The sequence below is a fragment of the Benzoatithermus flavus genome, assembly GCF_037908215.1.
Lineage (GTDB): Bacteria > Pseudomonadota > Alphaproteobacteria > Geminicoccales > Geminicoccaceae > Benzoatithermus > Benzoatithermus flavus.
The window spans coordinates 1-56,897 of sequence record NZ_JBBLZC010000027.1; the positions used below are offsets into that span (position 1 = coordinate 1).

The window sequence follows — 56,897 nt, forward strand, 5'->3', positions numbered from 1 at the left end:
GTCCGCGCCGGCGCCGCGGATCGCCGCCGCCTGCGCGGCGTGCTCCCCTTCCTGCTCGCGTCCGAGGCGGACGGCGCCCGCGGCTCCGCCGGGTACGGCTCCGTCGTTCCCATGGCTGTATCCGTCCCAAAGCGGAGCCTTCGGGAAGCCCGGCGCGGTTCACCCTGCCGATGCGCCGCTGACGCTGGCGCATTGCCGGGGGCACGCTCGGCGGCAGCGGCGCGTGCCGTTCGACCGGGACACCTCGCCGATCGCCGGAGAGGGCCTGCGCCGGATTGCGGAGCTCTATCGGATCGAGGCCGAAATCGCGGGTCAGGCGCCCGAGCGGCAGCGCACCGTACGGCAGGAGCGCTCGAAGCCCCTTGGTCCTGGCGTTCGGAGCCTGGCTCACCGCGGCCCGTGCCAAGTTGTCGCCGAAGTCCCGCGCCGGTGAGGAGCTGGCCTACTTCGCCCACCACTGGGAGGGGCTGCAGGTCTTCCTCGACGACGGCCGGGTCGAGATCGACACCAACGCGGTCGGGAATCGCATCCCCCTGGTCTTTACCCGCAAGAATGCGCTGTTCGCCGGTCACGACGAGGGCGCCGGCAACTGGGGCCGGATCGCTTCCTTGATCGAGACGGCGAAGAGGAACGGCGTCGATCCCGTGGCCTATCTGACGGTCATCCTCGGGGCGATCGCCCGCAGCCACCCGAAGAGCCGCCTCGACGAGCTCCTGCCGTGGGCGGTCAAGCCGAAAGGCACAGACGATCCGGAGGCCGCTTACATTGGAACGGTCTGGTCCACCCATCACACCTGCTCATGCCGGAACCGCCGCCCGATCACCAGCAGATGCGCGATGCCGCGGCCTGCGTCCCCTCGCTCAGGCTCCGAGCGAGGGCGACGCCGCATGCCGTGCTTCCTCCGGTCAGAAGGGTCAGAAGCGGTAGCGCAGGTGCGCCATGAGGTCGTGGCCGGCATCGCCGCCGAGCTGCTGGCCGAACTCGTAGGATGCATCGAGCGAGAATCGCTCGCCTAGAGCAAGATCGCCGCCGAGCTGCAACCCGATCATGCGCGTGGTCTCGCGCGGTACCGTCTCGTGCTGGACGAACCCGGTACCCTCCTCGCGCATGGTGACACGGTAATCGTCCTGCGCCAAGCCGTAGGTATAGGAGAGGCCACCCCGGAGCGCGAGCCAGCCATCCTCGTTTACCGGCAGGGGATCGAGCCGGCCCACGAGGCCCACGCTCGCGAGCGTGTCCGTGATCGATGTTCCCTCGTAATGCACGTCCGAGACGTAGGGGTTGGACTGGGTGAAGCCATCGAGCTTCTGGACGGTGTGGCTCAGATGAAGCCAGGGCTGCAACCAACCCTCGCCGACACGGAAGGGCCGGCTCACCGTGCTGGCGATCGAGGTGGTACGGCCACCGAACGCGGCGTCGGAGCTGGCGTCGATCAGCTCGTCGTGATCGAGCTTTCGATGCTGGTCATCACCGAAGCTGAGCGTCGTCGCGAGGTCGAACCCGGCAATGCGGTTGCGCAGATAGACCGAGACCGCATCCGACGCGACGCTCGCCTGCGAGGTCGCGAGCTCCGCCTTGTTCTCCTCGCTGACCCGGTAGCTGCTGATCACCATCCCCAGCATCGTGCCCGGATCGAATGCGTAGTTGACCCCGATCCCGCGATCGCTGTCCTCCATCAGATGCGCCGCCGTGAACTGTCGGCGCGACGGATCGGCCGCGGCCTCCTCTTGAGCCAGCTCCGCCTCGCGCACGCCGGCGTCGCCGATCACGAACGTGCTGAGGCCCTGCCGCTCGTCCGGCGCGAGCTGACTCAGGCTGAAGACGAGTCCCTGATCGATGTCGCTCTGGAGCTGTGCCGCGGCTTCCGAGCCGGCAGCCACGCTGTTGGCCCAGCTCCAGCCGCGCGTAAGATAGTAGCGGAACACCTGAGCGATGATGTCCTGACCACGGTTGCCGAAATGCTGGTCGTCGAAATAAAGGGCGGTCGTATCGGCGTTGCCCGGGTCGGCCGTCGTGATGTTGGTGAAGCCGTACCTATCGGGGTCGGCCGCGATCCGGTCGAACACCGTGCGCAGATCGACGGCGATGACACCCTCGCGGCTGTTGGCGATGTCGACGACACCCTGGTTCCACTGGTCGACCCGCCCCTGCTTCGACTCGGCACCACCGGCCGTAGCCGCGAGCTCGCGCGGCACCTGACTCCAGTCGTGCACCAGGGTCACGAACAGCTTGCGATCGCCCGAGGTGACGCCGTTCTGGAGCAGGCGGTCGATCTGCTCGCCATAATCGTGGAGCGAGATCGAAAGATCGTTCCTGGGCTCCAGGATGTCGTTGTAGCCGAAATAGGTGACCGTGAGGTCGTTGCTCTGCTGGGCACCGGCCCGAGAGCTGCCGAGCCAGCTGTCGACCTGCGTCCGGAACGTGTTGTCCGCCGCACCTTTATGGTTGAACAGCCAGTTGACGCTCTCGTTGCGTGCGGAGGCGCCGCCCCGCGCGTAGTCGAAGGGGCTCGAGACGATTCGGTAAGGCCAGACCTTCACCCCTGGCCGCGCTGTCTGATTGGCAGCCGAGTAGCTGTCGCCGAATACGAGGAGATTGCCCAGCCGGCTCGGCCGCGTGTCACCTGCAACCGCATAGGGGTTGGGCACGGACGTGACCGGTGGAGGATCCGAAGGCGGCGGATCCGAGGAGGGTGGGTCCGAAGGTGGAGGATCCGAAGACGGCGGATCCGAGGAGGGTGGGTCCGAAGGTGGAGGATCCGAAGACGGCGGATTGGCCGAGCTCGGGCTCCCGCCCGGCGAGCCGCCACTGCCGCCACCGCCGAGACAGCCGCCGAGCGCCAGCAGCGCTAGAAGAGTGAAACCCGGCAACCATGGCTGCTTCCTCAGCATCGACCCGAACTCCCCGCAGCTTTGAGATGGCAAGATTAGGTCCCGTTCGATATAATAACTGGAATGTTTCCGTTCCAGCACTCATCTTGCAAGTCATCATGGGTAAATTCAAACCAAAAATATTGATATATAGTTAACAACCTTGCCGAAGCTACTGCCACATTCCAGAAGAACGATGGCGGCTCGGGAGCCCGACTCTATGACGGCCAAGCCGGATCCAACCGTCGGCCATGTTTCACTCCGAGGCAGCGCGATGCAAGAAGACTTACACCGATATGCCGCTCGCTCGGGTCGGACCAGCCATGGCAGGAAGGACTACCGCCCCGGCAGCACCACCACCGTCTTTTGCGACAACATGGCTCGTGACAGCATGAGCTCCGGCGTGGGGCTCTCGACGATCCGGCGCTCGCTCTCGACCAGCGCCAGGAAGCGGGCCAGCACGGCGCTGCCGAAGTAGTGCATCGGGACGACGACGGGGGCGCCGATGGCGCGGACGACCTCGACCATCTCCTCCTGCGACATGGTGTAGGTGCCATCCACCGGCACCAGCACCACGTCGATGACGCCGAGCTCCGCCAGCTCGCGCGCGGTCAGCAGCTGGTGCAGGTGGCCGAGATGTGCGACGCAGAGGTCCCCTGCCTCGAACACGAAGATCGAGTTGCTGTTGCCTTGCGCACCCGATCGACCGTGAACCGCGGTCGGGACGTTGCGCACGCGCAGGTCGCGGTAGGTGAGGTCGTGATGCGCCTCACCACCCTCCGGGTTCCAGCCGCGCAGGACGTATTTCACCCCCGGCTCGACGAGGTCGGTGTAGTGGGTGCCGTGCGCGTTGTTCATGGTGACGATGTCGGGCGTGAATGGTGCCCTGACGTAGCCGTTGTAGTCCGTGACGACGCTGGCCCCGCCCGCCGTCTCGATGAGGAAGCTCGCATGGCCGAGAAAAGTGAGCCGCATCACCGCACCCGCCGGCAGCACGGCCGTGCTCCAGGCCGCGGGCACGAGCCGGGGCGCGAGGTCGGCCACGGGAAAGCAGCCTGCCGCGGCGGCTCCGCGCGGCGATCCCGAAAGGAGCAGCAGGACAGCGCAAGCCGTCACAAGGATCCTCTGCATCGTTTCTCCTCCCCAGATCGCCCCGATCCGCTGGGCCCGCTGCCGAAAGAAGGCCGGGCTCAGCCCCGTGTCGCCTGCCGGCGCCCGAAGGGAACGAGGCCGACACGGACCAGGAGCAGCGCCGCCACGAGCAGGAGGCCCGGGATCACGAGCAGGTTCAGCGCCTGCCAACCGAGGAGGTAATGTAGCGCACCGGCCGAGCTCGCCGAGAGACCCACGGTCGTGAAGACGAGGAAGTCGTGGAGACCCTGCACCTTGGCCTTCTCGGCCTCGGCATGGCAGCCCGTGAGCAGCGTCGTGGCGCCAATGAACATGAAGTTCCAGCCGACGCCGAGCGCGAAGAGGCCGGCCGCGAAATGGGCCACCCCGACCCCGGTGAGAGCGATGGCGACGCAGGCGCCCATGAGCGCCGTGCCGGCGCCGATCATCCGCGACGCCCCGAAGCGGGCGACGAGATGGCCGGTGACGAAGCTCGGCGCGAACATGCCGAGCACGTGCCACTGGATGGCGAAGGCGCTGTCGGCGAAGCCGAGCCCGCAGGCGATCATCGCGAGCGGGGTCGCGGTCATCAGGAGGTTCATCGTGACGTAGGCGACGAGGGCCGTGACGAACGCGGTCAGTGCCGCCGGCTGGCGGATGATCACGAGCACCGGCCTGCCACTGCCCGCTCTCGTCGCTTCGGGTGATCGGAGCGGGTCGAGCAGGCTCGCGACGAGGCACAGAGCCCCGGCCAGGACGGCGACCGCAGCGAAGCAGCCCGCGAACAGGACCGGCGCCATCAGATCCCGGGTCGCTTCCGCCAGCTCGGGCCCGAGGAGGGCCGCGACCGTGCCGCCGGCCATGACCCAGCCGATGGCCCGGCCACGCCGGCGGGCCGCGGCCAAGGGGTCCGATACCGTCACCACGTTGGCGGCATCGGCGGCAGCAAACCGTAGAAACTGGCAGAAAGCGCCGAACACGCCATAGAAAAGGCCGGCCAGACAGAACTCGGCGAACGAGCCTCGCACGATCGCATGCCAGCCGAGCGCACCGGCGGCGACGCCGCAGAGGCTGCCGAGCTGGAAGCCCGGACGGCGGCCGTGGCGCTGCATCAGGAACGAAGCCGGTAGCGTGCCCGCCATGGTGCCGAAGAACTGGAGCCCCAAGGCCAGGCTCGACAGGGCCGGGGTCGGTGCGTATTGCAGGCCGACCAGCGCCGTCGTGCTGATCACGACGGTGTTGCACATGAAGAACAGCGCCTGGCAGGCCGCGAGGACCGCCACGTTGCGGACATACGTGCTCTGCGTCATGCCGGCGTTGATAGACGGGTGCTATGCCGCTGGCGAGAGGGCGGGCGCCGCGAGCGGGAGCGGAGCGATGGCAGACGGCGACGGAGTGCGGCTGGAGCGTGACGGCACGGGCATCGTGGCGATCGTGCTCGACCGGCCGAAGAAGCAGAACGCCGTCTCGAGCGCCATGTGGCGAGCGCTCGCCCGGTACTGCGATGCGATCGAGGCCGATCCTTCCGTTCGGGTGGTGATCGTGCGCGGCGCGCCGCCCGCCTTCTCGGCCGGGGCCGACATCGCCGAGTTCCCGGAGGTCTTCGCCGACGAGGAGGCGGCGCGGCGCTACAACGACCTCGTCCAGGACGCTCTCGCCCGTCTCGAGGGCATGAGCGTGCCGACGATCGCGCAGGTGGCGGGAAGCTGCATCGGCGGCGGCTGCGGGCTGGCGCTCGCCTGCGATCTGCGCATGGCAGCGGCCGATGCGCGCTTCGGCATCACGCCCGCCAGGCTCGGCCTCGCCTACAGCCTCGGCGACGTGAAGCGTCTGGTCGACCTCGTCGGCCCTGCGCGCGCCAAGGACATCCTGTTCTCGGCCCGGCTGCTCGACGCCGAGGAGGCGTTGCGCATCGGCCTCGTCGATCGCGTCGTATCGCCCGAGGAGCTGGACGGGACGGTCCGGGCTTATGCGCGCTCGCTCCTCGATCTCTCGGGCAGCTCGCACCGGCGCATCAAGCGCATCGTCCGCCTCGTCCTCGACGGTGCTGTGGCCGAGACCGAGGAGAGCCGGATGCTGCGCGATCGCGCCGTGAGCCATCCCGACTTCGTCGAGGGCCGACGCGCCTTCCTCGAGAAGCGGCGTCCCCGCTTCACCTGAGAAGCGAGGGAGACAGGCATGGCCAATGCCCCGATCTGGTCCTACCCGCGGGACAGCGAGCTCATCGGCCAGATCCGCGCCGGCGTGCAGGGTCTGTGCGCCGCCTTCCCCGGCAGCTACTGGCGGGAGCTCGACCGGGAGCGCGCCTACCCCACGGCATTCGTGAGGGCCCTCACGGAAGCGGGCTACCTCGCCTGCCTCGTGCCCGAGACCTATGGCGGCTTGGGGCTCGGCCTTTCGGCCGCCGTCGCCATCCTCGAGGAGATCCACGCCGCAGGTGGCAACGCCGCCGCGTGCCATGCGCAGATGTACATGATGGGCGCTCTCCTGCGGCACGGCAGCGAGGCGCAGAAGGCGGCCTGGCTCCCCGGCATCGCCTCGGGCGCCCTGCGGCTGCAGGCCTTCGGCGTCACCGAGCCCATGGCCGGCAGCGACACCATGGCGATCCGCACCACGGCCGTACGGCGGGGTGATGCCTACATCGTCAACGGCCAGAAGATCTGGACCAGCCGGGCGGAGCACTCGGACCTGATGCTGCTGCTCGCGCGCACCACCCCGCGCGAGGCGGCGAGCCGGCGCACGGAAGGCATCTCGCTCTTCCTGCTCGACATGCGCGAGGCCCGAGGGCTCACCATCCGCCCGATCCGAACCATGATGAACCATGCCGCGACCGAGCTGTTCCTCGACGACGTGGCGATCCCGGCCTCGAACCTCATCGGCGAAGAGGGCCAGGGCTTTCGCTCTGTCCTCGACGGAATGAACGCCGAGCGGATCCTGATCGCGGCCGAATGCATCGGCGATGCACGCTGGTTCATCGACCGGGCACGGGCCTATGCGGGCGAGCGTGTCGTGTTCGGACGGCCGATCGGGCAGAACCAGGGCGTGCAGTTCCCGATCGCGCGCGCCTATGCGCAGACCCGTGCCGCGGCGCTCATGGTCGAGGAGGCGGCTGGCCGGTTCGAGACGGGAGCCCCTTGCGGGCCCGAGGCGAACATGGCGAAGCTCCTGGCCTCGGAGTCGGCCTGGGCCGCGGCCGACATGTGCCTGCAGGTGCACGGCGGGTTCGGCTTCGCCGAGGAGTTCGACGTCGAGCGCAAGTTCCGCGAGACGCGGCTCTACCAGGTAGCACCCGTCTCGACCAACCTGATCCTGGCCTATCTCGGCGAGCACGTGCTGGGCCTGCCGCGTTCCTACTGATCCTGCCGTCGGCTCTCGGTCAGAAGGTGAGCAGGATCGCCACCGTATCGGTATAGGTGCCGGCCGGGACGAGTTGGCGTCCAGGTATCCTGCCCATGACCCCGATCTTACCGGAGCCGGATGCAGGCAGCGTGATGACCCGCGCATCGTTGCCCTGACCGAAGACCTGGGTCCGCGCGGAGTCGCGGTAGAGCCCATAGCTCAGGAACGAGCCCTTGCCGTCGCTCAGCCGGCGCACCCCGGCGCTGCCGTTGACGCCGCCGTCGAGCTCGAAGCGCAGCGTGCCTTGTGGGCAGTTGCTGAAGGCGATCTGCGTGAAGCCGTTGAGATCCTTGGTCTGGTTGCTGCTGTAGGTGCCGAAGTCGAGCGTGGCACCCGAGACGATGCAGCTCTGCTGCACGACCACCCTGACGCCGAGCGTGGCCGTGGTGGTTCCGGCCTGAGCGGGACTACCCGCAGCGAGCAGCGCTGTCGCCACGATCAGGGCACGTGCAAGGAACGACATCGAGAGCTCCTCGGTGCGGGGCGAGAGGCGCGGGGTCGTACAGGCGCCCGTGCTTCGTACCGATTAGCACATCCGCGGTTAACGGAACGTTGACGGGCCGCCAGCGGCACTGCCGCGCCCGCGATCGAGGAAGATTCGCAGCTCGTCAGTCGGACAGGCCGAAGAGCCGCGTGCGGGTGCGCTGGTAGTGGGCCTCGGCGTCGAACGGCTGTACGCTCAGCCCCAGATCGTCGACCGTGAGCTGGCCCACGGCGAGCTTGAGCTGGTAGCTCGCGAGGATCTCCTCGGCGCGCGCGCGCACGAGGTTGACCTGGGAGGTGAACAGCTCCTGCTCGGCGTCGAGCACGTCGAGCACGGTCCGCGAGCCCACGAGCGCTTCCTGCTGCACGCCTTCGAGCGCGATCTCGTTGGCCTTGATCTCGGCCCGGAACGCCTCGATCGCCGCGGTCGCAGCGAGGAGCCGGTCCCAGGAGGCAGCCACCTGCTCCTGGACCGTCCGGTGCGCGGTCTCGAGCTCGTTGCGCCGCTGGCGCTCGAGCTGTCGGTTCTCGCGCACCCGCGCATACTCGCCCCCTCCCTGGTAGAGCGGAATCGTCAGATTGAGGCCTATGGCCGTGCTTCGCGACCAGTTCGTCTGGTAGGTCGGCTCGTCGGCGAGCTGGGCCTGCGCCTGCAGATCGAGGCTCGGCAGGAGATCGGCATAGGCCACGTCCACGGCATCCCGTGCCGCGTAGAGGCTGAACGTGGCGGCGACGATGTCCGGATTGCTCGCGGCGAGCGCTTGCGCGTCGGCCAGGGTCTTCGGCAGTGCGACGAGCGTCTTGGGCTCGACGAGGTTCGTCGGCTCCTCGCCGACCACGCGTCGGTAGGCCGCGCGCGAGGCGGCGAGATCGGCTTTGGCGCTCTCGACGTCGGCCTGCGCCCGCGACAGTCGGGCCTCGGCCTGGGCGACGTCGGTGCGCGCGACCTCGCCGACCTGGAACCGGTCGCGCGTCGCCTGGAGCTGACGCTGCAATCTTTGCTCGTTGTTGAGGGCAAGATCGAGCACGACCTGGTCGCGGTAGACGGCCGTGTAGGCGGAAACCGTGTCCAGAAGAACGCTCTGCTCGAGCGCCAGGAGCTGGGCGCGCTGTGCCCGGACCTGGTTCTCGGCCCGGCTGACCGCGGCCTGGGTCCCGCCGCCGGCATAGAGGTTCTGCCGCACCGTGACGCCGACACTCTCCGCGGTGCGGTTCTGCTCGAACACGCCGACCCCGCCGAGGGTCCTGGCCTTGGCCCGGGTGGTGGTCCTGTCGTGGTTGATGCCGCCGTTCAGGAACAGTTGCGGCCGGTAGCCCGAGAGCGCTTGCGGCACGAGCTCGTCGGCCTGGCGGAGCTGGGCACGTCCCGCCTCGAGCCGCGGGCTGGTGAGATAGGTGTTGACCAGGGCATCCTGCAGGGTCGTGGCGGCCGCGAGCCCCGTCCCGCTGAGCGCAAGGCAAGCCGCGACAGCGAGCAGCGCCGTCGCTCTCTCTAGCCCGACGATCCAGTTCTGCATTCGGCTCCTCTTCCGCCGTCGATGGGCCTCCTTGCCCTTCGAACGTGCCACGACGGCTCCGACGACCGCGGACAGCGTCAACCTAGGCGGCGGACTGCGGCCGTGGCAAGCTGCCGGGGATGCCGGGCACGCATGCGCGAGCATTTGGGCACGAAGCTGTGTAGGCCGGGTCACGGCTGCAGCGCCGGGGTGTCACGAATCCGGAATGCGCAAGATCGTCCACATCGACATGGACGCGTTCTACGCCGCGGTCGAGCAGCGGGACGATCCGAGCCTGCGCGGCCGGCCGCTCGCGGTGGGTTCGCCGGCGGAGCGCGGCGTGGTGCTGACGGCGAGCTACGAGGCGCGCGTCTTCGGTGTGCGCTCGGCCATGCCCTCGGCCACGGCGCGGCGTTTGTGCCCCGAGCTTCTCTTCGTCCGTCCGCGCTTCGACGCCTACCGGCGCGAGAGCCGGCGGATTCGCGCCATCCTCGAGCGCTTCACGCCGCTCGTCGAGCCGGTCTCGCTGGACGAGGCCTATCTCGACGTGACCGAGCCGCTCACGGGCCCCTCGCCCGCGGTGGCGGTGGCTCGTACGATCAAGGCCGCGATCCTGGCCGAGACCGGACTCACCGCCTCCGCCGGGGTCTCGTTCAACAAGTTCCTGGCCAAGATCGCCTCCGACCTCGAGAAGCCCGACGGCCTCACCGTGATCCGACCCGAGCACGCGCTCTCCTTCCTCGCCGGGCTGCCCATCGAGCGCTTCCACGGTGTGGGTCCCTCGACCGCCCGACGCATGAGAGCGCTCGGCATCGCGACCGGCGCCGATCTCCAGGCCCGCTCGGAGCAGGAGCTGGTCTCGGCTTTCGGCCGGCTCGGACGACATTACTGGCGGATCGCGCAGGGTCTGGACGACCGGCCGGTCGAACCCGACCGGCCGCGCCGCTCGCTCAGCGTGGAGACCACCTTCGACCGCGACCTTCGGGCGGAGAGCGAGCTCGCGGCAGCGCTCGGGTCCTTGGCCGTGCAGCTCGCGGAGCGCCTCGCCCGCGCCGGCTTCACCGGACGGACCTTGACCCTGAAGCTGCGCTATGCCGACTTCAAGGTCGCCTCGAAGCGGGCGACGCGAGCGAGCCCGTTCGTGAAGAGCGGGGAGATCCTGGCCGCGGCTCTGGAGCTGCTGGCGCAGCGCCCCCGGCCGGGCGATGCCCTGCGGCTGCTCGGGGTCGGGATCTCCTGCAGCGGCGCCGAGGACGATCCGCGTCAGCTCGCCCTGCCGCTGCTCAAGGAAACGCGCAACGCTGCACGGTGACGTCGATCTGGCCCTGCTGCTTGTCGCTGGCCTTGATCGCGAACAGGTACTCGTTGCTGCCCAGCACCACGGCATGCGTGAGCGGGAGCGTTCCCTCGATCGTGCCGACATCGCCGTCGATCTCGAGGAAGCGCAGGGTGACGGGCTGCCCCGGGTCGAAGAACGGCTCGGGCTTGCCCTCGGCCGTGCGCGCGGGCGAGCCTTCGCCCGAGACGGTGATCCGGTTCTCGGCGAAGCCCACGGTGCTGACGGCTCCCGTGCTCGTGGGCGTGTGCACCGGCACCCGCTTGGTCTCGACCTCCTTGTCGCAGCGCCGCTCGGTCGTGGCCTGCTGCAGCACGAAGCGCAGCCGGGCCGCCGGCACGCCCTGGCGGAGCCGCTGGTCGATGAGATCGACGAGCTGGCGCAGCTCGCCGCGCGGCACCTCGTTGCGGTAGGTCTGCTGGAGCTGGGCGTAGCGGGTGATGGCACCTTCCGCCTGCTGCTCGGCACGTGCGATCCGCTCGCTCATCTGACGGTTGAGTTCGCGCATCGCCGAAAGATCGTGCTCGAGGCGCTCCACCTCGGCCCGGCTCTTCGACACGCCCACACGATAGCTGCCGAAGCTGCCGCCGACGATGCAGAGCGCGAGCATGCCCCAGCGGATCGCTCTCCAGAACGCCTGCTGCCGGCGGCTGCGGCGCGTGCCGGCGAAAGTGGAAAGAATCTCCATCGGCTCCGGTCGAGCTGCGTCCTTCAGGAATTGTCACCCGCCCAGCCGGGGTTGGGGAGCACCTCGGCCAGAGCCTTGAGTTCCGGCTGCTGCCGAACCTGGAGCATCTGATAGATGGCGGCGGCGGTCTCTTCAACGGAGCGCTTCGTCACGTCGATCTCGGGCCAACTGTGGCGCGCGAACAGGCGCCGTGCCTGAATCAGCTCCTGGCGGATCCGGTCGATGTCGGCGTAATCGCCGCCGTAGCGGCCTTCGTCGGTCTCGGTGATGCCCAGCATCTTCTGACGGTTCTTGCGAATCTGGGCGAGCTGCTCGGGGTTGATGGTGAGTCCGACGACCAAGGGCCGCTGCAGCTTCTCGAGGACCTCGGTCTGGGTCTGGGCCGCCACGAGCGGGACGTTGGCAGCCCTGATCCCGCGGTGCGCGAGATAGACGCAGGTCGGCGTCTTCGAGGTCCTGGACACGCCGATCAGGACCACGTCCGCGTTCTCGAGATCCTCCACCCCCTGCCCGTCGTCGTGGCGCATGGCGAAGTCGATCGCCGCGATGCGTGAGAAGTAGCCCTCGTCCAGCGCGTGCTGCCGGCCGATCTGCGGCCGTCCGGCCGAGCCCAGGAGGCCGGCCAGCGCGTTCATCACGCTGTCCAGCACCGGCACGCACGGCACGCTCAGCATCCGGCAGCGCTCCTGCAGGAGGTGCCGCAGCTCGGGCGAGGCCAGCGTGAAGATGACGAGGCCCGGCAGCGCCTCGACGATCGCCAGTACCTTCTCGAGCTGCTGGCGGGTCCGGATGAAGAACCAGACGTGCTCGACCGGCACCACGTCCTCGAACTGCGACACCGCGGCCCGAGCGACGGTGGTCACGGTCTCTCCGGTCGAATCGGAGATCAGATGCACATGGAGCCGCAAGGCAGCTTTTCCCGAGCAAGGCTGAACAACCGAGGCAGACCGCTGTGGATAAGACCGCTCGAATGGCCGCCGGGCGGTCCATGCACCGTCCATCCACCGCCACGACCTCCCCGTGTCCACCTATCTACTCCCTGCGGGGCAAGTTTTCGACAGGGGAGCGGCGAAGTCTGTGAATGCACCGTCCGTCCACAGGTCGTTCGCCTGAGGCCGGCTGATAAGTGCTTGATTCGGATCAGGCATGCTTGACTCCTCCCCGCCATGCCCACTCCTGCCGGCATGGTTCTGCCCAGCAGGCGGATTCCTGGGGACAAGGCCTCCGACTGCGGCTAATCCCGGCATTGCCGTCCCCAACCACAACCTCTTCCAAGATTCTTCGAATCTTTCTTGAGTCGGAGGAGGTGATGGTGCTCGGGGCCTCACGAAAAGGATTGGTCCGGCATGGCTGCGTCAGGAGACAGCACCCCCACCCGAAAGGCCCTCTTGGCGGCGCTCGCTGGCGAGAAGCGGGCGCGGCCGCCCGTTTGGCTCATGCGCCAGGCCGGCCGGTATCTGCCGGAATACCGGGCGGTCCGCGCCCAGGTCGGCTCGTTCCTCGAGCTCTGCTACACGCCGGAGCTCGCGGTCGAGGTGACGCTGCAGCCGATCCGGCGCTATGGCCTCGATGCCGCCATCCTGTTTTCGGATATCCTGGTGGTTCCGGACGCGCTCGGCGCCGAGGTCCGGTTCGTCGAAGGCGAGGGGCCGCAGCTGACGCCCTTGCGGGACGAGGCGGCGCTCGCCCGGCTGGGTCTCGCCCGGTTTCACGAGCATCTGGCACCGGTCTACGAGACGGTGCGGCGGCTTGCCGCAGCCCTGCCGCGCGAGGTGACGCTGATCGGCTTCTCGGGAGCGCCTTGGACGCTCGCGGCCTATATGGTGGAGGGGAGCGGCAGCAAGGAGTTCTTCGCGACCCGTCGGCTCGCCAGGCAGGAGCCCCGTCTGTTCGCCCGGCTGATCGATCTTCTGATCGAGGCGGTGGTCCTCTATCTTGAGCGGCAGATCGAGGCGGGCGCCGAGGCGCTCCAGCTCTTCGACAGTTGGGCCGGTGTCCTGCCCGAGCCGGAGCTGCGCCGCTGGTGCATCGAGCCCACCCGCCGGATCGTCGAGGCCTTGCGGGCGCGTCATCCGGAGGTGCCGGTGATCGCCTTCCCGCGCGGGATCGGTGCGAGCTATCTCTCGTTCGCGCGCGAGGTACCCGTGCAGGGCTTGAGCCTCGACACGACCGTGCCGGTCGCCTGGGCGGCGCGCGAGCTGCGGAGCGATCCCCCCTTGTGCCTGCAAGGGAATCTCGATCCCGCAGCACTCCTCGGCAATCCGGACGATCTCGTGCGCGAGGCGGAAAGGATCGTCGCAGCCTACGGCGATCGCCCCTTCGTCTTCAATTTGGGGCACGGTGTGTCGCAGGAGACACCGCCCGAAGCGGTGGCTCGGCTGGTTGACTACTTGAAATCCACGGGCGGATGCGCCATTGAATAGCTACGAGCTTGGTCCACCCCTGCCCTTCCGTCCAAAGTCCGGCTCGGCGAACGAAGGGTTCGCGGCGGAAGACGTCGCATGGTGGTTCCCTGATTCATATACCATCCCCTCCCATTTGATCGAGCGGCTCTCTCATGAATGGAGCCTTGTGGCTCAAAGCATTGCACATCATGGCTTTCGCCGCATGGATGGCAGGCATGTGGTACCTGCCGCGGCTGATGGTCTATCATAGCGCTGTCGCTACGGGCTCGGAGGCTTCGGAGACGTTCAAGATCATGGAGCGCCGGCTCCTCAAGGCCATCACCACGCCGGCCATGATCGTCACCCTGCTGGCAGGGCTCGCCCTTGCCACCGTGCAGGGCCAGTGGCAGGACGGATGGCTGCATGCGAAGCTGGTGCTGGTGCTGCTGATGCTGGCCTGCCACGGGATCCTGGCCGGGCACGTGCGGCGGTTCCAGGCGGACGAGCGACCCCGCTCCGCCACCTGGTATCGGGTGTTCAACGAGGCGCCGACCCTATTGTTCATCGCCATCGTCATCCTGGCCGTCATCAAGCCGTTCTGATGACCCTTTCCTTCTCACCGCCGCCTGGCCGCGGCTCATCGACGAGCGTTGCATGACCGACTTGACCGACGACACACCCAGCACTGGTGAGGAGCTGGCCGACATCATTCCGGCGGCACCGACGCCGTCCCGGCGTCGCCGCGGCCGCGGCCAGGCTGGCGAGCGCACCAGAGCATCCCGCAACAACGGTGGCGAGGTCGTGGCGACGGCGGACGCCCCGGAGACCGTTGCCGAGCCGGTCGAGGCTCCGCCGCGCGAGGCCCTGCAGGAGGAGCCGACGCGGCAGCACCGCCGTCAGGAGCGGGAACGCCGGCAGCCGCGCCATGCGCCGCCCGAGCAGTCCACGCTGCGTCTGATCGAAGAGGCGGTGCCGGTTCCGCCGCCGCAGGTGGCGTCTCCGCTGCCGCCTCCGGTGCGCGAGCCCCTGCCCGCGGTCAACCTGACCGAGCTCAAGCGACGCTCGCCGGCCGAGCTTCTGCGCTATGCCGAGGATCTCGGCATCGAGAACGCGAGTACGCTCAAGAAGTCGGACCTCGTCTTCGCGATCCTGAAGCGGCTGGCCGAAACGGACGTGCCGATCAACGGCGAGGGCGTCCTCGAGATCCTGCAGGACGGCTTCGGGTTCCTGCGCTCGCCAGACGTCAACTACGTCGCCGGTCCCGACGACATCTACGTCTCGCCATCCCAGATTCGGCGCTTCGCGCTCCGGACGGGCGACGTGGTCCAGGGCCAGGTCAGGGCCCCCAAGGAAGGCGAGCGCTACTTTGCGCTGCTTCGGGCCAACACGATCAACTTCGACCCGCCCGAGGTAGCCCGTCACCGGGTCCACTTCGACAACCTGACCCCCTATTACCCGACCGAGAAGCTCAATCTCGAGGTCGTGGGCAGCAAGGACAACTCGACCCGGATCATCGAGATCGTGGCCCCTTTGGGCAAGGGTCAGCGGGCCTTGATCGTGGCGCAGCCCAGGACCGGCAAGACCGTCCTGATGCAGAACATCGCGCACGCGATCATGGCGAACCACCCCGAGGTCTTCCTCATCGTGCTGCTCATCGACGAGCGGCCCGAGGAGGTCACCGACATGCAGCGCACCGTGCGTGGCGAGGTGGTGAGCTCGACCTTCGACGAGCCGGCGACCCGCCACGTCCAGGTGGCGGAGATGGTGATCGAAAAGGCCAAGCGCCTGGTCGAACACGGCCGCGACGTGGTGATCCTGCTCGATTCGATCACCCGCCTCGCCCGTGCCTACAACACGGTGGTGCCGAGCTCGGGCAAGGTGCTCACGGGCGGTGTCGATGCCAACGCGCTGCAGCGCCCGAAGCGCTTCTTCGGTGCCGCGCGCAACATCGAGGACGGCGGCTCGCTCACGATCATCGCCACCGCCCTGATCGACACCGGCTCGCGCATGGACGAGGTGATCTTCGAGGAGTTCAAGGGCACGGGCAACGCCGAGATCGTCCTCGACCGCCGGATCGCCGACAAGCGCGTCTTCCCGGCGATCGACATCCAGAAGTCGGGTACGCGCAAGGAGGAGCTCCTGGTCGACCGCGCCACGCTGTCGCGGATGTGGGTTCTGCGCCGCATCCTCAACCCGATGGGCACGGTGGACGCGATCGAGTTCCTGCTCGACAAGATGAAGTACGCCAAGAGCAACCAGGACTTCTGGGACTCGATGAACTCTTGAGGACCTTCGGAGCGGGAGCCTCGTTCCGGCTCGGGATCGCGCTTTCTGGTCCCGCGGCACGGATCCGTGCCGCGGGACCGCGCGTATGGGCGATGCGGACCGTGGGATCCGCATGGGTCTCGTCCCGTGCTCGGGCCGTGTGCGGGTGGGTCGGAAGCAACGGTTCGTTCATGGTACCTGGTGCCATCGAGGTACCGTGAACGCATGCTTGACGTGCTCGCGCTCTCCGATCCACCTGAAGCGAGCTCTGGAGCGTGAGCCTGCGGCCGGGTGCCCGCCCGGGGAGGATGTCGTGCTGCGATCGCTCGTCGCCATCCTGATCGTGCTCTTGCTGGGCGCTGCCGCCGCGGGCGCTTACTGGAAGCTCGTCATGATGCCGGCGCAGCAGCAGGCCGCGGCGGCCGGGCCCGGTGGCGGTCGAGGCGGCGCCGGCGGGCCCGTGCCGGTCGAGGCGACGCCGGTCCGGATCGGGACGGCCGAGACCGGCATCGAGGCGGTGGGCACGCTCCGCTCCAACGAATCGGTCGTGGTTCGGCCGGAGGTGGCCGGACGCATCACCGCCATCAACTTCGTCGAGGGGGGCATGGTCCGGAAGGATGCCGTGCTGCTCGAGCTCGACAGCTCGATCGAGCGCGCCGAGCTCGAGCAGGCCGAAGCGCAGCGCGACCTCGCTCGCGCCAACTTCGAGCGCGCGAAGGAGCTGAGACGCAACAATGTCGGCACGCAGCGCTCGCTCGACGAGGCCGAGGCCTCGCTGCGCACGGCCCAGGCCGCGGTAGACCTCGCCCGCGCCCGGCTCGAGAAGCGCACGCTCCGGGCACCCTTCGACGCGCAGGCTGGCCTGCGCAACGTGAGCCCCGGCGAGTTCGTCAACGCCGGCACGGAGATCGTCAATCTCGAGCAGGTCGACCCGCTGAAAGTCGATTTCCGCGTGCCCGAGATCTTCCTGCCGGCCGTGGCGCCGGGCCAGAAGATAGTGCTCGCGATCGACGCCTATCCCGGCGAGAGCTTCACCGGCACGGTGACGGCGATCGATCCCCTGATCGACAAGGCCGGCCGCTCGATCCTGATCCGCGCCGAGATCAGGAACGATGCCGGCAAGCTCAGGCCCGGCCTGTTCGCCCGGGTGAGCCTCACCTTGGCCGAGCGCGAGAACGCGCTCTTCGTGCCCGAGCAGGCGATCCAGCCGCAGGGCGAGCGCCAGTTCCTGTTCAAGGTGGTCGACCAGGGCGAGGGCAAGCCCAAGGTCGCGAAGCTCACCGAGGTGAAGCTCGGTAACCGCCGCAAGGGCGAGGTCGAGGTACGCGAGGGGCTGGCGCCCGGCGATATCGTCGTGACCGCGGGCCTGCTCAAGATCCGTGACGGCGTGCCGGTGCAGGTACTGCCGACGGCCGGCGAGGGGCAGCCGCTGCCGCAGCCCAGGACGGCGCCCACGGCCTCCCGTGGAGCGGCGGCCGCCGCTGCGGCCAAGGCCGGCTAGGCACAAAGGGAGCCGGCCATGAGCCTGAGCGAGGTCTGCATCCGCCGCCCCGTCTTCGCGAGCGTCTTGAGCCTCGTCCTCCTGCTCGTCGGCCTCATGGCGTGGAGCCGGCTTTCGGTGCGGGAATATCCCGACATCGACGAGCCCGTGGTCTCGGTCACGACCGGCTACAAGGGCGCTTCGCCCGAGATCATCGAGAGCCAGGTCACCCAGCCGCTCGAGGAGGTGCTCTCGGGCATCGAGGGGGTGGACGTCATCACCTCGCAGAGCCGCGAGGGTCGGAGCCAGATCAGCGTCCGCTTCCGCATCGACCGGGATCAGGACTCGGCTGCGGCCGACGTGCGCGACCGCGTCTCCCGCGCCCGCAGCCGCCTGCCCGAGTCGGTGGACGAGCCCGTCATCGCCAAGGTCGAGGCCGACGCCCAGCCGATCATCTATCTTGCTCTCGCGTCGAGCCGGCATTCGCAGATCGAGGTCACCGATTATGCCGACCGGTTCGTCAAGGACCGGCTGCAGAACCTGCCGGGCGTGGCCGAGGTGCGGATCTTCGGCGCCCGCACGCCTTCCATGCGCATCTGGCTCGACCGTCTGCGGCTCGCCGCCTACAACCTCACACCGCAGGACGTCGAGGCGGCGCTGCGCCGGCAGAACATCGAGGTGCCGGCCGGCCGGATCGAGAGCCTGCAGCGCGAGTTCACGGTGCTGGCCGAGACCGACCTGCGCACCGTGGAGCAGTTCAACGATCTCATCATCCGCGACGCCGACGGCTACCTCGTCCGCCTGAAGGACGTGGGCGAGGCCCAGATCGCTCCGCTCGACGAGCGCACGATCACCCGCTTCAACGGCAATCCGGCCGTGGCGATCGGCGTGGTCAAGCAGGCGACCGCAAATCCGCTCGAGGTGTCGCAGGCGGTCAAGGACACGCTCCCTCGCATCGCCGAGGTCATGCCCGAGGGTATGGCGATCGACGTCGGCTACGACAGCTCCGTCTTCATCGCGAAATCGATCGACAACGTCTTCCAGACGATCGTCGAGGCGATCGTTCTCGTCATCCTCGTGATCTTCGTCTTCCTGCGATCGCTTCGTGCCACCTTCGTCCCGATCGTCACGATCCCGGTCTCGCTGATCGGCGCCTTTATCTTCATGTGGGCGCTGGGCTTCTCGGTGAACACGCTCACCCTGCTCGCCATGGTGCTGGCGGTGGGTCTCGTCGTGGACGATGCCATCGTCATGCTCGAGAACATCAGCCGGCACGTCGAGGAAGGGATGCGGCCGTTCCAGGCCGCGATCAAAGGGGCGAAAGAGATCAGCTTCGCCGTGATCGCGATGACGATCACGCTGGCCGCGGTCTATGCACCGATCGGCTTCCAGACCGGGCGCACCGGCCGCCTGTTCACCGAGTTCGCCTGGACGCTCGCGGGCGCCGTCCTGATCTCGGGCTTCGTGGCGCTGACGCTCTCGCCCATGATGTGCTCGCTGCTCCTGCGCCACCAGGAGCGCCACAATGTTCTCTACCGGGCGATCGAGGGCGTCCTCGATGGGCTCACCCGCGCCTACACGCGGTCCTTGCGTCTGGCGCTCACGGTGAAGCCCGCCATCGTCCTCCTCGCGGTGATCGTCGCCGGGTTCGCGGTCGTCATCTTCGAGCAGCTTCCGTCCGAGCTCTCGCCGACCGAGGATCGCGGTACCATCGTGGCACTCGGGATCGCGCCCGAAGGCTCCACCGTCGCCTATACCGACGAGTATGTCCGCCGGATGGAGGCGATCTTCCACGACACGCCTTACGTCGAGCGCTTTTTCACCGTGATCGGCTTCTCGGGCGTGACGCAGGGCATCAACTTCATCCGCCTCGTCGACTGGGCACAGCGCCCGGTGAAGCAGCAGGACGTGACCAAGGGCCTGTTCCCGAAACTGTTCTCGATCCCGGGCCTCCTCGCCTTCGCCTCCAACCCGCCTTCGCTCGGCCAGAGCCCGATCGACAAGCCGGTCCAGTTCGTGCTGCAGACCTCGCAGCCCTACGAGGTGCTGCAGGCCGCGGTCGATCAGCTCCTGGCCTCGGCCCGGCAGAATCCGGGCCTGCAGAATCTCGATACCGACCTCAAGCTCAACAAGCCCCAGCTCCGGGTCAAAATCGACCGCGAGAAGGCGGCGCTCATGGGCATCGACGTCGAGACGATCGGCCGGACGGTCGAGACCATGCTGGGCGGGCGGCAGGTGACCCGGTTCAAGCGCGAAGGCAAGCAGTACGACGTCGTCGTCCAGCTCAAGGACGTGGACCGCAGCAACCCCGACGACCTCCGCGAGATCTTCATGCGCGCCCGCGACGGTACGATGGTGGCCCTCTCGAACCTGGTCACGATCGACGAGACGGTGGCGCCGAAGGAACTCAACCATTTCAACAAGCTGCGCTCGGCCACCGTCACCGCGACGCTCGCTCCCGGCTATGCCATGGGCGAGGCGCTCCGGTTCCTCGAGGCCGAAGCCGCGACGCTGCCGCCCGGCATCGTCACCGACCTGAACGGCCAGAGCCGCGAGTTCCGCACCTCGACCGGCGGGCTCTACGTCACGTTCCTCCTGGCCCTCGCCTTCATCTATCTGGTGCTCGCCGCCCAGTTCGAGAGCTGGGTCGATCCCTTCGTCATCATGCTGACCGTGCCGCTGTCGATGACGGGTGCGCTGCTCGCGCTCAAGCTCACCGGGCAGAGCATGAACGTCTACAGCCAGATCGGGCTCGTGACGCTCGTGGGGCTCATCACCAAGCATGGTATTCTGATCGTCGAGTTCGCGAACCAGCTCCAGGAGCAGGGCCGTGCCAGGCTCGACGCCGTGGTCGAGGCCGCGAGCCTGCGCTTGAGGCCGATCCTGATGACCACGGGTGCGATGGTGCTGGGCTCGGTGCCGCTGGCGCTGGCGAAAGGTGCGGGCGCCGAGAGCCGGCAGGCGATCGGCTGGGTGATCGTGGGCGGCCTCCTGCTCGGGACCCTGCTCACGCTCTACGTCGTGCCCACCGCCTACATGCTCCTGACCCGCCGCCACCGACAGGCCGAGCCCGAGCCCGCACCGGCGCCGGCAGCCGCGGCACCAGCACCGGCCGAATGAGCATGCGCGAAGGCTATCTCCTCGGCATCGGCACGAATCTCGACCCGGAGCGCAACGCGCTGCGGATCGTCGAGCGGCTGGTCGTGCGCTTCGGCCGGATCCTCCTCAGCCGGCTTTATGCCACCGCACCCGTCGGGATGACGAGCGAGCGCACGTTCCTCAATTTCTGCGCCTTCGCTGCCACCGATCTCGAGCCCGCCGCGATGAAGGCCCTTTGCGTCGGCATCGAGGTCGAGCTCGGGCGCGACCGCTCGCACCCCGGCAGCAAGACCCGCGACCGCCCGGCCGACATCGACCTCCAGATCCGCTTTTTCGCCGACGGCAGCCGGATCGTGCTCGAGGAGATCCCGCCCTATCTCGCCGTCCCTGCCGCCGAGATCCTGGCCCTGCTCTCGCCGGGCGAACCCGTGCCTCCTGCCGGTGCGGGTATCTGCGTCCTCGCCGCGGGCGGTCTGCGCCTAGGCGAGGCGCCGGCCGCCGTCGACCGCGACGACGGCACCGGTCTGGTAGTGGTTGGCTAGGATCGCCTCCACCGCGAGCCCGATCGCCTCGGCACCGCCTTCCTCGCCCATCGGCGTTTCCGCGAGCACCCGCGTGCGCGCCTCGGGACCGTGCCATTCCTTGAACAGGATCGGGCCGGGCTGGATCGCGTTCACCTTGATCTTGGGTGCCAGGCGCTTCGCGAGCGAGAGCGTCAGGTTCTGCAGCCCCGCCTTCGTGGCACAGTAGGCGTCGAACACCGGGTTCGGCTTGTCGGCATAGATGTCGGTGATGTGGACGATGTCGGCGTGGCGCGCCGAGCAGCGGTGCAGGAGGTCGGCGAGCGCCAGGTTGAGCGCGAACGGTGCCCGCATGTGGACCGCATAGAACAGGTCGAGCTGCACCAGCGCCTCTCTGGGATCGGCGGCGGTCACGGCGAAACTCGAGGCGTTGTGCACGACCGCTCTCAGGCTCCTGGCAACGTTCCGAACCGTAGCGGAAAGCCGCTCCACGTCCTCGTTCACAGCGAGATCGGCCTGCACGCAGACTGCACCCTCCTGCTCCAGACCGTCGATGCCCTCGGTCCGGCTGCGATAATGCGCGATGACCGGATGGCCGCTTCGCATCAGGCGCCGGGCCAGATGCAGGCCGACGCGGCGGCCGGCACCGGTGACGAGGATGGCATCGTCGAAGAGGCTCGAGGCAGTTGTCGGGCGCATGGAAGGCGTGGCGGAATCTGAATTTTTGGTTGGTGACAAATTCGTGGAATTCGCTAAAGAATTATGGAGCGTTTGGTTGAATTCGTCCAGAAGGAACCAGCGCTTTTCAGTAACAAATGCGACCCGAGTCGGGAAACGAACCAGTGGACGATATCCTAATTCCAGTCGATTCCTGGGAAGGAATCCTTGAAGGTACGCGCAATTCCCAGAACAACCGAGCAAGGCGGTGCCGTTGCAACGAGGCGTTGTCGACGCCCCTCGATGCGGTCGAGGAGAAGGCGATGATCGCGGCCGCGGCCCGGAAGATCGAGGAACTCCTCGACGTGCTGCGCATCGATCATCGCAACGACCACAACACCCGCGACACGCCGCACCGGGTCGCGAAGATGCTCGTGAAGGAGCTCCTGCGCGGCCGCTTCGCGCCAGCACCCAAGATCACCGAGTTCGACAACGCGGAAGGCTTCGACCATCTGATCGTCACCGGACCGATCACGGTGCGCTCGACCTGCGCGCATCACCTGATGCCGATCTACGGCGAGGCGTTCATCGGCATCCTGCCGGCTGCCGACGGCAAGATCATCGGCCTCTCGAAGTACGATCGGATCGTCGACCACTTCGGGGCGCGCTTCCAGATCCAGGAGGAGCTGGTGAAGCAGATCGGCTCCTTCATCGTCGACATGACGAAGCCGCGTGGGCTAGCGGTACGGATCAGCGCCGTTCACATGTGCAAGACCCATCGCGGGGTGCATGCGAGCCACGACAGCCGAATGGTGAGCACGGCCTATTTTGGCGAGCTGCAACGCTCGGCCGAGCTCAAGAACGAGTTCCTGCGCGAGTGCCAGGTGCTCGCGGGCCGCAGCGCTTGAGCCACGGCCCCGGTCGTCACGGGATCAGGAGCGTGGAGCCCGTCGTCTCGCGCGCCTCGAGCGCGCGATGAGCGGCCTCCGCCTCCTTCAGCGGAAAACGCTGGTTGATCTCGATCTTGACCGCACCGTTCATGACCACCTCGAACAGGTCCTTGGCGCAGGCGAGCAGCAGCTCGCGCGTGCGGGTGTAGGTCATGAGCGTGGGCCGGGTGACGAACAACGAGCCCTTCTGGCTCAGCGTCAGGAGGTTCAGGTTCTCGACCGGCCCCGACGCGTTGCCGAAATTGACCGCGAGCCCGCACGGGGCGAGGCAGTCGAGCGACGGCATGAACACGGCCTTGCCGACGCCGTCGTAGACCACGGGAACTCCCTTGCCGTCCGTAATCTCCTTCACCCGCGCGACGAAATCCTCCTCCTTGTAATTGATCACGTGCGCGTAGCCGTGCGCCTTCGCGAGCTCGGCCTTCTCCGGCGAGCCCACCGTGCCGATGGCGGTGACGCCGAGGTGCTTCGCCCACTGGCCGAAGATCAGCCCGACACCGCCGGCCGCCGCATGGAACAGCACCGTGTCGCCGGGCTTCGCGCGGTAGGTCTGCCGCAGGAGGTACTGGACGGTCATCCCCTTCAGCATCATGGCTGCAGCGGTGTCGGTCGGGATTCCATCCGGAAGCGGCACCAGCTTGTCCGCCGGCATAACCCGAAGATCGGCATAAGCGCCTAACGGCGGGCCGGCATAGGCCACGCGCTGGCCGGGCACGAGGTCGGTCACACCCTCGCCCACCGCTTCCACCACACCCGCCCCTTCCAGGCCCGGCGTGAACGGGGTCGGCCCGGTCGCATAGAGCCCGGTCCGGTGATAGACGTCGATGAAATTGAGCCCGACCGCCTCGTGCCGGACCAGCACCTCGCCGGGACCGGGCGAGCCCGGGTCGTACGCCTCGTAGCGCAGCACTTCCGGGCCGCCGTGCTGATGGACCCTGATCCGATGCGCCATGTCCTCTCCCCCTTGCTGGCTCAGTGGGCCGCGATCGGCGCCGTGAGCCGGTCCCGCAGGACGGCGGGATCGGCGACCGGCGCCTCGCAGGTCGTGCCGACGCACACATAGGCCGCGGCACGCCCGGCGAGAAGATCCTTCCCCGCCGCCGGATGCGAGGCCGGCAGGCCGCGGCCGGGCGGAATGCGGCACAGGATCCGCCCCGGCATCGCCGCTTCGGCCGCGACCCGGAACAGCTCCGTGAAGCCGGGCGTGGCCTCGTCGCCGATCACGACGATCTGCACCGGCTCGGCCAGGATCGTCGCCGCGAGCAGAAGCGTCGCATGACTGTGCAGGCTGCGCTCCGCATCGCCCGCGAAGGCGGTGAGGATCGCTTCCGCCTCGGCCCGATAATCATCCTCGCCGGTGAGGTGCCAGAGCTTCGCCAGAACCTCCGCGAGCGTGCCGACGGCAGACGGGGTCGGCCCGTCGTGCGCGTTCTTGGGGCGCACCACCGGACCCTCGGCCGATGGCGGCGACAGGAAGTAGCCGCCCGCCGGATCGCGGAAATCCTGCCGGCAGCGCAAGGCCCAGGCCCGTGCCCGATCGAGATAGGTGCTCTCGCCGGTCTGCCCGAAGAGAGCGAGGGCTGCGCGGCTCATCTGCGCGTAGTCGTCGAGGAACGCCATCGGCAGGCGGCGGCCGGCGCGCCAGCTATGGAACAGCCGGTCGTCCTCGCTCATGTGCCGCAGCACGGCCGCGAACGCCGAGCGCGCGAGCTCGAGCCAGTCCGGCCGTCCGAAGAAGCCCGCCGCCTCGGCGAGCGCTGCGATCATGAGCCCGTTCCAGTCGGCCAGAACCTTGTCGTCGCGCCCCGGCCGCACGCGGGTCTCGCGCGCCTCGAGCAGGACCTGGCGGCAGCGCGCCAGCCGCTCGGCCGCCGCCCCGGCCGGCAATCCCGGCTCGTGCAGCCGATGCAGGATATTCTTGCCTTCCCAGTTGCCGGCCGCGGTGACGCCGTAGGCGAGCCGAAAAGCGCGCGCATCGGGGCCGAGCAGCCGGTCGATCTCGGCTGCGTCCCAGACATAGAATTTCCCTTCCTCGCCCTCGCTGTCGGCGTCGAGCGAGGAGGCGAAGGCGCCCTCCACCATCATCTCGCGCGTGAGCCAGCCCACGGTCTCCTCGGCCCGGGCCCGGAACAGAGGCTCGCCCGTCGCGGCCCAGGCCGAGCCCAGAAGCTCGAAAAGCTGGGCGTTGTCGTAGAGCATCTTCTCGAAATGCGGCACGAGCCAAGCGGCATCGACGGCATAGCGGGCATAGCCGCCGCCGAGATGGTCGTAGATGCCACCCTGGGAGATCCGGTTCAGCGTGTGAACGATCCGATGGCGTAGCGTCGGATCGCCGGTCCGCAGGCTCGTGTCCCAGATCAGGCGCAAGATGGGCGCTTGCGGGAACTTGGGCGCGTCACCGATGCCGCCGTGGATCGTATCGAACTGATCGGCGAGCTGGCGGGCCACCTCCTCGGCGAGCTCGGGCGTGGGCATCTCACCGGGCATGGGTGCCGAAAGCCGCCGGAGTGCTTGGGCAATGGCATCACGGTTGCTCTGGATCCGCTCGTTTCCGCTTCGCCAGAGCTCGGCCACCTGCTCCAGGATCTGCGGGAAGCCGGGCCTGCCGTAGCGCGGCTCCGGCGGAAAGTAGGTGCCGCCCCAGAACGGCTCGCCGTCCGGGGAGAGGAACATGGTGAGCGGCCAGCCGCCCTGCTGGCCCATCAGCGCCAAGGCCTGCTGGTAGACGGCGTCCAGATCGGGCCGCTCCTCGCGGTCGACCTTGATGTTGACGAAGTGCCGGTTCATCAGCGCGGCGATGTCCGGGTTCTCGAAGCTCTCGTGCGCCATGACGTGGCACCAGTGGCAGGCGGCGTAGCCGATCGAGAGCAGGATCGGCTTGTTCTCGGCCTTGGCGCGGGCGAGCGCCGGCTCGCCCCATTCCTGCCAGTCGACGGGATTGTCCGCGTGCTGCAGGAGATAGGGGCTGGTGGCCTGGGCGAGCGCATTGGCCATTTCGGGGCACTCCTCTGCGCCGGAGCCGCGGTAGCCCGGCTAGGCATGGCACGATGAGCTTCTATAGTTGGGGCGAGCCCTGCCCAACAGCCAGCGGAAGAGCCATGAAAGTCAACATCGAGGTCGATTGCACGCCCGACGAGGCACGCCGCTTCCTGGGCCTGCCCGACGTGGCGCCGATGCAGCAGACGGTGATGGCGGCCATGGAGAAGCGGCTCGTCGATGCCATCTCCTCCACCGACCCGCAGAAGCTGATGGAGCAATGGATGCCGTTCAGCATGAAGGGCATGGAGCAGTGGGGCGCTCTGTGGGCGCAAATCGCCCAGACGGCCGCGGGCTTTCCGCGCGGCAAGAAGAAGGAATGAGGGCGGCAGGGGCATGGCCGAGGCCACGATCTACGCCCCGGCGACGGCACCCGGTCGTGCCGCCGTGGCCGTCCTGCGGATCACCGGTGCCAATGCCGCCGAAGCCGCCCGCCTCCTGACCGGCCGCGAGCCGCCCGAGCCGCGGCGGGCGGCCCTGCGCCGGCTGCGCGACCCGCGCGACGGCTCGATCATCGACGAGGCACTCGTGCTCTGGTTTCCCGGCCCGCGCAGCGAGACCGGCGAGGACATGCTGGAGATCCAGCACCACGGTGGCCATGCGGTTCTGGCCGAGCTGCTCGAGATCCTGGGCGGAGTCGAGGGTTTTCGGCCGGCGAGTCCCGGCGAGTTCACCAGGCGCGCCTTCCTCAACGGCAAGCTCGATCTCACGGCCGCCGAAGGTCTCGCCGACCTGATCGACGCCACGACGCGCGCTCAGGCGCGCCAAGCCCTCCGCCAGCTCGAAGGTGCTCTCGGCCGGCTTTATGGCGACTGGCGCGAGCGGCTCCTCGGCGCTCTGGCCCTGATCGAGGCCGAGATCGACTTCGCGGCCGAGGAGGAGGTGCCCGATGCCATGCTGGCGCGGGTCCGGCCGGATCTCGAGCGGCTGCGGGCGGAGATGGCGGCGCACCTCGCCGACGGGCATCGCGGCGAGCGCCTGCGCGCCGGGGTGACAGTGGCGGTGATCGGAGCGCCCAATGTCGGCAAATCGAGCCTCGTCAATCTGCTCGCCCGCCGCGACGTCGCCATCGTCACCCCCCATGCCGGCACCACCCGCGACGTCATCGAGGTTCAGCTCGATCTCGACGGCCTGCCGGTGATACTGCTCGACACGGCGGGCCTGCGCGAGACGGAGGACCCGATCGAGGCCGAAGGCATCGCCCGGGCACGGCGTCGGGCGGAAACGGCGGATCTGCGGCTCCACATCCTCGATGCGACCGCGCCGGAGACGACGCTCGCAGACTTCGACGAAGCCACGCTCCTCGTCGTCAACAAGATCGATCTCGTGCCTGCATCTCGTCTGCCCGCCGGCGCCATCGGCCTTTCCTGCAAGACCGGCACCGGTGTCGGCGAGCTCCTGGCCGTGCTGACGAATCGGGCGCGCCGGCTCCTCGGCACGGGCGAGACGCCGCTTCTGACACGGGCCCGGCACCGTGAGGCCGTGCAGGCGGCTGCGGCCGCGCTCGATCGCTTTCTGGAAGGAGCGGCTGCGGGCGCGGAGCTTGCCCTCCTCGCCGAGGATCTGCGGCTGGCGGCACGCGCCGTCGGCCGGATCACCGGCACGGTCGGCGTCGAGGACGTGCTGGATCGGATCTTCGCCACCTTCTGTATCGGCAAGTAACCGACCGATGTTTCACGTGAAACATCGGCTCAGGCTGCCGCCGGCGCTTCGGCCGGCCGTACCCGCAGCCGCTCCTCGGCCGACTTGCGCACCTGCTGCATGAGCTCGGGGTTCGCGCGCAAGAATTGGCGGAAGGCGTCCCGCCGTAGCATCAGAAGCCGGCAATAGCTGAGCGCCACTACGTCGGCCGTTCGCGGGCGGCGCATGATCAGCGCCATCTCGCCGAAGAAGTCGCCGGTGCCGAGGCGGATCGTGCCCTCCTCGCGCTGCACCTCGACCGCGCCCGAGGCGATGAAGTACATCGCATCACCCCGCTCGCCGCGCCGCACGATCCGCTCGCCGGGCAGCGCCATGATCGGAACCAGCAGGCGCCGCAGCTCCTTGCGCGCTTCCTCGCCGAGCCGGCCCAGCATCGGCACGTTGCTGATGAGCGCGTCCACGTTCAGGCCGAGATCGAGCGGCGGGATACGCTCGAAGCTCTCGAGCCGGCTGCGCAGCTCGTCCGCGAGATTGCGGAAGATCTCCGGCGAGAGCAGCCCCTCGTCCGCCATCCGGCGATAGGCGTCGAGCTCCAGACGCACGGCGGTGCGGCTGAGGAACCGGCCCGAAACCGTGTGCCAATAGGCCGGGTACTGCAGGCGGATCGCATCCAGGGCACGGTCGAGCTCCTCGATCCGCGCCTCGACGACGTGCAGCGCCACTTCGCTGACCCGCTCACCGAACAGAGCGCGGATCCGACTGCGGATGAAGGCGATCAGGTTCTCGAGCACGCGCCGCTGGATCAGCCGCAGCTCGATCCGTTGCGCCATGCGGCGGGCGAGCGGACGCTGCAGCCGGAGGTGACGGTGCAGGAAGGAGGCGATCCGCATCACCCGATCGATCCGGGTGCTGCGGCGTGCCGCGAGGCGGTAGGACTGGACGCCGCCTTCCTTGATCGCATCGAGCAGGTCGTTGGTACGGCCGAGCAGCACCGAGCCGGCGTTGCGCGAGATCGTGCCCTCGGCCATCTCGTCGGCGTAGAGCGCCGCCTCGCGGGTCGTGATCGTCGCGAGCGCTACGCGGAGCTGCTGGCCCAGCATTTCCTCGCCCATATCCGGCACGTCTTCGAGTGCTGCCACCCGCTTGCGATAGAGGGCACCGACCTCCTCTGCGGCCTCGAGATCGAGGCCATGCACGATCGCGGTCTCGGAGAGCCGGTCCAGGATCTGTCCCTGCGCCAGCGCCAGCGCACGGGTGCGCAGGATCCGCTCCACCGGGTCGAGCTGATCGACACCGAGCCAGCGGATCAAAGGCCGCAGGGTCGTCGCCTGGACGAGCAGCGTGAACAGGACGAAGCCGGTCGCCAGCACGGAGACGAGATGGCGGATCTCGGCCGGCACACGCGGGTTCTCGGTGACGGCGAGGGCGAGAGCCAGCGTGACGGCGCCGCGCACGCCGCCCCAGAGGATGACGAGCTTGTAGCGGGCGTCGATCGGGCGCTGCTTCAGGAGGATGCGCACGAGCGGGAGCACGCCGAAGATGCAGAGCGCCCGTGCCGCGAGCGCACCCACGATCAGCACCGCGAGCAGGACGAAGTCGCTGGTGCGCGCCTTCATGATCGTATCGGGCACGAGCATCGAGGCCAGCACGAACACGAGCGAGCTCGCCCAGAAGCCGAGCTGGGTCCAGATGGCGCTCACACTCTGCCATTCCTTCGCGCCGACCCGCATCCGGCCGATCGTACCGAACACCAGACCCGCCACCACGACCGCCACGACCCCGGAAACGTGCAGGTAGACCTCGGCCAGGGCGTAAGCAAGATAGGCTAGGGCCAGGCTCAGCGTCACCTCGGCCGGACCGCCTTGGTCGATCCGGGCGACCACGAGCGCTGCGATCCGGCCGAGCGCGGCGCCCAAGAGCGCCCCGCCCATGAACTCGACCGCGAGATTGCGGGCGAGCTCCGAGAACACGACGATCTGGTCGGGCTGCACCCGCCGGCCGATGAGGCCGAGCAGCGTGGTGAACAGCGCGATCGCGGCCGCATCGTTGAGCAGGCTCTCGCCCTCGACGAGGAGCGTGAGGCGGCGTCTGGCGCCGACCTCCTTGAACACGGCCGTGACCGCGCTGGGGTCGGTGGTGGCGATGATGGCCGCGACGAGAAGGCAGGCGGTGAGCGGGAACGTGGAGGCGAGCCACAAGCCCGCGCCGGCGGCCGCGGTCGTCATCAGCACGGCGACCACGGCGAGGATCAGGATCGGCCCGAGATCGTCCAGGAGTTCGCGGCCGTTCAGCTTGGTCGCGGTCTCGAACAGCAGGATGGGCAGGAACACCCAGAGCAGGACCTCGGCCGTGACGTCGAACTGCCGGAGCTGCTGGAAGAAATCGCGCACGACGGGCGTGTCCCCGAACACCCCGAACGAGCCCGACAGGCTCAAGCCCAGGCCGAGCGCACAGCCGAGGCCGGCGAGGAGCACGGTATAAGGCAGGCGCAGCCGTGCTGCGAACCGCGGCAGGAGCGCTATCAACGCGAGCAGGACGGCGATACCGAAAACCAGACCACCCGTCCCGCTCATTCCTGGAATCCTCCTCCGCTGCGCCGACACGGCCCAATTTAGCAGAGAACGCCCGCCTCGATGGACTCCTCCTGCGTGCGGCGGCTGGTCTCGCGGCGCCTTGACGAGACCTCTGGCCCCGCTCCACATAGCAGCCATGTCTTGCCACGACGTGATCGTGATTGGCGGCGGCCATGCGGGCTGCGAGGCGGCGGCGGCCAGCGCGCGCATGGGTGCCCGCACGCTGCTTCTGACCCACAAGCTCGCGACCATCGGTGCCATGTCGTGCAACCCGGCCATCGGCGGCCTGGGCCGCGGCCATCTCGTGCGCGAGATCGATGCGCTCGACGGCGTCATGGCGCGTGCGATCGACCAGGGCGGCATCCAGTTCCGCGTGCTCAACCGGAGCAAGGGCCCGGCGGTGCGGGGGCCGCGAGCGCAGGCCGACCGTAGGCTCTATGCCCGAGCCGTCCGCGACCTGCTCGCGGCCGAGCCGAACCTGCGCATCCTGGAAGCCGAGGTCGCCGATCTCCTAGTGAAGGACGGGCGCGCTGCCGGTGCCGTGGACGAGGCCGGCCGGGAATACCGGGCCGGCGCGGTGATCCTCACCACCGGCACCTTCCTGCGCGGCGAGATCCATCTCGGCGAGGAGCGTTGGCCCGCCGGCCGGGTCGGTGATCGCCCGTCCGTCCGCCTCGCCCAGAGCCTGCTCGGCCACGGCCTGCGCCTGGGCCGGCTCAAGACCGGCACCCCGCCCCGCCTCGACGGACGCACGATCGATCATGCCGGACTCCAGCGCCAGCCCGGCGACGACCCGCCGGTGCCGTTCTCGTTCCTCACGGAGCGCCTGCCCAACCCGCAGATCGATTGCTGGATCACGCACACCAACGCGCGCACCCACGCCCTGATCCGCGCCAATCTGCACCGAGCACCCATGTATTCCGGCCAGATCGCGGCCACAGGCGTGCGCTACTGCCCCTCGCTCGAGGACAAGGTGGTGCGCTTCGCCGACCGCGAGCGGCACCAGATCTTCCTCGAGCCCGAGGGCCTCGACGATCACACCGTCTATCCCAATGGCATCTCGACCTCGCTGCCGCGCGAGATCCAGGCCGAGCTGATCGCGACCATTCCGGGCCTCGAGCGGGCGGTGATGCTCCAGCCCGGCTATGCCATCGAATACGATCACATCGACCCGCGCGAGCTCGACCCGACGCTCGAGCTCAGGGCGATCCGCGGTCTGTTCCTGGCCGGGCAGATCAACGGCACCACGGGCTACGAGGAGGCCGCAGCGCAGGGCATCGTGGCCGGCATCAACGCCGCCATCGCCGCGGGCGGCCGCCGGCCGGATTTCGTGCTCGACCGGGCCGATGCCTATCTCGGCGTTCTGATCGACGATCTGACGACCCAGGGTATCACCGAGCCCTACCGCATGTTCACCTCACGCGCCGAATACCGCCTGAGCCTGCGCGCCGACAATGCCGACCTGCGGCTCACGCCGCGCGGCATCGCGGTCGGCTGCGTCCGCCCGGTCCGTGCCGCCGTCTTCCGCGCCAAGGCCGAAGCGCTCGCCGCCGCCCGCCGGCGCCTGGGCGAGCTCGACCTCACGCCGACGGCAGCGGCCGCACACGGGCTTCGCATCAATCAGGACGGCGTGCGACGCACGGCGCTCGAGCTCCTGTCCTGGCCCGGCGTCACGATGGCGCGGCTCGTCGCGATCTGGCCGGAGCTCGGAACCATCCGCCCCGACGTGGTCGAGCAGCTCGAGATCGAAGCCGCCTATCGCGGTTACCTACGGCGCCAGGCCGACGACATCGCCGCCTTCCGGCGCGAGGAAAGCCTGGTGCTGCCGCCCGATCTCGACTTCACGGCGCTCTCCGGCCTCAGCAACGAGCTGCGTCAGGCTCTCGCCCGTATCCGACCGACGACGCTGGGCAACGCTGCCCGGATCCCCGGCATGACGCCGGCAGCCCTCACCCTCCTCTACCGATATGCCAAGAAGGCCGCCTGAACCGTCCAGCCGGCTGACGGCGGCCGAAGTCGGCGAGCTGCTCGGTGTTTCACGTGAAACACTGGACCGGCTCCAGACCTATCTCGACCTGCTCGTCCGCTGGCAGAAAGCGATCAATCTCGTCGGTCCCGCCACGCTCGCCGACCCTTGGCGCCGCCATGTCCTCGACAGCGGCCAGCTTCGGCGCTCCTGGCCGAAGGATGCGCGTCGGCTCGTCGATCTCGGCAGCGGCGCCGGCCTGCCCGGTCTCGTCCTCGCCATTCTGGGCGTGCCCGAGGTTCACCTGATCGAGAGCGACCGCCGCAAGGCGGCTTTCCTACGTGAAGCGGCTCGCGCCTGTGGTGCCGCCGTCACGGTGCACGCCGCCCGAATCGAGGAGGTGCCGCCGCTCATGGCCGATGTCGTCACCGCTCGCGCGCTCGCCCCTCTGACCGATCTGCTCGGCCTCGCCGAGCGCCACCTCCAGCCTCGGGGCGTCTGCCTGTTTCTCAAGGGTCGCACCGTGGAGACGGAATTGACCAGTGCCCGGGAAAGCTGGACAATGTGCTTGCATCGAGAGGCCAGTCTGAGCGATTCCGAAAGCCAAGTCCTCATCATCAGCGAGATCCGCCGTGCCGCGAGCCAATCCGTCTGAGCCCGTCGCCCGTGCCAGGGTCCTCGCCATCGCCAACCAGAAGGGCGGTGTCGGCAAGACCACGACCGCGATCAATCTCGGCACCGCTCTGGGTGCTGCGGGCCGCAAGGTTCTCGTCATCGACTTCGACCCGCAAGGTAACGCCAGCACCGGCCTCGGCATCGAGCGCGCCGATCGCACCGTCACCTCCTACGACGTGCTTCTGCGTGATACCCGCTTCGACGACGCGATCCTCTCGACCGACGTGCCCAACGTCGATCTGGTCGCAGCCACGGTCGATCTCTCCGCTGCCGAGGTCGAGCTCGTCCGCGACGAGCGCCGCCCTTATCGCCTACGCGACGCCTTCGCGACGCTCACCAGGCCCTACGATCACATCCTGATCGACTGCCCGCCGTCCCTGGGCCTTCTTACCGTCAACGCGCTCGCCGCGTCGCATGCCGTCATGGTGCCGTTGCAGTGCGAGTTCTTCGCGCTCGAAGGGCTCAGCCTCTTGCTGCGGACCATCGAGCGCGTTCGCAAGAGCTTCAACCCGATGCTGCAGATGCACGGGGTGGTGCTCACCATGTTCGACCGCCGCAACAACCTCTCCGAGCAGGTGGCCACCGACGTGCGCAGCTTCATGGGCGATCGGGTCTACGACACCATCATCCCGCGCAACGTGCGGGTCTCCGAGGCTCCCTCGCACGGCAAGCCCGTTCTGCTCTACGACTTCAAGAGCGCCGGCGCTCAAGCCTATGCCCACCTCGCCGGCGAGATGCTGCGCCGCGAGCGCAACCTCGCTGCCGCCTGATGAGCGAAAAGGCGAAGACCCGCCGCGGGCTCGGCATGGGCCTTTCGGCGCTTCTGGGTGGCGGCCCCGACGATCTGGCCCCCGAGGGTGACCGCCACGCCGTCCAGACCGTTCCGATCGAGTTCCTCCGGCCCTCGCCGCTCCAGCCGCGGCGCCGGTTCGACGAGGCCGAACTCGAGGCGCTCGCCGATTCGATCCGCGAGAAAGGCGTCCTGCAGCCTCTTCTCGTGCGCCCCTGCGCCAGCGGTGCCGCCGGCTACGAGATCGTCGCCGGCGAGCGACGCTGGCGGGCGGCGCAGCGCGCCGGCCTGCACGAGGTTCCGATCGTCGTCCGCCCGCTCTCCGACCAGGAGACGCTCGAGCTCGCGCTGATCGAGAACATCCAGCGCACCGACCTCTCGCCGCTCGAGGAAGCGCAGGGCTTCCGCCGCCTGATCGAGGAGTTCGGCCATACCCAGGAGGAGCTCGCCGCGGTCGTCGGCAAGAGCCGCAGCCATATCGCCAACACGCTCCGTCTCCTCTCCCTGCCTGCCTCCGTCCAGAGCCTGATCGAGGAGGGCCGGCTCACCGCCGGTCACGGCCGCGCTCTCCTTGGAAGCGAAGAGCCGGAGCGGCTCGTGCGCATCGTGCTCGAGAAGGAGCTCAACGTCAGGGAGACCGAGGATCTGGTCCGCCGCGAGGCAGCCCGGCCGAGGCAGGCGCGCCCGCGCGGCCGGGGCGAGGCCGATCCCAACGTCAAGGAGCTCGTCGAACGACTCACCGCCCATCTCGGCCTCGAAGTCGGCATCCGCGCACGCGGCAAGGGCGGGCTCCTCACCATCCGCTATCACGATCTCGATCAGCTCGATGGCCTGATCCGACGTCTACAGTAAAACTTTCAGTGGATAAGTCCTATCCATTGTGCCTAGGCAGTTGACAGAGAGCATATGTTGTGCCCCTCTAGTAACCGAGGAGAACCAAGGAAAGTACTGATCTCGGCCTCGGGGCTCGATGCGTGGGGGCGTGCCGCTTGCGGATCGACCTTGCGGGGCGCGGGAGCAACCGGTGCCCGACACCCATCGATCATCGGCAGAGAGGCCTGAGCCCCGCCGTGTCTTGGCTTTTCGTGACGATTGCGCCGCTCCCGTGATCGGGGGCGGCGTTTCCGCTTCCTAGGAGACCGCTGCCGGACCGGTCATTTTCCCGAGCCGTAGAGGCTCTCGAGCAGGTCCTTGTGCTGCTTGATGATGAGATGGCGCCGCAGCTTCAGTGTCGGCGTCAGAAGTCCATTCTCGATGCTGAACGGATCCGGCATGATGTGGAACTTGCGAATGCGCTCGATCGCCGAGAGCCGCCGGTTCGCGCGCGTCACTGCCTCGCCGATCGCCGCTTTGAACACCGGATCCTCCGCGAGCACGGCGAGATCCGGCGCCACCTTGTGCTGCTTCGCGAAGCTGCGCACGAAGTCCTGATCCGGCACGATCAGGGCCACGAGATGCGGCCGCCGGTCGCCGTAGACCAGCGCCTGCCCGATCTCGGGCTCGAGCAGTAGAATGCCCTCGACCTTGGCCGGCGCTATGTTGTCGCCGCCCGAATTGACGATGACATCCTTCTTGCGGTCCGTGATCCGCAGGTATCCGTCCTGATCGAATTCCCCGATGTCGCCCGTGTGCAGCCAGCCGCCCCGGAGGGCCTGTGCCGTCGCCTGCGGGTCCTTCCAGTAGCCCTGCATGACGAGATCGCCTCGGACCAGGATCTCGCCGTCCTCGGCGATCCTGACCTCGACCCCTTCGAGCGGCGGCCCCACCGTATCGATCTTGCAACGGCCAGGCACGTTCACGCTGATCACGGGTGCCGCTTCCGTCTGGCCGTAGCCTTGCAGCACCGGCACGCCCAAAGCCTGGAAGAACAGCCCGACCTCGGCGTTCAAGGGCGCTCCACCCGAGACCATCGCCTTGAGCCGGCCGCCGAAGCGCTGCTTCACCTGCCGCCGCACGAGCCGGTCCAGAAACCCGTCCACGAGCGCCAGATGCGGCGGCAGCCGTCCCTCGCGGCAGCGCCGCTGCCCCAGCTCCACCGCGGATCGGAACAACCTGGCCGAGATCCCGCCCTTGCGCTCCACGCCCACGGTGATCTTCTGGCGCAGCACCTCGAACAGCCGCGGTACGCAGGTGACGATGGTGGGTCTGGCCTCGGCGAGGTTGGTCGAGAGCGTCTCGACCCCTTCCGCGTAGTAGATGTCGGCCCCCATCGCCATTGGCAGGAACTGTCCCGCCGTGTGCTCGTAAGCGTGCGAGAGCGGCAGGAACGAGAGGAACACCTCGTGCCCGAGCCCGACCCGCTCGAGCAGGTGCCAGGCACCCGAGATGTTCGCCATGATGTTGCCGTGGCTCAGCATCACGCCCTTGGGCTGGCCGCCGGTACCCGAGGTGTAGATCAGGCAGGCGAGGTCGCTGCGGGTCAGGCTTTCCGCGTGTCGAACCGCCGGCGACTTCATCCCCAGCGCCAGCGCGTCCGCCCAGCTCAGCGCCGAAACCGGCAGAGCACCCACGTCGGCGAGCGGCTCCATGAACAGCACGAGCCGCACGCCGGGCACCTGCCCGACCGCCGGGAGAAGCCGCTTCGCGAGCTGCCGGCCCGAACAGATCACGGCCTTGGCCTCGCTGTGCGCGAGGAGGAAGGCGTGGTCCTCGACGGTGTTGGTGGTGTAGGCCGGCACGGTCACCGCTCCGGCCATGAGGATGGCGAGGTCGGCGATGCACCATTCCGGCCGGTTCTCCGAAACGATCAGCACCCGATCGCCGCGCTCGACCCCCATCTGCGCGAGCGCGCGCGCCAGCCGCTCGGCCTCGTCCTTGACCTTGGCCCAGCTCCAGGGCCGGTAGGCTCCGTCCCGCTTCGCCCAAAGGAACGGCGCCTCACCGCGCCGCGCGGCCGAGCGTTGGAACATCGCCACCAGATTGCCGCCGAGATCGGGCGCCGCCATCGAATGTTCCCGCCTCCGCCGAGAGCAAGAGCAGCGGGAGCCAGGAGCCGTTCCCGCCTGCCGTCCTGGAGAGAGCACAAGGGAAAGCCGTTTCGCAACCTCGCTGTTGGCTGCGAGGCGGTCTTGTCGGCGTGCGCTCCTGCGCGAAATTTCGCATGAGACCGCTTCCATCGAGCATCGGTGCCTCTTACGGCATGGTCGAGCTAGCGGCGGTAGGCGGCAATGCGGCGGATCCCGACGGCGAGGCCTGTATCGTCCAGCGCCGGGTGAAGATAGCCAATGCCACCGCCCAGGAGCGCCGCAGCCTCGAGCAGGCGCAGAGCGTGAGCATCCAGACGCAGGCGCGCGCCGAGATCCTAAAGGAACTGGATGGCGGTCGAGCACCTGGCCGCCGATCCCGACCGGCTCGACGCGCTCGGCCGGGCCCGTCGCGATGCTGCACGCCCCGGGAAAGGCGCGACTGCTGGGCTCGATCCCGTCGAGCCTCGTCCGGACACGTGCGGCGCTGGCGGCCCTGCGTGCCGTGTGACCCTCTGCCTGGACGGCCTCGGCGTGCGGCTTATATGTCACGAAGCCCCCGAGCAAAGGTATCGGAATGCTGACGAGCGAGTGCTTGCGAAACGTGGTGACGGGCGAAGCGCCGGGCAGCCTGGCGCCGGCCGAACAGGGACCCGCCTGGAGCCTCGGCGACCTCTACGCCAGCCCCGAGGATCCCAGGATCGAGGCCGACCTTCTGGCCGCCGATCACGAAGCCGGCGAGCTCGAGGCCACCTACAAGGGCAGGCTGCCCGAGCTCGACGGCGACGGGCTCGCCGCCCTGCTCGAGCGCTACGAGGCGCTCGAGGACCGGATCGGCCGCGTCGCGTCCTATGCCCAGCTCCTGTTCGCCGCGAACCGCGACGATGCAGAGATCGGCCGGTTCTACCAGGGCATCCAGGAACGCGTGACCGCGATCGGCACGAAGCTCCTGTTCGTTACCCTCGAGCTCAACAAGCTCGACGACGCGCCGCTCGCGGAGAAGATCGAAGCCTCGAACCGCCTGCGCCGGCTCGAGCCCTGGATCGAGGTCGTCCGCAGCTTCCGCCCGCACCAGCTCTCGGACGAGGTCGAGCGCACGCTGCACGAGAAGCACGTCACCGGCCGCAGCGCCTGGGTCCGCCTGTTCGACGAGACCATGGCGGGCCTGCGTTTTCCGCTCGACGGCAAGGAGCTCACGAGTGCCGAGATCTTCGATCTCCTCTCGGCCAAGGACCGCTCCTTGCGTGAGCGCGCCGCCAGCTCGATCAGCGGTGTGCTCGAGAAGAACATCCGGCTGTTCAGCCGGATCATGAACACGCTGGTCAAGGACAAGCAGATCGAGGACGACTGGCGCAAATTTCCTCGGCCGATCTCCTCGCGCAACCTCGCGAACCAGGTCGAGGACGAGGTGGTGGATGCGCTGATCTCGGCCGTGCGCGCCGCTTATCCCCGAATCTCGCACCGCTACTACACGCTCAAGGCCCGCTGGCTCGGGCTCGACAGGCTCGAGTTCTGGGACCGCAACGCGCCGCTCCCCGAGGACGTCGACACGCGGCGCCCCTGGAGCGAGGCGCGCGGCATCGTGCTCGATGCCTACCGCCGCTTCTCGCCCACGCTGGCCGATATCCTGACCCGTTTCTTCGAGGGCTCCTGGATCGATGCCCAGCTCCGCCCCGGCAAGGACAGCGGCGCCTTCTGCCACCCGACCGTGCCGAGCGTCCACCCTTACGTCCTCATGAACTACCAGGGCCGCAACCGTGACGTCATGACGCTCGCGCACGAGCTCGGCCACGGCGTCCATCAGGTCCTGGCCGCCCGCCAGGGTCCGCTCATGGCGAGTACGCCCCTCACCCTCGCCGAGACGGCCTCCGTGTTCGGCGAGCAGCTCACCTTCCAGGCTCTCCTCGCCGAGGAGACCGATCCGGCCCGCCGCCGCGTGCTCCTCGCTGCCAAGATCGAGGACAAGATCAACACGGTCGTGCGCCAGATCGCGTTCTGCGAGTTCGAGCGCCAGGTCCACGACGCCAGGAAAGCCGCCGAGCTCACCACGGACGATCTCTGCCGGATCTGGATGGGTGTCCAGACCGAGAGCCTGGGCCCGGCCTTCCGCTTCCGCGACGATTACCGCTTCTACTGGTCCTACATCCCGCACTTCATCCACGTGCCGTTCTACGTCTACGCCTACGCCTTCGGCGACTGCCTCGTGAGCTCGCTCTATGCGGTCTACGAGGAGAACCCCGAAGGCTTCGAGCCCCGCTACCTCGACCTGCTGCGCGCCGGCGGCACCTTGCGCCACAAGGAGCTTCTCGCCCCCTTCGGCCTCGACGCCTCCGATCCCGGCTTCTGGGCCAAAGGGCTCGGTCTGCTCGAAGGCCTGATCGACCAGCTCGAGGCAACGTTACCGGAGCGTGCATGACGAAGCAGCCAGGTTCGGCCCGGCCGCGCGAGCCCAGGAGCGAGAACAGCTTCGGCTCGCGCGTGCGCCGCTACGCCCAGGTCGGCGGCACGGTGGGCGTGCAGGCCGCGCGCATGGCGGGTGCGAGGCTTCTGGGCCGGAAGCTCGACGCCGGCCATGCCAGCGAGCTGCGCGAGGCCCTGGGCGGCCTCAAAGGCCCGCTCATGAAAGTCGCCCAGCTCATGGCGACCATCCCGGACGCGCTCCCGGCCGAGTACGCGGCCGAGCTCGCCCAGCTTCAGAGCAACGCCCCGCCCATGGGCAAGCCCTTCGTGCGGCGGCGCATGCAGACCGAGCTCGGACCCGGCTGGGAGAAGCGGTTCAAGTCGTTCCCGCTCGAAGCCGCGGCCGCGGCCTCGCTGGGCCAGGTGCACAAGGCCGTGCTCGCCGACGGCCGCACCGTCGCCTGCAAGCTGCAGTATCCCAACATCGAGGCCGCCGTGGAGGCCGACCTCGCTCAGCTCCGGCTGATCTTCGCCCTCTACCGCCGCTACGACGCCGCGATCGACACCAGCCGGATCTACGAAGAGATCTCGGCCCGCCTGCGCGAGGAGCTCGACTACACGCTGGAAGCCCGGCACCTCGGCCTCTACCGCGAGATGCTGGCGGGCGAGCGCCACATTCACGTGCCACAGGTCGTCCCCGAGCTCTCGACCCGTCGCCTCATCACCATGGAGTGGCTCGATGGCAGACCGCTCCTCGAGTTCAAGGCGGCCTCGCAGGAGGAGCGCAACGAGCTGGCCTTGCGCATGTTCCGCGCCTGGTACGTGCCGTTCTACAATTACGGCGTGATCCACGGCGATCCACACCTCGGCAACTACACGGTGCGCGACGATCTCGACCTCAACCTGCTCGATTTCGGCTGCATCCGCGTGTTCAAGCCGAGCTTCGTCAAGGGCGTCATCGATCTCTACTGGGCTCTCGCCCAAGGCGACCGCAGCCGGGCGGTGGCGGCCTACGAGAGCTGGGGCTTCGAGCGGCTCAACGACACCACGGTCGACATCCTGAACGAGTGGGCGTCCTATCTCTACGGCCCCTTGATGGAGGACCGGCCGCGGCTCATCGAGGAGACCCGAAGCAGCCGGGAAGGCCGCAAGCTCGCCGAGCGCGTGCACCAGCGCCTGCGCGAGGCCGGCGGCGTCACCCCGCCGCGCGAGTTCGTGTTCATGGACCGGGCGGCGATCGGCCTCGGGGCCGTGTTCCTGCACCTCTCGGCCGAGATCAATTGGTATCGCCTGTTCATGGACCTGATCCGGGACTTCGACGTGAAGGAGCTCGAGCGGCGTCAGACCGAGGCGCTCACCCGCCACGGCCTGCCGCTGCCCTGATGCCGGTGCTCTCCTGGTCGCCCGAGCAGTACGGACGCCATGCTGCCCCGCGTCTGCGGCCTGCGCTCGACCTCCTGGCAAGGGTGCCGCTCGGACCGGAGGCCGTGCGCGTGGTCGATCTCGGCTGTGGCGCCGGCGCCTTGTTTCCGGCGCTCCGGGCCCGTTTCCCGCGAGCGCAGCTCGTCGGCGTCGACGTCTCGCCTGCGATGCTCGAGAAGGCGAAAGCCACCGACCCTGGTGTCGAGCTGATCGAGGCCGATGCCGCCACCTGGCGCCCGGCCGGGGCGGTCGACCTGATCATCGCCAACGCTTCGCTCCATTGGCTGCCGGGCCACGACCGCCTCCTGCCCGACCTCCTCCGCTGCTGCCGCGTGCTGGCCGTTCAGGTGCCCGCCAACTTCGCGGCACCCTCGCACCGGCTGATCCGCATGCTGGCGGCCGAGCCCGAGTGGCGCGACAGGCTCGGGGATCTGGCGCTCGGCGACCATGTGCTGGAGCCCGCTGCCTACCATGCGATCCTGACCGGAGCCGGTGCTGCGGTCGATCTCTGGGAGACCACCTACCACCACGCGCTCACCGGCCCCGATCCGGTTCTGGAATGGCTGAAGGGCACGACCCTTCTTCCCGTCCACGCAGCGCTGGGCGGTTCGGGTGCCGAAGCGGCCCGCACCTTCGAGCGGGCGTTGGGAGTTCGCCTCGCCGCCGCCTATCCGGCCGATGCGGCCGGCGTTACCCTGTTCCCGTTCAAGCGGCTGTTCTTCGTCGCCACGACCGTGCTCGTCTGACCTTTCGGGCGATCACCGGCTGCCATTCGGCAAAAGTCCGATTGTCAGCGTCGGCGACTTTTCCTATTCAGCCCGAGAGCTGCCGGATCAGGGCAGCCAAGAAGGCGCGGCAACTTGGGGAGACGCGACAGACCATGAAGATCGGAATACCCAAGGAGCGTCGCGAGGGCGAGCGGCGCGTGGCAGCCTCGCCCGAGACCATCAAGCGCTACAAGGCCATAGGCCTCGAGCCCGTCGTCGAGAGGGGCGCCGGGCAAGGTGCTGCCATCCCCGACGATGCGTTCGCCGCCGCCGGGGCCATCCTCGCCGACACCGCGGCGGTCTGGCAGAGCGACATCGTCCTCAAGGTCCAGCGCCCGATCGACGAGGAGATGGGCTTTCTGCGCCAGGGCCAGATCCTGATCGGCGCGCTCGACCCCTACATGAACAAGGACCAGGTCGAGGCCTATGCCAGGGCCGGCATCTCGGCCTTCGCCATGGAGCTCCTGCCGCGCACCACTCGGGCGCAGGCGATGGACGTGCTCTCCTCTCAGGCCAACCTCGCCGGCTACAAGGCCCTGGTCGACGCCATGGCCGAGTATCCTCGCGTGCTGCCGATGATGATGACCGCTGCCGGCACGGTCACTCCCGCCAAGGTGTTCATCGTCGGCGCGGGTGTCGCCGGGCTGCAGGCGATCGCCACCGCCAAGCGCATGGGGGCGGTGGTCACCGCCACCGACGTTCGCCCCGCCGCCAAAGAGGAGATCGAGTCCCTGGGCGGCAAATTCGTGGGCTTCATCCCGGAAGGAGCCGCCACCAAGGGCGGCTATGCCCGGCCGCTGACACCCGAGGAGCAGAAGAAGCAGCAGGAGATCGTCGCCGAGCACCTGCGCGCGCAGGACATCGTCGTCACCACCGCCCAGGTCCCGGGCAGAAAGGCGCCTCGGATCATCACCGCCGCCATGGTGGCCGGCATGAAGCCGGGCTCGATCCTGTTCGACATGGCGGCCGAGAGCGGTGGTAACATCGAAGGCGCCGAGCCCGGCAAAACGGTCGAGACCGAAAACGGCGTCAAGATCATCGGTGCGAAGAACCTCGTCTCCCGCATCGCCCCCGCCGCGACCGTGCTCTACGCCAAGAACCTCCTCAACTTCCTTCAGCTTCTGATCGATCCCAAGACCAAGGAGCTCAAGGTCGACACCCAAGACGAGCTGATCAAGGGCACGCTTTTGACCCAGAGCGGTTCGGTCGTCCACGACGCCTTCAAGCCGGCGGCCTGAGCAGGGGACAAGACGATGGAAGCCATCGATCCCGGCATCTTCGACCTGATCATCTTCGTGCTCGCGGTGTTCGTGGGCTACTACGTGGTCTGGTCGGTCACACCTGCGCTCCACACCCCGCTCATGTCGGTCACCAACGCCATCTCGAGCGTGATCATCGTCGGTGCCCTGATCGCCACCGGGGCGGGCGGGATCGCGGCCGTGTTCGGCTTTTTGGCCGTGATCCTCGCGGCGGTGAACATCTTCGGCGGCTTCGCCGTCACCGAGCGCATGCTCGCCATGTTCAAGAAGCGCGGCTGAGGAGGACGAGCCGATGAGCACCAATCTCGCCGCGATCGGCTACCTCGTCGCCGCGGTCTGCTTCATCCTGGCGCTGCGTGGCCTGTCCAGCCCCGCCACCAGCCGTGCCGGCAACCGCTACGGCATGATCGGCATGGCCATCGCCATCGTCATCACGCTGCTGGCCCTGCCGCACGCGAGAGCCTCGACCTATCTCTTCATCCTCCTGGCGCTGGTGATCGGCGGCGGCATCGGCTATGTCGTGGCCAGGCGGATCGAGATGACCGCGATGCCGCAGCTCGTGGCGGCGTTCCACTCGCTGGTGGGTCTCGCTGCCGTGTTCGTCGCGATCGGCGCCTTCTCGAGCCCGGCCGACTTCGGCATCACCGACCCGGACGGCCACATCCATCTCCTCTCGCGCCTCGAGATGGGGCTTGGCATCATCATCGGCGCCATCACCTTCTCGGGCTCGGTGATCGCGTTCGGCAAGCTGCAGGCGAAGCTGCCGCCCAGCATCGAGAAGGCGTTCGGACCGCTGCAGCCCCTGGTCAGGACGGCGATGAGCTCGCGGCCGATCCTCCTGCCGGGCCGGCACGCGATCAACATGACCATCGGCGCCCTGATCGTGCTCCTTCTGCTCTGGTTCATCGCCGCCGAGAGCACGGTCGCCTTCACGCTCATGACGCTGCTGGCGTTCGCGATCGGTTTTCTCCTGATCATCCCGATCGGCGGCGCCGACATGCCGGTGGTGGTCTCGATGCTGAACAGCTACTCGGGCTGGGCGGCGGCCGGTATCGGCTTCACGCTCAAGAACCCGATGCTGATCGTCACCGGGGCTCTCGTGGGCTCCTCGGGCGCGATTCTGTCCTACATCATGTGCCGGGCGATGAACCGCTCGTTCGTCTCGGTGATCCTGGGTGGGTTCGGCGAGACGGCGGCAGCCGCAGGCGAGCTCGAGGAGCGGACGGTGAAGGCGGGCTCGGCCGAGGACGCCGCCTTCATCATGGAGAACGCGCAGAAGGTGATCATCGTGCCGGGCTACGGCATGGCAGTGGCGCAGGCGCAGCACGCGGTCCGGGAACTCTACGACATCCTGACCAAGAAGGGGGTGGAGGTGAAGTTCGCGATCCACCCGGTGGCGGGGCGGATGCCGGGGCACATGAACGTGCTCCTGGCCGAGGCCAACATCCCCTACGACGTGGTCTTCGAGATGGAGGAGATCAACAACGAGTTCGGCCAGGCGGACGTGGCCTACGTGATCGGGGCCAACGACATCACCAACCCTGCCGCCAAGACCGACACTTCCTCGCCGATCTACGGCATGCCGGTTCTCGATGTGGACAAGGCCAAGGCGGTGTTCTTCATCAAGCGGTCGATGGCGCCGGGCTATGCCGGGATCGACAATCCCCTGTTCTACATGGACCGGACCATGATGCTGTTCGGCGACGCCAAGAAGGTCACCGAGGAGGTCGTCAAGGCGATGGGCTGACCGCCGGCTGGTCGAGCCGGGCGGCCGGCGGTCCCGCCCCGGGTCCGGCAACCGCCGCCTCCGCCGGCGGCGGCTGCACCTCGGCCTCCTCTGCCTCTGCCAGGGCCGCCACGGCTGCCGCGAGCGAGCTTACGACCCCATCCGCGCCGGTCGCGGTCGTGGCCGCGACGATCTCGCCCGGCGGCAGCGTCCACAGGCCCAGCCAGACCGGCTTGCGCTGACCGCCCTGGCGGGCGCGCAGCCGAAGCGTCAGGCGTCGGGCCTGACGCCATGCCCGCGGGTCCGTAAAGGACAGACAAACGGCATCGTAGGTCGCGAGCTCCGTGCGCGGCGGCAGGCCCGGCTCGGCCGTGATGGCATCGGCATCCACTCCTTTCAGCCGGAGCAGGTGCGCCAGCATGACCGCACCCGCGCGATCGAGGCCGTTGCGCGCTCCCACGCAGAGCACCCGCAGCGGCGGCTGCCGCTGTGCTATCGGGGCCCTTTCCTCGGCCACGGCCTCCGCCAGCCGGTCGACGATGTCGATCGCGATGCCCGCGAGGACCCGCGAGCGCGCCCGGTCGAAGGCGCCCCGGCTCCGATCCTGCTCGGCCAGCGTCAGCGCCGGCAGGATCATGCCGTCGAGCACCTCCTGCAGCGGCTGCTGGTCGAGCAGATCCTCGGCCAGCTCCCCGGCCTCGTGCGGATCGTCGGCGAGAAGACGCTGGTAGAACTTGACCTCGGGTGTGAGCACCGGCGCCGAGCCCAGAAGGACCTCCAGGAACTGGAGCTGGGGCACGTGTCGGCCGAGCACCACCAGGCATACCGTGAGCGGGGTCGAGAGCAGGAGCCCGACCGGGCCCCAGAGCGTGGTCCAGAACACCGCGGCGACGATGATCGCGAGCGGCGAGAGGCCCGTGCTCGAGCCGTAGAGCCAGGGCTCGAGCAGGTTGTTCGTGATCAGCTCGATCGCAACGAACAGCCCGATCGTGAGCAGCACCGTACTCCAGCCCGGATCGACGGCAAGGGCGAGTGCTGTCGGGAGCAGCGTGGCGAGGAACGGCCCGAGATAGGGGATGAAGCGCAGGATGGTCCCGAGCATTCCCCACAACAGCGCGTTGGGCACGCCGATGAAGAACAGGCCGGTGCCCACGAGCACGCCATAGGCCAGGTTGATCACGAGCTGCATGATCAGGTAGCGGCCCACGCGCTTCGCGGCATCGTTGACCGCTTCGGTGGTGCGGTGCACGTCGCCGAGGCCGAACAGCCGGATCAGCCGGTCGCGCAGATCCTCCCGCTGCAGCAGCACGAAGATCACGAAGACGATGACCACACCCACCGTGGCGATCGGCCCGAGCAGAGGCTCGGCCACGCTCGAGAGCGCCTCGAGCGGAGAGGAAGGCGGCTGGTGGATCTCGACCGGGATCGGCCGCCCCTGCTGGCCGGGCGGAGGCTGCTGGCCGGGCTGCGTGCCGCTCCAGCCCGACGGATTGCCCTGAGCCGCCTGCTCGATCTCCTGGCCCATGTCGCGCAGCACGTCGGCGGCATGGTCGATGAGGCTGCTGCCGGGCATGCCGCCCGAGAACAGCTTGGCCTTGGCCCTGAGGTTGCTCTCGTAGCGCGGCAGCTCCTCGGCGAGATGCACGAGCTGGCTCGCAACCATGGCCGCGAAGCCGCCGAGGAGCAGGGTCACGAGCGTGATGACGACGAGGACGGCCGGCACGCGCCCGAGGCCCAGCCGGTAGAGCCGGGTGACGAGCGGCCCCAGCGCGAAGCTCATCAGGATCGCGAGCGCCAGCGGGATGAACACGTCGCGGCCGAGATAGAGCGCTGCGATCGTCCCGAAGAACAACAGGATCAGCGCCTCGGTCGAAAGCCGGCTCCCGGAAGCGGCAGCACCGTCGATCCCCTCGGTCTGCGCAGGCGAAGGTGCCGGTGGCGGCGGGGGGATCGTGGTCGGATCGGGCGGTGCCATGCTCGCTCGTGCCAAAGCTCGTGCAGGATCGTGCGGAATAACCGCCTTCCTGCTCTTCCGATCCCTCTAGGGCCGATTTCCGGTGCGATCACGCTCGCCGCTCGACGCGCCGCATCACCGGAGTAGCGCTGATGCCGTGGATCAGGATCGAGAGCACCACGACGACCGTCACCGTGGCCCACAGCACGCCGCTGTCCTCCCGCCAGCCCCCGCTCGTGACGGCGTGAGCGAGATAGTAGAACGACCCCATGCCACGGATGCCGAAGAACGAGACGGCGAGGCGCTCCGGCAGCGGCTCGCGGCTGCCGACGAAGCCGACGAGCCCGGCGAGCGGCCGCACCACGAGAAGGACGAGAAGGCTCAGCGCCAGCACCGGCCCGGTGACGAGGTGGAGGAACTGGCTCGTGAACGAGGCGCCGAGCACGATCAGGAGCACGGCCAGCGTCAGACGCTCCATCTCGACGGCGAAGTCGTGCAGCTGCCGGTGATAGACATGGTCGCGCTCGACGGCGCGCAAGGTGAGCGCCGCCACGAACACGCCGAGAAAGCCATAGCCGTGGACGAGCTCGGTGAGGCTGTAGGCGAGCGCCGTAAGGCCCAGGGCCACGAAACCGTCCCGGCTCTCGGCGAGCCCGGTTCCCTTCGGCAGCCGGAACAAGAGCCGGCCCGCGAGCCGCCCGGCGGCCCAGCCTACCGCGATCCCGGCCGAAAGCTTCCAGACCACGTCGCGGGCGAGCCACTCGAGCGCCCAGACACCGGGCTCCGCCCCGTGCGCCGCCACGGCGAGGGCGAGGTTGACGAACGGGAAAGCGAGGCCGTCGTTGAGCCCGGCCTCGGCGGTGAGCGCGAAGCGGACCCGGCCCTTATCGCCCTCACCGGGCCGCCCGACCTGGACGTCGGCCGCGAGCACCGGATCGGTCGGGGCCAGGATCGCGCCCAGGAGCAGGGCCGCAGCCGGGCCGAGATCCAGAATCCACCAGCCGAGAAGGGCGATTCCTGCGATCGAGAGCGGCATGGTGATGCCCAGGAGCCGCCAGGTCGGGGCCCAGCGGCGCCAGCCGATCGGGGTGTCGAGCTTGAGCCCGGCCCCCATGAGCGAGATCAGGACCAGAAGCTCGGTGATCCGCTCGGTCGCCTCGGGCGCCTTCTGCAGACCGGGAATGGTATCGCCGGCGCCGGTGGCACCGATGGCCCCGCCCAAGAGCAGAAGGATCACCGGCACCGAGAGCGGCAGCTCGTGCACCAGCAGCGGCAGCGCCGCCACGCCCAGCATCAGGGCGCCGACGAGGCCGAGGACGACGATATAGGGGTCGACCAGTCCGGCGGTCATGCACCATCAGCCTCGCCGGGCTTGGCCCGGCAGGCAGCCGAGAGATACGAGCCGGCCAGCCGCCCTCATTGAGCGGCCACGGCTTCCGCTCTGGTCTCGGGCACCAGATCGCGCGTGAGCTCGCGTAAGCGAGCCTCCTCGAGCGTCTCGACCTGGAGCAGCTCTTTGGCGCAGCGCTCGAGCACGTGCCGGTTGCGGTCGAGGATCGAAAGCGTGGCCTCGAACGCCTCGTCGATGATCCGCCGCACGGCGAGGTCGATCTCGCGCGCCGTGTCCTCGCTGAACCGGCGCTCGAGATAGGCTTGGCCCGGTGCCGGCTGCAGGAACGGGCTGCGCTCGGCATCGTAGGCGACCGAGCCCAGCTTCTCGTCCATGCCGTAGCGGGCGACGATCGAGCGTGCGATGTCGGTCGCCCGCACGAGATCGTCGGCGGCTCCGGTCGAGAGATGGTCGAACACCAGCTTCTCGGCGGCACGACCACCCAGGATCACCTTGATCTTGTCGAGCAGCTCCTCCCTGGTCATCAGGAAGCGGTCCTCGGTCGGCCGCTGGATGGTGTAGCCCAAGGCACCCACGCCACGGGGGACGATCGAGACCTTGTGCACCGCATCCGCGCCCGGAGTCGCCATCGCGACCAGCGCGTGGCCCATCTCGTGATAGGCCACGATCTGGCGCTCGCGCGGGTTCAGGATGCGGTTGCGCTTCTCGAGGCCGGCCACGATCCGCTCGATCGCCTGGGTGAAGTCGGCCATGGTGACAGCCTCGGCCCGTCGACGCGTGGCCAAGAGCGCCGCCTCGTTGACGAGATTGGCGAGATCCGCCCCCGAGAAGCCCGTGGTCATGGCCGCGATCTGCTCGAGATTCACGTCGGGAGCGAGCTTCACCTTCCTGGCGTGCACGTTCAGGATCTGCTCGCGCCCCTTCTTGTCGGGGCGATCCACGAGCACCTGGCGGTCGAACCGGCCGGCGCGCAGGAGCGCCGGGTCCAGGATCTCCGGCCGGTTGGTGGCCCCGAGCAGCACGACGCCTTCCGACGGATCGAAGCCGTCGAGCTCGGTCAGGAGCTGGTTCAAGGTCTGCTCGCGCTCGTCGTGGCCGCCCACGCCGGGGAAGGCGCCGCGCGCCCGGCCGAGCGCGTCGAGCTCGTCGATGAAGATGATGGCCGGCGCCGCCTTCCGCGCCTGCTCGAACAGGTCGCGCACGCGCGCGGCACCCACGCCCACGAACATCTCGACGAACTCGGAACCCGAGATCGAGAAGAACGGCACGCCGGCCTCGCCGGCCACGGCCTTCGCGAGCAGCGTCTTGCCGGTGCCGGGCGGTCCTACGAGGAGAATGCCCTTCGGGATGCGGGCGCCCAGCCGGCCATACTCCTTGCGGTTCTTCAGGAACTCGACGATCTCTTGCAGCTCCTCCTTGGCCTCGTCGACCCCGGCCACGTCGGCGAAGGTCGTCTTGGTGTCGCGCTCGACATAGATCTTGGCCTTGGAGCGGCCGACCGACATGAGCCCGCCCAGGCCCTGCTTCTCGGCGAAGCGGCGGAAGAAGAAGGCCCAGATCGCGAAGAACACGACGATCGGCACGACCCACGACAGAAGGTCGCGGATGAAGTTGTTCTCGATCACCCCGGTGAACGTGACGCCGTACTTGGCGAGCTCCTGCGCCATGGCCGGATCGACCCGCGCGGTCACGAACCGGGTCTTGCCGTTCTGCGGCTCCTTGAACGTGCCCCGGATGTACTTGTCGCTCACCGCGATGTCGGTGACCTGTCCCTTCTCGACGTAGCTCTGGAACTCCGAGTAGGGAATGAGCTCGGTCTCGCTCGCCGTCTGCCACCATTCCTGGATCATCAGGATCAGGAAGATGGCGACGAAGGCGTACCAGAGATGGAGCTGGGTCTTCTTGTCCAAGGTGCGGCACCTCCGGTGCTTCGGGTCTCTTCCGGCCGTTCGCCGCAGGTCCGGCTCAGAGCTGGAACAGCCGCCGCAGGAGCGGCGCCGCCTCGCCAGCGCGGGCGGCGAGCGCATTCCAGTCGATCGAGGACGGATCGCTCAGGATCTCGGGCAGAGGCCGCCTGTCGAGCTTGAGGTCGGCGGTCAGCTCCTCGCGGCTCAGCGCGCCGTCGTGGTCGGCGTCGTAGCTCTTGAAGAGCTGCTCCGGGCCCATGGTCTGCAGGAGAAGCATCCCCATCACCAGCCGCTCGCGCTCCTGCGGCGGCAGACGCTTGGCGTTGGCCTTGACCCAACGGTTCACCTCGGCCTGGGTCGCCTTGGCCTCGGCGAGCGACAGGCGCCGGTCGTGATCGAGATCGGCGAAGGCGAAGCCGCGGTCGATGCACTGCGCCGCCGGCGCCTTCATGCAGAACGAGACGTTGGTCTCGAGGAAGCGATCCAAGGAGCGTGCCTCGGGCGAGGGCGCTCCGGCCAGGGCCGGACCCGCCGCCAGAAGCAGAGCGGCAAGGAAGCTCCAGCCGATGCGGGCGAGACGGCGGCGGGCGTCGTGTGGCCACACGGAGGCTCTACCTTTCTTGGTCTACCGGCTTCTGATGTGCGCGCGCGGCTCGCGTTCGACAAGGCATTTCTTGAGCCGGTAGACCAGCTCGAGCGCGTCCTTGGGCGTCAGCTCGTCGGGGACGACATCTTCCAGGATCCGCTCGATCTCCGAAGGCTCGGCCCCGGCGCACGCCGGCCCCGAGGTCGGGCGGAGCGCCGCCGCGAACAGCGGCAGATCGTCCGCGAGCTTCGCCGGCGCGGAGCGTGCCTCCCCTTCCTCCAGCCGATGCAGCACCTCCTCGGCCCGGCGCAGCACCGCCTCCGGCAGGCCGGCGAGCCGTGCCACGTGAATTCCATAGGAGCGGTCGGCCGTGCCCGGCGCCACCTCGTGCAGGAACACGACCTGACCCTGCCATTCCTTCACCCGGAGCGTGTGGCAGGAAAGCCGCTCCAGCCGCGAGGCGAGTGCCGTGAGCTCGTGGTAGTGGGTCGCGAACAGGCCGCGGCAGCGGTTCACGTCGTGGAGATGCTCGACCACCGCCCAGGCGAGCGAGAGTCCGTCGTAGGTGGCCGTGCCGCGCCCGATCTCGTCCAGGATCACGAGGCTCCTCGGCCCGGCGAGGTTCAGGATGCCCGCGGTCTCCACCATCTCGACCATGAAGGTCGAGCGCCCGCGGGCGAGATCGTCGGCAGCGCCCACACGCGAGAACAGCCGGTCCACGACGCCGATACGGGCCGAGCTGGCCGGCACGAAGCTTCCCATCTGGGCGAGCACCGTGATGAGCGCGTTCTGGCGCAGGAACGTGCTCTTGCCCGCCATGTTGGGACCGGTGAGGAGCCAGAGCGCCCGGCTCGGGCCGAGATCGCAGTCGTTCGCGACGAAGCTGTCGTGGCCGCGTGCTAGCGCCTGCTCCACGACGGGATGGCGCCCGCCCACGATCGCGAAGCTCGCGCTCTCGTCGACCACTGGCCGCACGTAGCGCTGCTCCACGGCGAGTTCGGCGAGCGCCGCCGCCACGTCGAGCTCGGCGAGGGCCTGGGCCGTGACCGCGATGGCGTCGCCCTCGGCGAGCACCTCCTGGCGCAGACTCTCGAACAGCTCGAGCTCCAGGGCCAGCGCCCGATCCCCCGCGCTCGCGATCCGGCTCTCGAGCTCGGCCAGCTCCTTCGTGCTGTAGCGGGTGGCCCCGGCCATGCTCTGCCGCTGGACGAAACTCGCCGGCACCTTGCCGAGCTGCGAGGCCGGCACCTCGACATAGTAGCCGAGAAGGTTGTTGTGCCGGATCTTCAAGGACGAGATGCCGGTCTCGCGCCGGTAGTGCTCCTCGAGGGCAGCGATGTGGCGCCGGCTCTGGTCGCGCAGGTTGCGGAGCTGGTCCAGCTCCTCGTGCCGGCCGACACGGATGAAGCCGCCGTCGCGGGCAAGCAGCGGCACCTCGTCCTCGAGGCTCCCGACCAGCCGGTCGACCAGAGCGCCCAAAGGCACCAGCCGGCGGGCGATCCCGGCGAGAGCCGGCTCGTCGCCGATGGCATCGCGCAGAGCGCCCGCCTGCTCCAGCCCCCGTGCCACGGCCAGAAGATCGCGCGGGCCGCCGCGCCCCAGCGAGAGCCGCGACAGCGCCCGGCCGAGATCGGGACAGCGCCTGAGCGCCTCGCGCACGTCCGCCCGGCGGTCGGGACTCTCGACGAAGCTCTCGACCTCGTCGAGCCGTGCCCGGATCGGCTCCGGCCTCGCCAGCGGCGCCGAAAGCCGCTCGCACAAGAGACGGCCGCCGGCATTCGTTACGGTCCGGTCGATCGCCGCGAGCAGCGAGCCTTCGCGGCTGCCGGAAAGGCTCGTCACCAGCTCGAGGTTGCGCCGGGTCGCGGGATCGATCTGGAGCACGGCGCGCGATTCGAGCCGGCGCGGCCGGTCGAGCCGGGGCAGAAGGCCCTTCTGGGTCAGCTCGAGATAACCGAGGATGGCGCCGGCCGCCGCCAGCTCGGCCCGGCCGAAGCCGCCGAAGCCCTCGAGGGTCGCGACCTTGAAGGCCTGGCACAGGCGCCGCTCGGCCGCGATGCTGTCGAACGAGGCGTCCGGCAGCGGGGTCACCGCCTCGCCGGCCTCGCGCCAGGTGCCGGCCAGCGTCGGCTCGGCGAAGAGCCGCTCCGGGACCAGGATCTCGCCAGCACTCAGCCGCGCCAGCGCCGCCGGCAGTCCGGCCCGCTCCACCGCCTCGGTCCAGAAAGCGCCGGTCGAGATGTCGACCCAGGCCAGCGCCAGCTCGCCCCCGCTCGCCGCCACCGCCACGAGATAGTTGCTGCTGCGGGCATCGAGCAGCGCGTCCTCGGTGAGCGTGCCGGGGGTGACGATCCGGATCACGTCCCGCTTCACGAGGCTCTTGCCGCCGCGCTTCCTGGCCTCGGCCGGGTCCTCGAGCTGCTCGCAGATCGCGACCTTGAAGCCCTTGCGGATCAGCCGGTGCAGGTAGAGCTCGGCGTTGTGGATCGGCACTCCGCACATCGGGATGTCCTCGCCCGCGTGCCGCCCGCGCTTGGTCAGCGCGATCTCGAGCGCCGGTGCCGCCACGAGCGCATCCTCGAAAAACAGCTCGTAGAAGTCGCCCATGCGGAAGAACAGCAGCGCTCCCGGATGCGCCCGCTTCAGCGCCTGGTATTGCGCGATCATCGGGCTGGCGCGGCCGGCGTCGAAGACGGCATCGGCGCCGGCAGGCGGATTGGCCCCGGCCGGGAGCGACACGTCCATCGTCGATCCTTTGTTGCTCATCGGTTGAAATATGCTATCTTGGGCAACGCACTGATTGTATCGCCCCTCCGGCCCGCCCGGACGGGCGCCGCCGTGGCGAGGTTGACGTGATCGATCACGACCTGAGGGCGGTCAGCTATCTCCGCAGCGTTCTCCCCGAAGATTGGGATCGCGCGGCGGACGTGGTAGGGCGGCTCGTAGAGGAGGTCCGCTACCTGCCCTGGAGCGATCGCGCCCGAGCCCTGGACGCGTTCTTCTGGTCCGAGGCGAAGACCGGTCTCTCGACCGAGGACGTCACGGCGATCGTCAACCGTCAGGCCGCCGCGATTGCCGATCCGGCCCCGCTCGCGCGCTATGCCGGCTATTGCCGGGCGGTCGTCACCGCCATGCTGCTCGTGCTCGACGATTCGGCACGGATCGACGACGAGGCGGCGGCGCTCGTCCATTTCTTCTCCCTCGACCGCGTACACCAGGAAGCGGCGGTCGAGTGGATCGGAAACGGGCATCAGGCCATCCTCGGGCGTCGCCTGTCGGCTTGGCCCGGCTGCGCCTTCTTGCTCCTGATCCTTTCCCCGAGCGACAGCGCCGAGAGCTTCCTCGCCCGCGACGCGTTCTGGGCGGCGATGCTGGGCCGGAGCTGAGCGGCAGAGCAGTCCCGCAAGGCCCGCCTCAGACCGCGAGCGCGAGCTGCGCGCAGGGCGCGAACGCGCGGCGGTGGTGCGGGGTGAGGCCCAGCCGCTCCAGAGCTGCGCGATGCTCGGCCGTGCCGTAGCCGGCGTTGCGCTCCCAGCCATAGCCCTCGTAGCGGCGGGCGAGCCGCGCCATCAGCCGGTCGCGCGCCACCTTGGCGACAATCGAGGCGGCGCTGATCTCGGGCACGGAGGCGTCGCCTCCGACCACGCAGCGCACCGGGCAGGCGAGGGCCGGCCCGCGATTGCCGTCGACCAGCACCTCCTCGGGCGGCAGCGCCAGGCGGTTCACGGCCCGGCGCATGGCGAGCATGGTGGCACCCAGGATGTTGAGCCGCTCGATCTCACCGACCGAGGCGGCCCCGAGCGCTACGATCGCGTCCTCTCGGACGAGCCGGGCCAGCCGCTCGCGCTCCTTGGCCGAGAGCTGCTTGGAATCGGCCAGGCCCGGAATCGGCCGGGGCAGGATCACGGCCGCCGCCACCACCGGCCCGGCGAGCGGCCCGCGCCCGACCTCGTCGACTCCGGCCACGAGCTTCATGACGCCGCGGGCCAGCCGGGAACCGGCGCGATGCGGCCGACCGTGAGGCCGGCGAAGTTCCGCAGAACCGGGCGCATGAACGGGGCCAGGGTCGCCTTCGCCCGCTCGTCCAGAGCGTCCAGATGGTCGAGCACCGCGAGGAACGCCGCTTCCGCCGCCCGCGTGGCGCCGTCCTCGGCCTTGACCGCCACCCCGAGCCCTCGCCCGCACACGGCGGCGAGATAGACCCCTTCCGCCCCGGTCTTGGCGACCACGTCGGACGTCGCCTCCATCACGGCCGTGCAGCAGCGCCCGGTCCCGGCGACGAGCCTGGGATGCGCCCGCATGGCGTGCGCCACCCGCTCGAGCGCCTTCGCCCGCATCGGTGCCAGACCGCTCGGGTCGGCGAGTCGTGCCGCCGCACGGGCGAGCCCCCGCAGCGGCAGCGGATGGTTGGGCAGGCTGCAGCCGTCGATGCCGGGCTCGGGCAGCGCCTCGAGGCCCGAGAGCTCGGCGATGGCCGCCGCGACGTGGCGCTGCACGGGATGGTGGACGTGCTCGTATCCCTTGGTCGGGGTTTCGAGCTGCAGCGCTGCCGCCAGCATGCCGGTATGCTTGCCGGAGCAGTTGTTGTGCACCCGCCGCGGCGTCTTCCCCTCCCGGATCAGCGCCGCTGCCGCGGGCGCGTAAAGCGGCGGATGTGGCCCGCAGGCGAGGGCGCTCTCGTCGAGGCCGAGCCGCTTCAGCCAGGCCTCGACCAGGCTCACGTGCTCGGGCTCGCCGCCGTGCGAGGCGCAGGCCAGCGCGATCTCGGCGTCGCTGACGCCGTAGCGGTCGGCGGCACCCGTCTCGAGCAGGGCCAGCGCCTGGAACGGCTTCACGGCCGAGCGCGGAAAGACCGGCTCGTCCACGTCGCCCACGGCCAACACGGTGCGGCCGTCCGCGTCCACGACGCAGGCCCGCACCCGATGCCGGCTCTCCACGCGCTCGCCGCGCCACACCTCGATCGCGACCGGCGTCGTCGCCATCGTCTCTCCCCTTGCCCGTCCGCCGCGATGAGCCACAAGGGCGGCGGGCACGCAAGAGGGAGACCGAGGAGGATGGAGCGTCATCGGGTATGGGTGGGCATGGCCGCCCTGTGCGGGCTCCTGGCCGTCGCGGCCGGAGCCTTCGCGGCGCACGGTCTGAAGGCTTCGGGCGACGCACGGGCGGTCGCGCTCGTCGAGACCGGATCGCAGTATCAGATGGCGCACGCGCTCGCCATGCTGGCCTATGCCGCCCTCGGCTGGCCGAGCCGGCTACCCCTGCTGTGCTGGACCATCGGCATCGTGCTGTTCGCGTTCAGCCTCTATGCCCTGGCATTCGGCGCACCTACGGGCATCGCCGTGATCACGCCCGTAGGCGGCACCGCCTTCCTCGCCGGCTGGGCCGCGCTCGCTTGGCAGGCCTTCAGGGCTCGAGGCTGAACTCCTCCTCGGGGGCTTCCTCGTCCCAGCCCAGCTCCGTTGCCGATGCCGGCCTCCTCAGCCGATAGCGCCGCGTCCCGTCAGCCGCCACGACCTGCTCGACGAGACTGGAGCGGCCGACGTGCCGGCCGGCGGCGTCGCCGAGGCGCACGGGCTCGCTCCCGTCCGAACCGGCTGCGGCTGCCACACCGGGTAGCTCCTCCGCTGCCCATGCGCCGAGCAGCGCCGTCGTGTCTCTGCTGCTACCGGGCTCGGCACGCGCCGTCTCGGCCAGCATGGTCAGCACTTGGCTTACGGCCGGGCGCAAGCCGCCGCTCTCCCAGAGCCCGACGTCGGCCGGCGTCACCACCGTGCCGCCGCGATTCTCGAGCAGATCACGGTCCTTGGGGCTCCGGTGCGATGCGACGCGGAAGGTCCGTGCCTCTTGCGCTTCCCGACGCAGGGACCAGCTCCGCCCCTCCCCCCGGTCGAGGAGCGCCGCCCGAAGCCAGCCGGTCCGCTGCGCCTCCACGGTCGCAACCTCGTAGGTGTAGGGTTCCCATACCGGCTCCGTGAGGCTCGCGGGTGTCGCCGCCAGCGCCGCCTTCGCCTCTGCCCGCTCCTTCGCGCGCTGCGCCGAGCCCAGCACGTCCAGGATGCCACCCACGGCCAGCCCGATCAGGTCGATCCCCGGATCGCCCGTCGGCATCACGTCCACGCCGTCCCACCGATCGAGCTCGCGCACCCGGCGCTGCAGGGTCGCATAGTCCGGGTTGGGCGTGCGCTCCAGACCCCGCCGGTAGGTCGAGCGCACGATCGTATGGTCCACCATGCGCCGTGGCGCGGCGCGCGCCGAGCCGGAGCGCTCCAGCAGCACGATGCAGGCAAAGGCCCGCATCGCGTCCGGCCCGGCCACGACCGGCAGAGGAATGTCGAGCGTGACGGCCTGCGAGGCCGTGGCCTCCGGCAGCAGGGCGCCCCGATCGACCACGGCGAGCGCCAGAGGCGCCTTCGCGGGATCGAGCCCTTCGCGTGCGCTCGCCGGCAGACCCGCCACGGCCGCCGCCGTCGTCGCGCAGTCGGCGGCGCGCGGCCAGTCCGCGCGTGGCGGTGCGGGAGCCGGAGTCTGCGCCTCGGCCCGGGGCGAAGCCGCAGCAGGAACGGATCTTCCGGGTGGCTCTGCCGATGGCGGCGTCGACGCGCAGCCCACGAGCAGGCAAAGCGACAGAGCGGAACGGGCGCCACGCATGGAACAACCTCTTCTATCGTTATGGTTGATAATCTAATGCGTGGCTTTCCAAAACGGAACGAGGCCGTGAGCGGGCTCGAAACGACCGGAATCCGCGGCTGCATGAGCGATCCGGCGGGTGCCATCGACGGCACCGGCGTCGGCGCGCTGGATGGGGCGGGCGAACGAGGGAGGCGGAACCATGAGCGTCACGGCGAAGGCGGCGGGAACGGTCGGGATCGGCGGCGCGCTCGAGGTGGCGCGGATGGGCTATGGCGCTATGCGGCTCACCGGCCAGCCCGGCAACTGGGGCCCCTGCCCCGACCCGACCTCCGGCATCCGCGTGCTGCGCCGTGCGGCCGAGCTCGGCGTGACTCTCATCGATACCGCCCACACCTACGGGCCCGGCTTCAACGAGGCGCTGATCGCCGAGGTCCTCCACCCCTCCCCGCCGATCTCGTGATCGCGACCAAATGCGGGATCGCCGAGGTCGGCCCTGGCCTCAACTACCGCGAC

At 68.9% G+C, this 56,897-nt stretch carries 46 protein-coding genes and 1 pseudogene; 27 read left to right on the forward strand and 20 right to left on the reverse strand.

Features of this window, described 5'->3' with window-relative positions; genetic code table 11:
- The first annotated feature begins 223 nt into the window (after positions 1 to 223).
- The gene (locus U1T56_RS20005) at positions 224 to 433 is read left to right on the forward strand and encodes an IS66 family transposase (RefSeq protein ID WP_418161315.1); all 210 of its coding nucleotides are present in this window, start codon (positions 224 to 226) and stop codon (positions 431 to 433) included.
- Positions 363 to 1,016, forward strand: a complete 654-nt coding sequence (locus U1T56_RS20010) for a transposase domain-containing protein (protein WP_418161270.1) — start codon at positions 363 to 365, stop codon at positions 1,014 to 1,016. The genes U1T56_RS20005 and U1T56_RS20010 overlap by 71 nt, the downstream gene beginning before the upstream one ends.
- Here U1T56_RS20010 and U1T56_RS20015 read toward each other — a convergent pair.
- The 3 genes from U1T56_RS20015 to U1T56_RS20025 all read right to left on the reverse strand — a co-directional run bounded on the left by U1T56_RS20015 (position 915) and on the right by U1T56_RS20025 (position 5,290).
- A complete protein-coding gene (locus U1T56_RS20015; protein ID WP_418161271.1) occupies positions 915 to 2,648 on the reverse strand; it encodes an autotransporter domain-containing SGNH/GDSL hydrolase family protein in 1,734 nt (577 codons plus the stop codon). The genes U1T56_RS20010 and U1T56_RS20015 overlap by 102 nt on opposite strands.
- Positions 2,649 to 3,206: 558 nt before the next feature.
- Entirely contained in the window at positions 3,207 to 4,001 is a 795-nt protein-coding gene (locus tag U1T56_RS20020) for an MBL fold metallo-hydrolase (RefSeq protein ID WP_418161272.1), read from the reverse strand.
- 59 nt (positions 4,002 to 4,060) lie between these two features.
- The gene (locus U1T56_RS20025) at positions 4,061 to 5,290 is read right to left on the reverse strand and encodes an MFS transporter (RefSeq protein WP_418161273.1); all 1,230 of its coding nucleotides are present in this window, start codon (positions 5,288 to 5,290) and stop codon (positions 4,061 to 4,063) included.
- Between the two features lie 67 nt (positions 5,291 to 5,357).
- Here U1T56_RS20025 and U1T56_RS20030 point away from each other — a divergent pair, with 67 nt between their 5' ends.
- Together U1T56_RS20030 and U1T56_RS20035 are read left to right on the forward strand one after the other, a co-directional pair.
- Complete coding sequence (locus U1T56_RS20030) at positions 5,358 to 6,140, forward strand: enoyl-CoA hydratase/isomerase family protein (protein WP_418161274.1); 783 nt, start codon at positions 5,358 to 5,360, stop codon at positions 6,138 to 6,140.
- 18 nt (positions 6,141 to 6,158) lie between these two features.
- The gene (locus tag U1T56_RS20035; protein ID WP_418161275.1) at positions 6,159 to 7,337 is read left to right on the forward strand and encodes an acyl-CoA dehydrogenase family protein; all 1,179 of its coding nucleotides are present in this window, start codon (positions 6,159 to 6,161) and stop codon (positions 7,335 to 7,337) included.
- 19 nt (positions 7,338 to 7,356) lie between these two features.
- Here U1T56_RS20035 and U1T56_RS20040 read toward each other — a convergent pair whose 3' ends face one another.
- On the reverse strand, positions 7,357 to 7,842 hold the full coding sequence (locus U1T56_RS20040; protein ID WP_418161276.1) for a Csu type fimbrial protein: 486 nt from the start codon (positions 7,840 to 7,842) through the stop codon (positions 7,357 to 7,359).
- 145 nt (positions 7,843 to 7,987) lie between these two features.
- Positions 7,988 to 9,379, reverse strand: a complete 1,392-nt coding sequence (locus tag U1T56_RS20045) for a TolC family outer membrane protein (RefSeq protein ID WP_418161277.1) — start codon at positions 9,377 to 9,379, stop codon at positions 7,988 to 7,990.
- 205 nt (positions 9,380 to 9,584) lie between these two features.
- Between U1T56_RS20045 and dinB the strand changes: the two genes are divergently transcribed.
- Positions 9,585 to 10,670: a DNA polymerase IV gene (dinB, locus tag U1T56_RS20050; protein ID WP_418161278.1), complete on the forward strand. Its 1,086-nt coding sequence runs from the start codon at positions 9,585 to 9,587 to the stop codon at positions 10,668 to 10,670.
- On the opposite strand, the gene U1T56_RS20055 is transcribed toward dinB, so the two are convergent.
- Both U1T56_RS20055 and U1T56_RS20060 read right to left on the reverse strand, forming a co-directional pair.
- On the reverse strand, positions 10,642 to 11,382 hold the full coding sequence (locus U1T56_RS20055; protein ID WP_418161279.1) for a hypothetical protein: 741 nt from the start codon (positions 11,380 to 11,382) through the stop codon (positions 10,642 to 10,644). The genes dinB and U1T56_RS20055 overlap by 29 nt on opposite strands.
- 23 nt (positions 11,383 to 11,405) lie before the next feature.
- The gene (locus U1T56_RS20060) at positions 11,406 to 12,383 is read right to left on the reverse strand and encodes a pyruvate, water dikinase regulatory protein (protein ID WP_418161280.1); all 978 of its coding nucleotides are present in this window, start codon (positions 12,381 to 12,383) and stop codon (positions 11,406 to 11,408) included.
- A gap of 345 nt (positions 12,384 to 12,728) precedes the next feature.
- Here U1T56_RS20060 and hemE point away from each other — a divergent pair, with 345 nt between their 5' ends.
- The 6 genes from hemE (at position 12,729) to U1T56_RS20090 (ending at position 21,152) form a co-directional block, all read left to right on the forward strand.
- The gene (hemE, locus tag U1T56_RS20065) at positions 12,729 to 13,805 is read left to right on the forward strand and encodes a uroporphyrinogen decarboxylase (RefSeq protein ID WP_418161281.1); all 1,077 of its coding nucleotides are present in this window, start codon (positions 12,729 to 12,731) and stop codon (positions 13,803 to 13,805) included.
- Positions 13,806 to 13,939: 134 nt separating this feature from the next.
- Positions 13,940 to 14,368 carry a protoporphyrinogen oxidase HemJ gene (gene hemJ / locus U1T56_RS20070; protein ID WP_418161282.1) on the forward strand — a complete coding sequence of 143 codons (429 nt, stop codon included), beginning with the start codon at positions 13,940 to 13,942 and terminating at the stop codon, positions 14,366 to 14,368.
- Between the two features lie 424 nt (positions 14,369 to 14,792).
- A complete protein-coding gene (rho, locus tag U1T56_RS20075) occupies positions 14,793 to 16,052 on the forward strand; it encodes a transcription termination factor Rho (protein WP_418161316.1) in 1,260 nt (419 codons plus the stop codon).
- A 292-nt stretch (positions 16,053 to 16,344) separates the two neighbouring features.
- Positions 16,345 to 17,532, forward strand: a complete 1,188-nt coding sequence (locus U1T56_RS20080) for an efflux RND transporter periplasmic adaptor subunit (protein ID WP_418161283.1) — start codon at positions 16,345 to 16,347, stop codon at positions 17,530 to 17,532.
- Positions 17,533 to 17,550: 18 nt separating this feature from the next.
- Entirely contained in the window at positions 17,551 to 20,631 is a 3,081-nt protein-coding gene (locus tag U1T56_RS20085) for an efflux RND transporter permease subunit (RefSeq protein ID WP_418161284.1), read from the forward strand.
- A complete protein-coding gene (locus U1T56_RS20090) occupies positions 20,628 to 21,152 on the forward strand; it encodes a 2-amino-4-hydroxy-6-hydroxymethyldihydropteridine diphosphokinase (RefSeq protein WP_418161285.1) in 525 nt (174 codons plus the stop codon). Before U1T56_RS20085 ends, U1T56_RS20090 begins: the two co-directional genes overlap by 4 nt.
- Here the strand turns inward: U1T56_RS20090 and U1T56_RS20095 are convergent.
- Entirely contained in the window at positions 21,090 to 21,830 is a 741-nt protein-coding gene (locus tag U1T56_RS20095; protein WP_418161286.1) for an SDR family NAD(P)-dependent oxidoreductase, read from the reverse strand. The genes U1T56_RS20090 and U1T56_RS20095 overlap by 63 nt on opposite strands.
- A 245-nt stretch (positions 21,831 to 22,075) precedes the next feature.
- On the opposite strand from U1T56_RS20095, the gene folE reads away from it, so the two are divergent.
- Positions 22,076 to 22,696, forward strand: coding sequence for a GTP cyclohydrolase I (gene folE / locus U1T56_RS20100; RefSeq protein WP_418161287.1), 621 nt, complete (start codon positions 22,076 to 22,078; stop codon positions 22,694 to 22,696).
- Positions 22,697 to 22,712: 16 nt separating this feature from the next.
- On the opposite strand, the gene U1T56_RS20105 is transcribed toward folE, so the two are convergent.
- Positions 22,713 to 23,690: a quinone oxidoreductase family protein gene (locus U1T56_RS20105; protein WP_418161288.1), complete on the reverse strand. Its 978-nt coding sequence runs from the start codon at positions 23,688 to 23,690 to the stop codon at positions 22,713 to 22,715.
- 20 nt (positions 23,691 to 23,710) lie between these two features.
- On the reverse strand, positions 23,711 to 25,732 hold the full coding sequence (locus U1T56_RS20110) for a thioredoxin domain-containing protein (RefSeq protein ID WP_418161289.1): 2,022 nt from the start codon (positions 25,730 to 25,732) through the stop codon (positions 23,711 to 23,713).
- 104 nt (positions 25,733 to 25,836) lie between these two features.
- Here U1T56_RS20110 and U1T56_RS20115 point away from each other — a divergent pair, with 104 nt between their 5' ends.
- Together U1T56_RS20115 and mnmE are read left to right on the forward strand one after the other, a co-directional pair.
- The gene (locus U1T56_RS20115; RefSeq protein ID WP_418161290.1) at positions 25,837 to 26,097 is read left to right on the forward strand and encodes a DUF6489 family protein; all 261 of its coding nucleotides are present in this window, start codon (positions 25,837 to 25,839) and stop codon (positions 26,095 to 26,097) included.
- A gap of 13 nt (positions 26,098 to 26,110) precedes the next feature.
- Positions 26,111 to 27,436, forward strand: coding sequence for a tRNA uridine-5-carboxymethylaminomethyl(34) synthesis GTPase MnmE (gene mnmE / locus U1T56_RS20120; protein ID WP_418161291.1), 1,326 nt, complete (start codon positions 26,111 to 26,113; stop codon positions 27,434 to 27,436).
- Positions 27,437 to 27,465: 29 nt separating this feature from the next.
- Here mnmE and U1T56_RS20125 read toward each other — a convergent pair whose 3' ends face one another.
- On the reverse strand, positions 27,466 to 29,988 hold the full coding sequence (locus tag U1T56_RS20125; protein ID WP_418161292.1) for a cation:proton antiporter: 2,523 nt from the start codon (positions 29,986 to 29,988) through the stop codon (positions 27,466 to 27,468).
- 136 nt (positions 29,989 to 30,124) lie between these two features.
- On the opposite strand from U1T56_RS20125, the gene mnmG reads away from it, so the two are divergent.
- From mnmG to U1T56_RS20145, 4 genes are read left to right on the forward strand one after another with little or no spacing between them, the layout of a single operon-like run.
- A complete protein-coding gene (gene mnmG, locus U1T56_RS20130; protein WP_418161293.1) occupies positions 30,125 to 31,975 on the forward strand; it encodes a tRNA uridine-5-carboxymethylaminomethyl(34) synthesis enzyme MnmG in 1,851 nt (616 codons plus the stop codon).
- Complete coding sequence (rsmG, locus tag U1T56_RS20135) at positions 31,956 to 32,609, forward strand: 16S rRNA (guanine(527)-N(7))-methyltransferase RsmG (RefSeq protein WP_418161294.1); 654 nt, start codon at positions 31,956 to 31,958, stop codon at positions 32,607 to 32,609. Before mnmG ends, rsmG begins: the two co-directional genes overlap by 20 nt.
- Complete coding sequence (locus U1T56_RS20140; protein ID WP_418161295.1) at positions 32,587 to 33,399, forward strand: ParA family protein; 813 nt, start codon at positions 32,587 to 32,589, stop codon at positions 33,397 to 33,399. Before rsmG ends, U1T56_RS20140 begins: the two co-directional genes overlap by 23 nt.
- Positions 33,399 to 34,271: a ParB/RepB/Spo0J family partition protein gene (locus U1T56_RS20145; RefSeq protein WP_418161296.1), complete on the forward strand. Its 873-nt coding sequence runs from the start codon at positions 33,399 to 33,401 to the stop codon at positions 34,269 to 34,271. Before U1T56_RS20140 ends, U1T56_RS20145 begins: the two co-directional genes overlap by 1 nt.
- A gap of 302 nt (positions 34,272 to 34,573) precedes the next feature.
- On the opposite strand, the gene U1T56_RS20150 is transcribed toward U1T56_RS20145, so the two are convergent.
- A complete protein-coding gene (locus U1T56_RS20150) occupies positions 34,574 to 36,364 on the reverse strand; it encodes an AMP-dependent synthetase/ligase (RefSeq protein WP_418161297.1) in 1,791 nt (596 codons plus the stop codon).
- 595 nt (positions 36,365 to 36,959) lie between these two features.
- Here U1T56_RS20150 and U1T56_RS20155 point away from each other — a divergent pair.
- The 6 genes and pseudogenes from U1T56_RS20155 to U1T56_RS20180 all read left to right on the forward strand — a co-directional run bounded on the left by U1T56_RS20155 (position 36,960) and on the right by U1T56_RS20180 (position 43,977).
- Positions 36,960 to 38,798, forward strand: a complete 1,839-nt coding sequence (locus tag U1T56_RS20155) for a M3 family oligoendopeptidase (protein ID WP_418161298.1) — start codon at positions 36,960 to 36,962, stop codon at positions 38,796 to 38,798.
- Positions 38,795 to 40,165: an ABC1 kinase family protein gene (locus U1T56_RS20160; protein ID WP_418161299.1), complete on the forward strand. Its 1,371-nt coding sequence runs from the start codon at positions 38,795 to 38,797 to the stop codon at positions 40,163 to 40,165. Before U1T56_RS20155 ends, U1T56_RS20160 begins: the two co-directional genes overlap by 4 nt.
- Positions 40,165 to 40,950 carry a methyltransferase domain-containing protein gene (locus U1T56_RS20165; RefSeq protein WP_418161300.1) on the forward strand — a complete coding sequence of 262 codons (786 nt, stop codon included), beginning with the start codon at positions 40,165 to 40,167 and terminating at the stop codon, positions 40,948 to 40,950. Before U1T56_RS20160 ends, U1T56_RS20165 begins: the two co-directional genes overlap by 1 nt.
- Before the next feature lie 134 nt (positions 40,951 to 41,084).
- Positions 41,085 to 42,209, forward strand: coding sequence for a Re/Si-specific NAD(P)(+) transhydrogenase subunit alpha (locus tag U1T56_RS20170; RefSeq protein WP_418161301.1), 1,125 nt, complete (start codon positions 41,085 to 41,087; stop codon positions 42,207 to 42,209).
- Between the two features lie 21 nt (positions 42,210 to 42,230).
- Positions 42,231 to 42,509: pseudogene (locus tag U1T56_RS20175) on the forward strand (proton-translocating transhydrogenase family protein); the annotation flags it as partial.
- 13 nt (positions 42,510 to 42,522) lie between these two features.
- Positions 42,523 to 43,977, forward strand: coding sequence for an NAD(P)(+) transhydrogenase (Re/Si-specific) subunit beta (locus U1T56_RS20180; RefSeq protein WP_418161302.1), 1,455 nt, complete (start codon positions 42,523 to 42,525; stop codon positions 43,975 to 43,977).
- Here U1T56_RS20180 and U1T56_RS20185 read toward each other — a convergent pair.
- The 5 genes from U1T56_RS20185 to mutS all read right to left on the reverse strand — a co-directional run bounded on the left by U1T56_RS20185 (position 43,961) and on the right by mutS (position 52,499).
- On the reverse strand, positions 43,961 to 45,931 hold the full coding sequence (locus U1T56_RS20185) for an AI-2E family transporter (RefSeq protein ID WP_418161303.1): 1,971 nt from the start codon (positions 45,929 to 45,931) through the stop codon (positions 43,961 to 43,963). The two genes, U1T56_RS20180 and U1T56_RS20185, sit on opposite strands and share 17 nt — an antisense overlap.
- An 88-nt stretch (positions 45,932 to 46,019) precedes the next feature.
- Positions 46,020 to 47,261 carry a cation:proton antiporter gene (locus tag U1T56_RS20190; protein WP_418161304.1) on the reverse strand — a complete coding sequence of 414 codons (1,242 nt, stop codon included), beginning with the start codon at positions 47,259 to 47,261 and terminating at the stop codon, positions 46,020 to 46,022.
- Between the two features lie 65 nt (positions 47,262 to 47,326).
- Positions 47,327 to 49,171: an ATP-dependent zinc metalloprotease FtsH gene (gene ftsH, locus U1T56_RS20195; RefSeq protein WP_418161305.1), complete on the reverse strand. Its 1,845-nt coding sequence runs from the start codon at positions 49,169 to 49,171 to the stop codon at positions 47,327 to 47,329.
- A 55-nt stretch (positions 49,172 to 49,226) separates the two neighbouring features.
- Complete coding sequence (locus U1T56_RS20200) at positions 49,227 to 49,772, reverse strand: EF-hand domain-containing protein (protein WP_418161306.1); 546 nt, start codon at positions 49,770 to 49,772, stop codon at positions 49,227 to 49,229.
- Positions 49,773 to 49,793: 21 nt separating this feature from the next.
- Positions 49,794 to 52,499, reverse strand: a complete 2,706-nt coding sequence (gene mutS / locus U1T56_RS20205) for a DNA mismatch repair protein MutS (RefSeq protein WP_418161307.1) — start codon at positions 52,497 to 52,499, stop codon at positions 49,794 to 49,796.
- A gap of 107 nt (positions 52,500 to 52,606) precedes the next feature.
- Here mutS and U1T56_RS20210 point away from each other — a divergent pair, with 107 nt between their 5' ends.
- The gene (locus U1T56_RS20210) at positions 52,607 to 53,140 is read left to right on the forward strand and encodes a hypothetical protein (protein WP_418161308.1); all 534 of its coding nucleotides are present in this window, start codon (positions 52,607 to 52,609) and stop codon (positions 53,138 to 53,140) included.
- 28 nt (positions 53,141 to 53,168) lie between these two features.
- Here U1T56_RS20210 and U1T56_RS20215 read toward each other — a convergent pair whose 3' ends face one another.
- Positions 53,169 to 53,729, reverse strand: coding sequence for a ribonuclease HII (locus tag U1T56_RS20215; protein ID WP_418161309.1), 561 nt, complete (start codon positions 53,727 to 53,729; stop codon positions 53,169 to 53,171).
- Complete coding sequence (locus tag U1T56_RS20220; RefSeq protein WP_418161310.1) at positions 53,726 to 54,736, reverse strand: asparaginase; 1,011 nt, start codon at positions 54,734 to 54,736, stop codon at positions 53,726 to 53,728. The genes U1T56_RS20215 and U1T56_RS20220 overlap by 4 nt, the downstream gene beginning before the upstream one ends.
- A 72-nt stretch (positions 54,737 to 54,808) precedes the next feature.
- Between U1T56_RS20220 and U1T56_RS20225 the strand changes: the two genes are divergently transcribed.
- Complete coding sequence (locus U1T56_RS20225; RefSeq protein ID WP_418161311.1) at positions 54,809 to 55,174, forward strand: DUF423 domain-containing protein; 366 nt, start codon at positions 54,809 to 54,811, stop codon at positions 55,172 to 55,174.
- Here U1T56_RS20225 and U1T56_RS20230 read toward each other — a convergent pair.
- Positions 55,158 to 56,210, reverse strand: a complete 1,053-nt coding sequence (locus tag U1T56_RS20230) for a hypothetical protein (protein WP_418161312.1) — start codon at positions 56,208 to 56,210, stop codon at positions 55,158 to 55,160. The two genes, U1T56_RS20225 and U1T56_RS20230, sit on opposite strands and share 17 nt — an antisense overlap.
- Positions 56,211 to 56,583: 373 nt before the next feature.
- Between U1T56_RS20230 and U1T56_RS20235 the strand changes: the two genes are divergently transcribed.
- The gene (locus U1T56_RS20235) at positions 56,584 to 56,844 is read left to right on the forward strand and encodes an aldo/keto reductase (protein WP_418161313.1); all 261 of its coding nucleotides are present in this window, start codon (positions 56,584 to 56,586) and stop codon (positions 56,842 to 56,844) included.
- Positions 56,845 to 56,897 lie beyond the last annotated feature (53 nt).

Excerpts from the sequence above, each read along its gene's own strand:
- U1T56_RS20020 (WP_418161272.1), bottom strand. The coding sequence starts at position 4,001 with ATGCAGAGGATCCTTGTGACGGCTTGCGCTGTCCTGCTGCTCCTTTCG.
- U1T56_RS20025 (WP_418161273.1), bottom strand. The coding sequence starts at position 5,290 with ATGACGCAGAGCACGTATGTCCGCAACGTGGCGGTCCTCGCGGCCTGC.
- U1T56_RS20030 (WP_418161274.1), top strand. The coding sequence starts at position 5,358 with ATGGCAGACGGCGACGGAGTGCGGCTGGAGCGTGACGGCACGGGCATC.
- U1T56_RS20035 (WP_418161275.1), top strand. The coding sequence starts at position 6,159 with ATGGCCAATGCCCCGATCTGGTCCTACCCGCGGGACAGCGAGCTCATC.
- U1T56_RS20040 (WP_418161276.1), bottom strand. The coding sequence starts at position 7,842 with ATGTCGTTCCTTGCACGTGCCCTGATCGTGGCGACAGCGCTGCTCGCT.
- U1T56_RS20045 (WP_418161277.1), bottom strand. The coding sequence starts at position 9,379 with ATGCAGAACTGGATCGTCGGGCTAGAGAGAGCGACGGCGCTGCTCGCT.
- dinB (WP_418161278.1), top strand. The coding sequence starts at position 9,585 with ATGCGCAAGATCGTCCACATCGACATGGACGCGTTCTACGCCGCGGTC.
- U1T56_RS20055 (WP_418161279.1), bottom strand. The coding sequence starts at position 11,382 with ATGGAGATTCTTTCCACTTTCGCCGGCACGCGCCGCAGCCGCCGGCAG.
- U1T56_RS20060 (WP_418161280.1), bottom strand. The coding sequence starts at position 12,383 with ATGGACGGTGCATGGACCGCCCGGCGGCCATTCGAGCGGTCTTATCCA.
- hemE (WP_418161281.1), top strand. The coding sequence starts at position 12,729 with ATGGCTGCGTCAGGAGACAGCACCCCCACCCGAAAGGCCCTCTTGGCG.
- hemJ (WP_418161282.1), top strand. The coding sequence starts at position 13,940 with ATGAATGGAGCCTTGTGGCTCAAAGCATTGCACATCATGGCTTTCGCC.
- U1T56_RS20085 (WP_418161284.1), top strand. The coding sequence starts at position 17,551 with ATGAGCCTGAGCGAGGTCTGCATCCGCCGCCCCGTCTTCGCGAGCGTC.
- U1T56_RS20090 (WP_418161285.1), top strand. The coding sequence starts at position 20,628 with ATGAGCATGCGCGAAGGCTATCTCCTCGGCATCGGCACGAATCTCGAC.
- U1T56_RS20095 (WP_418161286.1), bottom strand. The coding sequence starts at position 21,830 with ATGCGCCCGACAACTGCCTCGAGCCTCTTCGACGATGCCATCCTCGTC.
- U1T56_RS20105 (WP_418161288.1), bottom strand. The coding sequence starts at position 23,690 with ATGGCGCATCGGATCAGGGTCCATCAGCACGGCGGCCCGGAAGTGCTG.
- U1T56_RS20110 (WP_418161289.1), bottom strand. The coding sequence starts at position 25,732 with ATGGCCAATGCGCTCGCCCAGGCCACCAGCCCCTATCTCCTGCAGCAC.
- U1T56_RS20115 (WP_418161290.1), top strand. The coding sequence starts at position 25,837 with ATGAAAGTCAACATCGAGGTCGATTGCACGCCCGACGAGGCACGCCGC.
- mnmE (WP_418161291.1), top strand. The coding sequence starts at position 26,111 with ATGGCCGAGGCCACGATCTACGCCCCGGCGACGGCACCCGGTCGTGCC.
- U1T56_RS20125 (WP_418161292.1), bottom strand. The coding sequence starts at position 29,988 with ATGAGCGGGACGGGTGGTCTGGTTTTCGGTATCGCCGTCCTGCTCGCG.
- mnmG (WP_418161293.1), top strand. The coding sequence starts at position 30,125 with ATGTCTTGCCACGACGTGATCGTGATTGGCGGCGGCCATGCGGGCTGC.
- rsmG (WP_418161294.1), top strand. The coding sequence starts at position 31,956 with ATGCCAAGAAGGCCGCCTGAACCGTCCAGCCGGCTGACGGCGGCCGAA.
- U1T56_RS20145 (WP_418161296.1), top strand. The coding sequence starts at position 33,399 with ATGAGCGAAAAGGCGAAGACCCGCCGCGGGCTCGGCATGGGCCTTTCG.
- U1T56_RS20150 (WP_418161297.1), bottom strand. The coding sequence starts at position 36,364 with ATGGCGGCGCCCGATCTCGGCGGCAATCTGGTGGCGATGTTCCAACGC.
- U1T56_RS20155 (WP_418161298.1), top strand. The coding sequence starts at position 36,960 with ATGCTGACGAGCGAGTGCTTGCGAAACGTGGTGACGGGCGAAGCGCCG.
- U1T56_RS20160 (WP_418161299.1), top strand. The coding sequence starts at position 38,795 with ATGACGAAGCAGCCAGGTTCGGCCCGGCCGCGCGAGCCCAGGAGCGAG.
- U1T56_RS20165 (WP_418161300.1), top strand. The coding sequence starts at position 40,165 with ATGCCGGTGCTCTCCTGGTCGCCCGAGCAGTACGGACGCCATGCTGCC.
- U1T56_RS20170 (WP_418161301.1), top strand. The coding sequence starts at position 41,085 with ATGAAGATCGGAATACCCAAGGAGCGTCGCGAGGGCGAGCGGCGCGTG.
- U1T56_RS20180 (WP_418161302.1), top strand. The coding sequence starts at position 42,523 with ATGAGCACCAATCTCGCCGCGATCGGCTACCTCGTCGCCGCGGTCTGC.
- U1T56_RS20185 (WP_418161303.1), bottom strand. The coding sequence starts at position 45,931 with ATGGCACCGCCCGATCCGACCACGATCCCCCCGCCGCCACCGGCACCT.
- U1T56_RS20190 (WP_418161304.1), bottom strand. The coding sequence starts at position 47,261 with ATGACCGCCGGACTGGTCGACCCCTATATCGTCGTCCTCGGCCTCGTC.
- mutS (WP_418161307.1), bottom strand. The coding sequence starts at position 52,499 with ATGGACGTGTCGCTCCCGGCCGGGGCCAATCCGCCTGCCGGCGCCGAT.
- U1T56_RS20215 (WP_418161309.1), bottom strand. The coding sequence starts at position 53,729 with ATGAAGCTCGTGGCCGGAGTCGACGAGGTCGGGCGCGGGCCGCTCGCC.
- U1T56_RS20220 (WP_418161310.1), bottom strand. The coding sequence starts at position 54,736 with ATGGCGACGACGCCGGTCGCGATCGAGGTGTGGCGCGGCGAGCGCGTG.
- U1T56_RS20225 (WP_418161311.1), top strand. The coding sequence starts at position 54,809 with ATGGAGCGTCATCGGGTATGGGTGGGCATGGCCGCCCTGTGCGGGCTC.
- U1T56_RS20235 (WP_418161313.1), top strand. The coding sequence starts at position 56,584 with ATGAGCGTCACGGCGAAGGCGGCGGGAACGGTCGGGATCGGCGGCGCG.